At 40.1% G+C, this 55894-nt stretch carries 62 protein-coding genes (2 of these 62 cut by a window edge); 31 read left to right on the forward strand and 31 right to left on the reverse strand.

Annotation, left to right across the window (positions count from 1 at the left end; all coding sequences use genetic code 11):
- The 3 genes from ACE1B6_RS15590 to ACE1B6_RS15600 form a co-directional block, all read left to right on the forward strand.
- Positions 1 to 134: the end of a hypothetical protein gene (locus tag ACE1B6_RS15590; protein ID WP_413258167.1), read on the forward strand. 280 nt of this gene lie to the left of the window's left edge; only the last 134 of its 414 coding nucleotides appear in the window; its start codon lies off the left edge, out of view; it ends in the stop codon at positions 132 to 134.
- A gap of 129 nt (positions 135 to 263) precedes the next feature.
- On the forward strand, positions 264 to 506 hold the full coding sequence (locus ACE1B6_RS15595; protein ID WP_459563040.1) for a type II toxin-antitoxin system HicB family antitoxin: 243 nt from the start codon (positions 264 to 266) through the stop codon (positions 504 to 506).
- Positions 506 to 724 carry a type II toxin-antitoxin system HicA family toxin gene (locus tag ACE1B6_RS15600; RefSeq protein ID WP_413258169.1) on the forward strand — a complete coding sequence of 73 codons (219 nt, stop codon included), beginning with the start codon at positions 506 to 508 and terminating at the stop codon, positions 722 to 724. Before ACE1B6_RS15595 ends, ACE1B6_RS15600 begins: the two co-directional genes overlap by 1 nt.
- 68 nt (positions 725 to 792) lie before the next feature.
- Here the strand turns inward: ACE1B6_RS15600 and ACE1B6_RS15605 are convergent, their stop codons facing one another.
- Positions 793 to 2430 (reverse strand): protein kinase domain-containing protein, encoded by a 1638-nt coding sequence (locus tag ACE1B6_RS15605; protein ID WP_413258170.1) that lies wholly within the window; start codon positions 2428 to 2430, stop codon positions 793 to 795.
- Positions 2431 to 2439: 9 nt separating this feature from the next.
- Entirely contained in the window at positions 2440 to 2637 is a 198-nt protein-coding gene (locus ACE1B6_RS15610; RefSeq protein WP_413258171.1) for a 2-oxoisovalerate dehydrogenase, read from the reverse strand.
- Positions 2638 to 2756: 119 nt separating this feature from the next.
- On the opposite strand from ACE1B6_RS15610, the gene ACE1B6_RS15615 reads away from it, so the two are divergent.
- From ACE1B6_RS15615 to ACE1B6_RS15645, 7 genes are all read left to right on the forward strand, one after another.
- Entirely contained in the window at positions 2757 to 2993 is a 237-nt protein-coding gene (locus ACE1B6_RS15615) for a hypothetical protein (protein WP_413258172.1), read from the forward strand.
- Positions 2987 to 3301 (forward strand): RES domain-containing protein, encoded by a 315-nt coding sequence (locus ACE1B6_RS15620; RefSeq protein WP_413258173.1) that lies wholly within the window; start codon positions 2987 to 2989, stop codon positions 3299 to 3301. Before ACE1B6_RS15615 ends, ACE1B6_RS15620 begins: the two co-directional genes overlap by 7 nt.
- Positions 3302 to 3318: 17 nt before the next feature.
- Positions 3319 to 3567, forward strand: a complete 249-nt coding sequence (locus ACE1B6_RS15625; protein ID WP_413258235.1) for an RES family NAD+ phosphorylase — start codon at positions 3319 to 3321, stop codon at positions 3565 to 3567.
- A 64-nt stretch (positions 3568 to 3631) separates the two neighbouring features.
- On the forward strand, positions 3632 to 4651 hold the full coding sequence (locus tag ACE1B6_RS15630; protein WP_413258174.1) for an ABC transporter ATP-binding protein: 1020 nt from the start codon (positions 3632 to 3634) through the stop codon (positions 4649 to 4651).
- A 78-nt stretch (positions 4652 to 4729) separates the two neighbouring features.
- Positions 4730 to 5614: an ABC transporter permease gene (locus tag ACE1B6_RS15635; RefSeq protein ID WP_413258175.1), complete on the forward strand. Its 885-nt coding sequence runs from the start codon at positions 4730 to 4732 to the stop codon at positions 5612 to 5614.
- A gap of 174 nt (positions 5615 to 5788) precedes the next feature.
- A complete protein-coding gene (locus tag ACE1B6_RS15640; RefSeq protein ID WP_413258176.1) occupies positions 5789 to 6160 on the forward strand; it encodes a hypothetical protein in 372 nt (123 codons plus the stop codon).
- A 151-nt stretch (positions 6161 to 6311) separates the two neighbouring features.
- Positions 6312 to 7196 carry a M48 family metallopeptidase gene (locus tag ACE1B6_RS15645; protein WP_413258177.1) on the forward strand — a complete coding sequence of 295 codons (885 nt, stop codon included), beginning with the start codon at positions 6312 to 6314 and terminating at the stop codon, positions 7194 to 7196.
- A 35-nt stretch (positions 7197 to 7231) separates the two neighbouring features.
- On the opposite strand, the gene ACE1B6_RS15650 is transcribed toward ACE1B6_RS15645, so the two are convergent.
- Complete coding sequence (locus tag ACE1B6_RS15650) at positions 7232 to 7669, reverse strand: peroxiredoxin (RefSeq protein ID WP_413258236.1); 438 nt, start codon at positions 7667 to 7669, stop codon at positions 7232 to 7234.
- A 167-nt stretch (positions 7670 to 7836) separates the two neighbouring features.
- Here ACE1B6_RS15650 and ACE1B6_RS15655 point away from each other — a divergent pair, with 167 nt between their 5' ends.
- From ACE1B6_RS15655 to ACE1B6_RS15675, 5 genes are all read left to right on the forward strand, one after another.
- The gene (locus tag ACE1B6_RS15655) at positions 7837 to 8247 is read left to right on the forward strand and encodes an Npun_F0494 family protein (protein ID WP_413258178.1); all 411 of its coding nucleotides are present in this window, start codon (positions 7837 to 7839) and stop codon (positions 8245 to 8247) included.
- A gap of 81 nt (positions 8248 to 8328) precedes the next feature.
- On the forward strand, positions 8329 to 9801 hold the full coding sequence (gene cobQ, locus ACE1B6_RS15660; protein ID WP_413258179.1) for a cobyric acid synthase CobQ: 1473 nt from the start codon (positions 8329 to 8331) through the stop codon (positions 9799 to 9801).
- A gap of 27 nt (positions 9802 to 9828) precedes the next feature.
- On the forward strand, positions 9829 to 10065 hold the full coding sequence (locus ACE1B6_RS15665; protein ID WP_413258180.1) for a 2Fe-2S iron-sulfur cluster-binding protein: 237 nt from the start codon (positions 9829 to 9831) through the stop codon (positions 10063 to 10065).
- A 335-nt stretch (positions 10066 to 10400) separates the two neighbouring features.
- Positions 10401 to 12947: an ATP-binding protein gene (locus tag ACE1B6_RS15670; RefSeq protein WP_413258181.1), complete on the forward strand. Its 2547-nt coding sequence runs from the start codon at positions 10401 to 10403 to the stop codon at positions 12945 to 12947.
- A gap of 116 nt (positions 12948 to 13063) precedes the next feature.
- Positions 13064 to 13729, forward strand: a complete 666-nt coding sequence (locus ACE1B6_RS15675; RefSeq protein ID WP_459563041.1) for a class I SAM-dependent methyltransferase — start codon at positions 13064 to 13066, stop codon at positions 13727 to 13729.
- Here ACE1B6_RS15675 and ACE1B6_RS15680 read toward each other — a convergent pair.
- Together ACE1B6_RS15680 and ACE1B6_RS15685 are read right to left on the reverse strand one after the other, a co-directional pair.
- Positions 13716 to 13871 (reverse strand): type II toxin-antitoxin system HicB family antitoxin, encoded by a 156-nt coding sequence (locus tag ACE1B6_RS15680; protein ID WP_413258183.1) that lies wholly within the window; start codon positions 13869 to 13871, stop codon positions 13716 to 13718. The genes ACE1B6_RS15675 and ACE1B6_RS15680 overlap by 14 nt on opposite strands.
- Before the next feature lie 213 nt (positions 13872 to 14084).
- Positions 14085 to 14315 (reverse strand): hypothetical protein, encoded by a 231-nt coding sequence (locus ACE1B6_RS15685; RefSeq protein ID WP_413258184.1) that lies wholly within the window; start codon positions 14313 to 14315, stop codon positions 14085 to 14087.
- A 15-nt stretch (positions 14316 to 14330) separates the two neighbouring features.
- On the opposite strand from ACE1B6_RS15685, the gene ACE1B6_RS15690 reads away from it, so the two are divergent.
- The gene (locus tag ACE1B6_RS15690) at positions 14331 to 14558 is read left to right on the forward strand and encodes a hypothetical protein (RefSeq protein WP_413258185.1); all 228 of its coding nucleotides are present in this window, start codon (positions 14331 to 14333) and stop codon (positions 14556 to 14558) included.
- A 43-nt stretch (positions 14559 to 14601) separates the two neighbouring features.
- Here ACE1B6_RS15690 and ACE1B6_RS15695 read toward each other — a convergent pair whose 3' ends face one another.
- From ACE1B6_RS15695 to ACE1B6_RS15720, 6 genes are all read right to left on the reverse strand, one after another.
- The gene (locus tag ACE1B6_RS15695) at positions 14602 to 14754 is read right to left on the reverse strand and encodes a type II toxin-antitoxin system HicB family antitoxin (protein WP_413258186.1); all 153 of its coding nucleotides are present in this window, start codon (positions 14752 to 14754) and stop codon (positions 14602 to 14604) included.
- Complete coding sequence (locus ACE1B6_RS15700; RefSeq protein WP_413258187.1) at positions 14721 to 14984, reverse strand: type II toxin-antitoxin system VapC family toxin; 264 nt, start codon at positions 14982 to 14984, stop codon at positions 14721 to 14723. The genes ACE1B6_RS15695 and ACE1B6_RS15700 overlap by 34 nt, the downstream gene beginning before the upstream one ends.
- A gap of 144 nt (positions 14985 to 15128) precedes the next feature.
- Positions 15129 to 15575 (reverse strand): SRPBCC family protein, encoded by a 447-nt coding sequence (locus tag ACE1B6_RS15705; RefSeq protein WP_413258188.1) that lies wholly within the window; start codon positions 15573 to 15575, stop codon positions 15129 to 15131.
- Between the two features lie 400 nt (positions 15576 to 15975).
- Positions 15976 to 17412 carry a 9,9'-di-cis-zeta-carotene desaturase gene (gene zds, locus ACE1B6_RS15710; protein WP_413258189.1) on the reverse strand — a complete coding sequence of 479 codons (1437 nt, stop codon included), beginning with the start codon at positions 17410 to 17412 and terminating at the stop codon, positions 15976 to 15978.
- A 189-nt stretch (positions 17413 to 17601) separates the two neighbouring features.
- Positions 17602 to 18636, reverse strand: coding sequence for a hypothetical protein (locus ACE1B6_RS15715; protein WP_413258190.1), 1035 nt, complete (start codon positions 18634 to 18636; stop codon positions 17602 to 17604).
- A 356-nt stretch (positions 18637 to 18992) separates the two neighbouring features.
- Entirely contained in the window at positions 18993 to 20666 is a 1674-nt protein-coding gene (locus ACE1B6_RS15720) for a DUF6930 domain-containing protein (RefSeq protein ID WP_413258191.1), read from the reverse strand.
- Between the two features lie 409 nt (positions 20667 to 21075).
- Between ACE1B6_RS15720 and ACE1B6_RS15725 the strand changes: the two genes are divergently transcribed.
- From ACE1B6_RS15725 to ACE1B6_RS15735, 3 genes are all read left to right on the forward strand, one after another.
- Positions 21076 to 21432: an iron-sulfur cluster assembly accessory protein gene (locus ACE1B6_RS15725; protein WP_413258192.1), complete on the forward strand. Its 357-nt coding sequence runs from the start codon at positions 21076 to 21078 to the stop codon at positions 21430 to 21432.
- Between the two features lie 124 nt (positions 21433 to 21556).
- Positions 21557 to 21979 carry a tetratricopeptide repeat protein gene (locus ACE1B6_RS15730; protein ID WP_413258193.1) on the forward strand — a complete coding sequence of 141 codons (423 nt, stop codon included), beginning with the start codon at positions 21557 to 21559 and terminating at the stop codon, positions 21977 to 21979.
- 1 nt (position 21980) lies between these two features.
- The gene (locus tag ACE1B6_RS15735; protein WP_413258194.1) at positions 21981 to 22235 is read left to right on the forward strand and encodes a hypothetical protein; all 255 of its coding nucleotides are present in this window, start codon (positions 21981 to 21983) and stop codon (positions 22233 to 22235) included.
- Between the two features lie 118 nt (positions 22236 to 22353).
- On the opposite strand, the gene thyD is transcribed toward ACE1B6_RS15735, so the two are convergent.
- Positions 22354 to 23274 carry a thylakoid membrane protein ThyD gene (gene thyD, locus ACE1B6_RS15740; RefSeq protein ID WP_413258195.1) on the reverse strand — a complete coding sequence of 307 codons (921 nt, stop codon included), beginning with the start codon at positions 23272 to 23274 and terminating at the stop codon, positions 22354 to 22356.
- 122 nt (positions 23275 to 23396) lie between these two features.
- Positions 23397 to 23783, reverse strand: a complete 387-nt coding sequence (gene psb28 / locus ACE1B6_RS15745) for a photosystem II reaction center protein Psb28 (protein WP_413258196.1) — start codon at positions 23781 to 23783, stop codon at positions 23397 to 23399.
- A 310-nt stretch (positions 23784 to 24093) separates the two neighbouring features.
- On the opposite strand from psb28, the gene dxs reads away from it, so the two are divergent.
- Both dxs and ACE1B6_RS15755 read left to right on the forward strand, forming a co-directional pair.
- Positions 24094 to 26004 (forward strand): 1-deoxy-D-xylulose-5-phosphate synthase, encoded by a 1911-nt coding sequence (dxs, locus tag ACE1B6_RS15750; RefSeq protein WP_413258197.1) that lies wholly within the window; start codon positions 24094 to 24096, stop codon positions 26002 to 26004.
- 211 nt (positions 26005 to 26215) lie between these two features.
- Positions 26216 to 27058 (forward strand): Rpn family recombination-promoting nuclease/putative transposase, encoded by an 843-nt coding sequence (locus ACE1B6_RS15755; RefSeq protein WP_413258198.1) that lies wholly within the window; start codon positions 26216 to 26218, stop codon positions 27056 to 27058.
- Positions 27059 to 27087: 29 nt separating this feature from the next.
- On the opposite strand, the gene ACE1B6_RS15760 is transcribed toward ACE1B6_RS15755, so the two are convergent.
- Positions 27088 to 27939, reverse strand: a complete 852-nt coding sequence (locus ACE1B6_RS15760) for a helix-turn-helix domain-containing protein (protein WP_459563042.1) — start codon at positions 27937 to 27939, stop codon at positions 27088 to 27090.
- A 404-nt stretch (positions 27940 to 28343) separates the two neighbouring features.
- On the opposite strand from ACE1B6_RS15760, the gene ACE1B6_RS15765 reads away from it, so the two are divergent.
- Complete coding sequence (locus ACE1B6_RS15765) at positions 28344 to 28973, forward strand: NAD(P)-dependent oxidoreductase (RefSeq protein ID WP_413258200.1); 630 nt, start codon at positions 28344 to 28346, stop codon at positions 28971 to 28973.
- 199 nt (positions 28974 to 29172) lie between these two features.
- A complete protein-coding gene (locus ACE1B6_RS15770) occupies positions 29173 to 29508 on the forward strand; it encodes a hypothetical protein (RefSeq protein ID WP_413258201.1) in 336 nt (111 codons plus the stop codon).
- Positions 29509 to 29622: 114 nt separating this feature from the next.
- Here the strand turns inward: ACE1B6_RS15770 and ACE1B6_RS15775 are convergent, their stop codons facing one another.
- Entirely contained in the window at positions 29623 to 30585 is a 963-nt protein-coding gene (locus ACE1B6_RS15775) for a DDHD family phospholipase (protein ID WP_413258202.1), read from the reverse strand.
- A 173-nt stretch (positions 30586 to 30758) separates the two neighbouring features.
- On the opposite strand from ACE1B6_RS15775, the gene ACE1B6_RS15780 reads away from it, so the two are divergent.
- Entirely contained in the window at positions 30759 to 31379 is a 621-nt protein-coding gene (locus ACE1B6_RS15780) for a cytochrome b N-terminal domain-containing protein (RefSeq protein ID WP_413258203.1), read from the forward strand.
- Between the two features lie 74 nt (positions 31380 to 31453).
- Here ACE1B6_RS15780 and ACE1B6_RS15785 read toward each other — a convergent pair whose 3' ends face one another.
- The 8 genes from ACE1B6_RS15785 to ACE1B6_RS15820 all read right to left on the reverse strand — a co-directional run bounded on the left by ACE1B6_RS15785 (position 31454) and on the right by ACE1B6_RS15820 (position 42776).
- Positions 31454 to 32494, reverse strand: a complete 1041-nt coding sequence (locus ACE1B6_RS15785; RefSeq protein ID WP_413258204.1) for a protein-glutamate methylesterase/protein-glutamine glutaminase — start codon at positions 32492 to 32494, stop codon at positions 31454 to 31456.
- Between the two features lie 73 nt (positions 32495 to 32567).
- Entirely contained in the window at positions 32568 to 33410 is an 843-nt protein-coding gene (locus ACE1B6_RS15790) for a CheR family methyltransferase (protein WP_413258205.1), read from the reverse strand.
- Between the two features lie 70 nt (positions 33411 to 33480).
- On the reverse strand, positions 33481 to 36294 hold the full coding sequence (locus ACE1B6_RS15795) for a HEAT repeat domain-containing protein (protein ID WP_413258206.1): 2814 nt from the start codon (positions 36292 to 36294) through the stop codon (positions 33481 to 33483).
- Positions 36295 to 36371: 77 nt separating this feature from the next.
- A complete protein-coding gene (locus ACE1B6_RS15800; RefSeq protein ID WP_413258207.1) occupies positions 36372 to 38423 on the reverse strand; it encodes a methyl-accepting chemotaxis protein in 2052 nt (683 codons plus the stop codon).
- 80 nt (positions 38424 to 38503) lie between these two features.
- On the reverse strand, positions 38504 to 39049 hold the full coding sequence (locus ACE1B6_RS15805) for a chemotaxis protein CheW (RefSeq protein ID WP_413258208.1): 546 nt from the start codon (positions 39047 to 39049) through the stop codon (positions 38504 to 38506).
- A gap of 39 nt (positions 39050 to 39088) precedes the next feature.
- Entirely contained in the window at positions 39089 to 41230 is a 2142-nt protein-coding gene (locus ACE1B6_RS15810) for a chemotaxis protein CheA (RefSeq protein ID WP_413258209.1), read from the reverse strand.
- Between the two features lie 49 nt (positions 41231 to 41279).
- The gene (locus ACE1B6_RS15815) at positions 41280 to 41645 is read right to left on the reverse strand and encodes a response regulator (RefSeq protein ID WP_413258210.1); all 366 of its coding nucleotides are present in this window, start codon (positions 41643 to 41645) and stop codon (positions 41280 to 41282) included.
- A gap of 585 nt (positions 41646 to 42230) precedes the next feature.
- A complete protein-coding gene (locus tag ACE1B6_RS15820) occupies positions 42231 to 42776 on the reverse strand; it encodes a hypothetical protein (RefSeq protein WP_413258211.1) in 546 nt (181 codons plus the stop codon).
- A 154-nt stretch (positions 42777 to 42930) separates the two neighbouring features.
- Here ACE1B6_RS15820 and ACE1B6_RS15825 point away from each other — a divergent pair, with 154 nt between their 5' ends.
- Together ACE1B6_RS15825 and ACE1B6_RS15830 are read left to right on the forward strand one after the other, a co-directional pair.
- Positions 42931 to 43437, forward strand: a complete 507-nt coding sequence (locus tag ACE1B6_RS15825) for a hypothetical protein (RefSeq protein ID WP_413258212.1) — start codon at positions 42931 to 42933, stop codon at positions 43435 to 43437.
- A gap of 167 nt (positions 43438 to 43604) precedes the next feature.
- Entirely contained in the window at positions 43605 to 44483 is an 879-nt protein-coding gene (locus ACE1B6_RS15830; RefSeq protein ID WP_413258213.1) for a hypothetical protein, read from the forward strand.
- A gap of 91 nt (positions 44484 to 44574) precedes the next feature.
- On the opposite strand, the gene ACE1B6_RS15835 is transcribed toward ACE1B6_RS15830, so the two are convergent.
- Complete coding sequence (locus ACE1B6_RS15835) at positions 44575 to 45150, reverse strand: Uma2 family endonuclease (RefSeq protein WP_413258214.1); 576 nt, start codon at positions 45148 to 45150, stop codon at positions 44575 to 44577.
- A 247-nt stretch (positions 45151 to 45397) separates the two neighbouring features.
- Between ACE1B6_RS15835 and ACE1B6_RS15840 the strand changes: the two genes are divergently transcribed.
- From ACE1B6_RS15840 to ACE1B6_RS15850, 3 genes are all read left to right on the forward strand, one after another.
- Entirely contained in the window at positions 45398 to 45997 is a 600-nt protein-coding gene (locus tag ACE1B6_RS15840; RefSeq protein WP_413258215.1) for an HPP family protein, read from the forward strand.
- Between the two features lie 70 nt (positions 45998 to 46067).
- Entirely contained in the window at positions 46068 to 46298 is a 231-nt protein-coding gene (locus ACE1B6_RS15845; RefSeq protein WP_413258216.1) for a type II toxin-antitoxin system HicB family antitoxin, read from the forward strand.
- A 7-nt stretch (positions 46299 to 46305) separates the two neighbouring features.
- Positions 46306 to 46536, forward strand: a complete 231-nt coding sequence (locus ACE1B6_RS15850; protein ID WP_413258217.1) for a type II toxin-antitoxin system HicA family toxin — start codon at positions 46306 to 46308, stop codon at positions 46534 to 46536.
- 71 nt (positions 46537 to 46607) lie between these two features.
- On the opposite strand, the gene ACE1B6_RS15855 is transcribed toward ACE1B6_RS15850, so the two are convergent.
- From ACE1B6_RS15855 to groES, 3 genes are all read right to left on the reverse strand, one after another.
- Complete coding sequence (locus ACE1B6_RS15855; RefSeq protein WP_413258218.1) at positions 46608 to 46820, reverse strand: DUF6887 family protein; 213 nt, start codon at positions 46818 to 46820, stop codon at positions 46608 to 46610.
- A gap of 355 nt (positions 46821 to 47175) precedes the next feature.
- Entirely contained in the window at positions 47176 to 48813 is a 1638-nt protein-coding gene (gene groL, locus ACE1B6_RS15860; RefSeq protein ID WP_413258219.1) for a chaperonin GroEL, read from the reverse strand.
- 121 nt (positions 48814 to 48934) lie between these two features.
- Positions 48935 to 49246 carry a co-chaperone GroES gene (gene groES / locus ACE1B6_RS15865; protein WP_413258220.1) on the reverse strand — a complete coding sequence of 104 codons (312 nt, stop codon included), beginning with the start codon at positions 49244 to 49246 and terminating at the stop codon, positions 48935 to 48937.
- A gap of 239 nt (positions 49247 to 49485) precedes the next feature.
- On the opposite strand from groES, the gene ACE1B6_RS15870 reads away from it, so the two are divergent.
- Together ACE1B6_RS15870 and ACE1B6_RS15875 are read left to right on the forward strand one after the other, a co-directional pair.
- Entirely contained in the window at positions 49486 to 49959 is a 474-nt protein-coding gene (locus tag ACE1B6_RS15870) for a (2Fe-2S) ferredoxin domain-containing protein (RefSeq protein ID WP_459563037.1), read from the forward strand.
- A gap of 299 nt (positions 49960 to 50258) precedes the next feature.
- Positions 50259 to 50906, forward strand: a complete 648-nt coding sequence (locus tag ACE1B6_RS15875) for a response regulator transcription factor (RefSeq protein ID WP_413258222.1) — start codon at positions 50259 to 50261, stop codon at positions 50904 to 50906.
- Positions 50907 to 51027: 121 nt separating this feature from the next.
- Here ACE1B6_RS15875 and cysW read toward each other — a convergent pair whose 3' ends face one another.
- The 4 genes from cysW to ACE1B6_RS15895 form a co-directional block, all read right to left on the reverse strand.
- Positions 51028 to 51867 (reverse strand): sulfate ABC transporter permease subunit CysW, encoded by an 840-nt coding sequence (cysW, locus tag ACE1B6_RS15880; RefSeq protein WP_413258223.1) that lies wholly within the window; start codon positions 51865 to 51867, stop codon positions 51028 to 51030.
- Positions 51860 to 52714, reverse strand: a complete 855-nt coding sequence (gene cysT, locus ACE1B6_RS15885; protein WP_413258224.1) for a sulfate ABC transporter permease subunit CysT — start codon at positions 52712 to 52714, stop codon at positions 51860 to 51862. Before cysT ends, cysW begins: the two co-directional genes overlap by 8 nt.
- 109 nt (positions 52715 to 52823) lie before the next feature.
- Positions 52824 to 53984, reverse strand: coding sequence for a sulfate ABC transporter substrate-binding protein (locus ACE1B6_RS15890; protein ID WP_413258225.1), 1161 nt, complete (start codon positions 53982 to 53984; stop codon positions 52824 to 52826).
- A 212-nt stretch (positions 53985 to 54196) separates the two neighbouring features.
- On the reverse strand, positions 54197 to 55894 hold the 3' portion of the coding sequence (locus ACE1B6_RS15895; protein ID WP_413258226.1) for an amylo-alpha-1,6-glucosidase. The gene runs 309 nt beyond the window's last position; 1698 of the gene's 2007 nt are visible here — the last part of the coding sequence; its start codon lies beyond the right edge, outside the window — the gene reads right to left on this strand; the stop codon is at positions 54197 to 54199.

The raw sequence follows: 55894 nt of genomic DNA on the forward strand, positions 1-55894 counted from the left end.
AAGCCAAAAGCGATCGCGATTTCATCGAAAAAAGAGCCAATGAAGATGCAGAAAGAACTCAAGAAGCGATCGACAAATCAACCAACGTTTTTGAGCGCACCGTTGAAGGCATCAAAGACGCTTTTGGTGGCTAGAAACTGAAAGCTTTTAAACTATTCGTAGGGTGCGTTAGTGACAACGTAACGCACCATTCCACTATATTTGGCGACATTTTATTTAAATTCCGATAAAGTAGAGAGTAAATGCTACTCAAAAAACTAAAAATGTTGACTAATTATATTCATGTTGCCATGCAAAAAGCAACTTATGAATTGCTAGAAGATGGTACTTTCTACGGCGAAATTCCTGAGTGCCCAGGTGTATTGGCAAATGCTAATACCTTGGAAGCTTGTCGCGAAGAATTGCAAGATGCTTTGGAAGGATGGATTATTTTAGGATTGCGTTTAGGTCATAATTTGCCAATACTAGATGATATTGACCTGAATAACACCAAAGAGGTTACCTAATGCCAGTATTTGGGCCAATTAGTCGCCGGGATTTAATTTACCACTTAAGACAAGCAGGGTTTGATGGGCCTTACCCTGGTGGCAAGCATCAGTATATGGTAAAAGAAGAGTTAAAATTGACAATTCCTAACCCAGATAAGGGAGATATTAGCAGAGGTTTAGTAGCTAAGATTTTACGTCAAGCAAACATCAGTATAGATGAATGGGAGTTACTCTAAATTGGATAGAGTGGGATTGCATCATTTTCAAACACTAACCTCTGCATAAACTTTAGAACTTTTTACTATTAAATGGTAGAAGACTTAAGTTTTGACATTAGAGCAGATATTCTTTTCCTTCTTCCATCTACTCTAATGCTCCATACTGCTCTGGGTAATTGTCCAATTGGAGCAGTCAAAGTGAATGTGAGTTCTTCATAAAGCTTCCAATTACCTTTAACACGCCATCCAACGCGCTCTCCAAAATTTTTCCAATTTTTATTATCTAGATTAGGATTCCCACCCACGCTCTGCCAAATTTGATTTGTAACACTAAATCCAAAGCGCCCGTTGCTATATTTTACCCATAATTGATCTATAGTGTGTAAGTCTACAGATGGAAAACTTAACAGGTCTTTATCTCTGAGGTAGCGTTCTTTTTCACGACCAGCTATTTTGAGCATGACAATCCAAGTTTCCTGATCAGCTTCTTTCCATTTTCCAGTTGCCAACAAATCTCGTAATTTTGTGTAATCTATACCTACTTCTGAACTTAAGTTATCAGGTTGCGGAGCATTCCCTTTTTCTAGTTCTTTAATGCGCTGGGATACCTCTTGATATTCATTTGTTTTTCCTTGTTTCAGGTATAAATTTGCAGCTTCTTGAAAATCCTCAATAGCTTCCTGATTCTTTCCAAGCCTACAGTAAGCAATACCACGAAATTTGTAAGCCTCAGTATTATCAGGATTAATGCGAATTACCTTATTGAAACAGTCTATTGCTTCTCTGTACTTGCCTCGTTGTCCATTCTCTAGCCCTTGCTTGTAATAAATGTTGCTTTCTAGGTCTTTAAGAACTTCCTGAGCAGATTGATATCGTTCTTTCACAGAATCTTGAATCAATTTATCTAAAACTTGCTCCAATTGATTGCTAACATTATTAGTACTTGGCAAATACTTTTTCCATAACCAACTACGGTTTAGAGCATCATAGAGGTTATCATAAATATCTGGCAAACAATTAGTTAATAACCTAAGACAAGTTACACCCAAACTATATAAATCACTAGCGGGAAAAACTTGACCGCGCATTTGTTCCATTGGCGCATATCCAGAAGTACCAACCATCGTCCCAAGTTTACTTAAAACTGTTCCCGTCACCTGTTTAGAAACACCAAAATCAATTAACATTAACTTGCCATCTTGACGACGCATAATATTTTCTGGTTTAATATCTCGGTGAATTACGCCTCGTTCATGAACAAACTGCAAAACAGGTAACAATTCATGCAATAATTGTGTAATCTTTTTCTCGCTAAAAGCTCCTTGTTGATGCAATTCCTGTAGTAAATTTTGCCCTTGAATAAACTCTTGTACTAAATACAAACGTTTATTATCTTCAAAATAAGCAATTAATCTGGGAATTTGGGGATGTTCGCCTAAATCAAATAATCGTTTTGCTTCTTGTTTAAACAGTTCTGTTGCTTTTTCGAGTGCTGCTGTTCCTTCAACTTGAGGCACAAATTGCTTAATTACACAAGCATCATTCATTTTATGAGTATCTATAGCCTCATAAGTTCTCCCAAATCCTCCTTCGCCCAAAAGTTGCAACACTCGAAAGCGATTTTTAAATAAAGAATTGAGAGATTGAGAACCGCAACTTTGGCAAAAATTATTACTATCAAGATTGAACGGATTCGAGCAACTGGGATTAGAACAGTAAAGCATATTTGATAATTATTTGATTGTTTCACGAAGTAAACGAATGATTTTTGGACGGTTTTCTTGATCGCGAAAATGACAACGAACAGCATCACGAACCATTTCTCGCAAAGTGTCTAAATCATCAGCTTGAGTGAAAATTGATTCACCTAAAGCTTGAGCATTGTATCCACCATCTGGATCGTCTTCTACTAAAAATACAATTTCAGTCATAGTGGGATTATTTGAGCGATCGCAATTTAATAATAACAAAAAATGGTTACAGTGCTGTGCGCGTATCGCACCCCAAAACCCAGCCATGCTAAACTAAAAACAGTGAATTGATAATAACCATGAATCCTTCACCAACCACAGACTTACTAAAATCCGCAGATTACACTACCAGACATAAACAACTAATAGAACAGTTGCGTAGTTTCTTAGGCGGATCGATCGAAAATGTTAATATCTGGCTAAACTCCCCACATCCTTATTTAGAAAATCGTACACCCCAATCTTTCATCAATGAAGGCAAAATTGAAGTAGTCGAATATCTTGCTTGGGCAATGGAAACAGGACAACCTTGGTAAGAATAATTGTGCTCACAGGTAACGAACTTAGAACAACGCTTAATGCACTTCCTACCTTATCTTCTCAAGGAGAAGTTTGTCGCGTAATTCATATTAGATATGCCAACACTGCTTTATCTTCTATTGGCTCTCTCAGAAAAGGTGGCAGATACAATTTAGCTCAAGCATTTTCTGCACTATATTTAAGTGCAAGTCCTGTAACTGCTTTGCTAGAAGTAGAGGCTCTTGTTAGAGCAGGAACTCAATTCATTTCCCTGGCAAAATTGTACTTTCAATCTATTATCAAATTAACTCAATTCTCGATCTGACTAATCTCGATAATCAAATAGTATTAGGAACCAACTTACAAGAACTAACAGGAAATTGGTTATTAATGAATGCCCAAGGACAAATTGCCCCTACACAAATCTTGGGAGAAACTGCTTATAATTTACAAAATATCGAAGCCTTAAAAGTTCCCTCAGCCCGCGATCCTAACACTTATAATTTAGTGATTTTTCCCGATCGCCTCACCAACAACAGCCTTTTGCGAGTCTACGACGACTCCGGCACCATTAACGCACAGCTTCCTTAACCCACAACTCAACCTCGCTACAATAAAATTAAAGATTGTTGCGAATTATTAAATTGGGACAAATATGGCTCCCGCAGTGATTATCCAAAATCTCCAAAAAAGCTACGGCGACACCAAAGCCGTGAAGGATGTATCCTTTCAAGTAGAACCGGGAGAAATCTTTGGTCTTTTAGGGCCAAACGGTGCAGGCAAAACTACTACAATTAGATGTCTGTGTACCTTGGCGATGCCAGATGCAGGCAAAATCGAGGTTTCCGGCATTTCTGTAATTAACAACCCCAAGCTGGCGCGTCAACGCATCGGTTATGTCGCCCAAGAAGTCGCTCTCGACAAAATTCTCACGGGAAGGGAACTGTTGCAACTGCAAGCCGCACTCTACCATTTACCGGGTAAGTTCGCCAAAGAACGGATCGACGCAATGATCGATACTTTGGGTTTGCAGGAGTACGCTGATAAAAAATCTGGCACTTATTCCGGTGGTATCCGCAAGCGGTTAGACTTGGCAGCAGGGTTATTGCACAAACCGGATCTTTTGGTTTTGGATGAACCAACGGTAGGATTAGATATCGAAAGTAGAGTGGTAATGTGGGATATTCTCCGTCAGTTGCGCGATGCGGGAACTACGGTTTTACTCACTAGCCACTATTTGGAAGAGGTTGACGCTTTAGCCGATCGCGTCGCTATCATCGATAAAGGTGTGGTAATCGCTTCCGGTACGCCTTCCCAGTTGAAGGATCGCGTGGGTGGCGATCGCGTTACTCTCCGCATCCGCGAGTTTTCCCCAATGGAAGAAGCCGAAAAAGCTAAAGATATGTTGAAATCTCTGCCTTTTGTGCAAGAGGTGATTATTAATAACGCTCAGGGTAATTCTTTGAATTTGGTGGTAACTCCGCAAAATGATGCTTTAATCGTGATTCAGCAAGCTCTACAAGCGGCAGGTTTGCCTACTTTTGGAATTGCTCAATCTCGTCCTAGTTTGGATGATGTTTATCTGGCGGCTACTGGTAAAACTTTGATGGATGCTGAGTTGGCGGCTGTTAGTAGTCGGGATTTGAAGGCTGAGAAAAAGCAAAGTATGAAATAAGATTTTTTTTGAACCACGTTAGCGAAGCGAAACGCGCTAGCGTTTTAGACACGAAGAGCGCGAAGGAAAGAGAAGAAAATGAGTAGTACTTTAAGTCCGAAGTCTAATGTTAGTTTTGAGTCGGGTCAGGTTTCTGAGGTAAGTTCTTCTGGGTTTTTGGGGGAGTTTGTTCAGGAAACTTTGGCTTTGACTCGTCGGTTGTTTATTCAGCTGCAAAGGCGACCTTCTACTTTGATTGCTGGGGTGATTCAACCTCTGATTTGGTTGATTTTGTTTGGCGCTTTGTTTCAAAATGCTCCTAAAGGTTTGTTTGGTGAGAATACTAATTACGGTCAGTTTTTGGCGGCGGGGGTAATTGTTTTTACTGCTTTTAGTGGGGCGCTAAATGCTGGGTTGCCTGTGATGTTCGATCGCGAATTTGGCTTTTTGAACCGTTTGTTAGTTGCGCCTTTGGCTAGTCGGTATTCGATCGTTTTTGCTTCCGCAATCTTTATCATTACTCTTAGTGCTGTTCAGACGATCGCCATCATCGCCACTAGCGCCTTTTTAGGTGCAGGTTTACCTGATATCCTGGGTTTAAGCGTCATTGCAACAATCATCCTTTTGTTAGTATTAGGTGTCACTGCTTTAAGTTTAGGTTTGGCTTTTGCTTTACCCGGACATATCGAATTAATTGCCGTGATTTTTGTTACTAACTTACCTTTGTTGTTTGCTAGTACCGCTTTGGCTCCCCTGTCTTTTATGCCAAAATGGTTGCAAGTAATTTCTTCTCTCAATCCCCTAAGTTTTGCTATTGAACCCATTCGTTATCTCTATTTGCACAGCAATTGGAGTCTTGGTAGTGTAGTGATGCAAGCTCCTTGGGGTAATGTATCATTAGGCGGAACTCTTCTCGTACTTTTATTACTTGATGTAGCCGCATTTTTGAGCATTCAGCCTTTATTACGGCGGAGATTTGCGTAAAATAAAATCCTTTACGTAAACGATCGATCCAAAACTGTAGGGGCGGGTTTAGCCAAAAACTGGGAACGCAAAACAAATAACATTTAAGTCAAAACCCGCCCCCTCCCAAGTATCTCTAGCCATCATTTAGATAATCGATAATAATCTATGTAAATAGTGAGGAGGAATTTTTAAATGTCATTTAAGTCTCTCAGCAAAATAGCTTTAGGCTTATTAGCAGGAACAACTTTCTCTATTTTAGTATTGCCAGAAACCACTTTGGCTCAAAGTTTGATGACCGATCCGAGTCAAGAATATCAACAAGGTGGCGATCCGATTAATGGTGGTACAGGTCAACCTTTTAGTGTTTTTGATTTAATTCATCGCTCTAATTTGGGGTTAAATCGATCGATGGAAGATGTCACCAACGAACAAAAGGAAAATTTGGATGACGCAGCTACTCAGTTCCGCCTCAGACAACGGGAACGTTTGCAAATTCCTGACCGATGGATCGATCGCCTAAACCCCAACAATCCCACTGAAAACACAACTAACCCAAATCAGTAAGATTAACTATTGACATTTTCTCGTCGTAGGATTAATTTGTGAATTACTCCTACGACAGGGAATCAACTGCGACATCCAAAATAAATAAGATGGAGCAAAGTTTACCCTACAAGCAAAATAATAATTTGAATTCTGCCAAGCATTAAACTCAGTGGCTAAACAAATCTTTAAAAACACCGAGGTTGAAAGCTATCGACATCCCTTCGATCGTCGGGCACTAGCAAATCTAGAAAAAATGCCAGGGTTGTCGCTATTACTAAAAAAGATCAATGAATATGGTATCGATCGCTTATTAAGACTGCAAACGGTTGGAGCAGATTTCCGCATCACGGCTCATAACTTCCCTCGATTGGATCGGGCATTGCTAGAGGCTTGTAAAATTTTAGATGTGGCTTCAGTCCCCGAATTATACCTGTTTCGAGGTGTCGGCTCTATTGCTTCCTACGCGATCGGCGTTGAAAAGCCGATGATTGGCATTAACCTGGAGGCAATGGAATGGCTAACTCACGAGGAACTGCTATTTTTACTGGGACACCAACTTTCCCGAATTAAAGGAGGCTATTTAACCTATCAGCAGTTGGCAGCCGTTATGCCTTTTTTGAAAACTGTGATTAGCAGCACCACACTGGGACTTGGAGGATTAGCCGCTAATAGTGTCGAGATTGCACTGTATAACTGGATTGTGATGGCAAAATTTACTGGCGATCGTGCAGGCTTATTAGCCTGTCAAGATGTAGACGTTGCCCTCACAGCGTTAATCAAGTTAGGTGGATTGCCCGGTGAATACGTAACAGAAGCCGTAATCAGCGAATTTGAAGCTCAAGCCCGTCAGTTTGATACCAGTAAACTAAGTGGCTTAGATCAAATTACCAAAATTTTCAGCTTTATGGATCACGCAAATGCTTGGGCAGTGATGAGAGCAGCAGAACTGCTCAAATGGGTAGATTCAGGAGAGTATGATGGATGGATGCAATTTTATAGCTCATCAAGTTCCCATCACATTGATAGACCTAACCAGCCGTCACCGACTGGTTAGGAGAATCGAAACTCTGCGGAATATCATTCCAAATATTACAAACCAAGTGCTGCTAAAATATCTTGAGCATGATTAGCAGTATTCACATTCGCATCCACAAGAATTATTTTGCCACTGCCATCAATTACATAAGTAACTCGCTTGGCATAACCACCACCATCAACATCGTAAGCTTTAATAATTGCCCCATCAGTATCAGCTAACAAGGGAAAAGGTAAATTGAATTTTTCAGTGAATTTTTGGTGCGAAGTTTCATCATCCTTGCTGACACCTAATACCACGACATCTTTACCTTGGTAAGCTGCATAATTATCCCGGAAACTACAAGCTTGCTTCGTACAGCCGGGAGTATCATCTTTTGGATAAAAATACAATACCACTGTTTTCCCAGCCAAATCAGATAGTGAAACAGTATTACCATTCGTGTCTTTGGCTGTAAATGCTGGTGCATCTGTACCGACTGCTAAAGGCATAATTCTAGCTTCCTTCTGAGTAATCAATGGTTTCTCAATCTGAATTTTACAATATTTTACATTCAGTAACAGTGAGAATTTCTAGAGAACAGGTAACTGCTCCAGACAAAAAAGACTTATGATGATAAATAAACCTTGAGCGTTTCCTCCGCAACTCGAAATTATCAATGAACTCGCTAAAACAAACAGCAACTAATTCTCTTTCCTATCCCGAAAAAACCATTGAACGCGCAGAACGATCGCTCAGAGTATCCCCGTTCCGAATGCTGTTGTTTACCACTATGCGATCGCGAAGCGTAGACTTTCAAGAAATTACTGGTATTAATGGCAGCAAAAACCAATTCACCAAACGCCAACTCTCGGAATTAATTACAGATAACTCTTTACTGTGGCTGATTCAAGTCGGTGTCTTGCGTCGAGAAGTCGATGGACAAGGCATTACTAATAGCTTTCGTCTCACACCTCTGGGGCATGAAATCATTGACAAATTATCTGCTCAAAGTAATGAAATACCCGCTGCTTCTTGGGGCGATCGCATCTATCAGTTTTTAATTCGGTGGCTAAGATTACCTCTTTAAATAACTGAAATTTTTTCCTCTCAACCGGAAATCTGAAATCAGCACCCGAAAAATTTCTCAATTCTTTACCTAACTAACATTATGAAAGCAATTATGGTTGTGGGTACTACCTCCCACGCAGGAAAATCACTCTTAACCGCCGCACTCTGTCGCATCCTCTCCAGGCGAGGCTGGCGTTTAGCACCCTTCAAAGGTCAAAATATGGCTCTCAATGCCTACGTTACCGCTAATGGCGGCGAAATCGGTCACGCACAAGCAGTCCAAGCTTGGGCAGCTGGCATTACTCCCTCTGTGGAAATGAATCCGATTTTACTTAAGCCTCAAGGTGATATGACCTCTCAGATAATTATGAAGGGCAGACCTGTAGGCAAAACTTCGGCTTTAGAATACTATGAACAATATTTTCAAACAGGTTGGCAAGCAATTACTGAGTCTTTACAAGCCCTAAGTATAGAGTACGATTTAGTAATTTGTGAAGGTGCTGGTAGTCCGGCTGAAATTAACTTGAAACACCGCGATTTAACTAATATGCGGGTAGCTCGTCACTTGAATGCTAATACAATTTTGGTCGTCGATATCGATCGCGGTGGAGCTTTCGCCCATATTGTGGGTACATTGCAATTATTAGAACCAGAAGAACGGGCATTAATTAAAGGCATAGTTATCAACAAGTTTCGCGGACAACGCAGCATTTTGCAATCAGGAGTGGAATGGTTAGAAAAGTATATAAACATTCCTGTGATTGGTGTAATTCCTTGGATTGAACATGATTTTCCCGCTGAAGATTCCTTGGATTTGTTCGATCGTCCTCACAAAAAAACTAAAGGTGATATTACAATTGCCGTAATTCGTCTCCCAAGAATTTCTAACTTTACTGATTTCGATCCCTTAGAAGCAGAACCTACAGTTAATCTCAGATATATTAGCCCCAAACAAGATTTAGGTCATCCTGATGCAGTAATTATTCCCGGCACTAAAGCTACAATTGCTGACTATAACATTCTGCAACAAACAGGTATGGCAGAATCAATTAAAGAATATGTCGCTTCTGGTGGTATAGTTTTGGGAATTTGTGGCGGTTATCAAATGCTAGGTAAAATTATTGCCGATCCTGAAGGAATTGAAGGTAACGATTCTCAACGTTGTGAAGCTTTGGGATTATTACCTTTAACTACGTTAATTACTCCCCAAAAAATCGTCCGTCAACGTCAAGTTACTTCTAATTATCCTCAAGTTGGTTTACCAATTTCTGGTTATGAAATCCATCAAGGTCGCTCTCGACAAATAGAAAATCAAGATACTAAACCTTTATTTGATGACCCTTATTTGGGTATGGTTGATTCTACAGAATCGGTTTTGGGAACCTACCTCCACGGGATTTTTGATAATGGCCCTTGGCGACGCGCTTGGTTAAATTTATTACGCCAACAACGGGGTTTACATTCCTTACCAACGGGAATTTCTAATTACCGCGAACAAAGGGAAGCGGTGCTAGACTCGATCGCCGATATAGTCGAAGCTAATATCGATTTAAAACCTATCTTACCCAGTTAATTAATACTAACAAACGATCGATAACCAATGACTAAAATTCATTTTCTCCCCGATAACATTACCGTCGAAGCCGAAGTAGGAGAACCACTATTAAAAGTAGCCGAACGCGCCGGAGTAGTGATTCCCACAGGTTGTTTAATGGGCTCCTGTCACGCTTGCGAAGTCGAATTAGAAGATGGTAATTGCATTCGTGCCTGTATTACCGCAGTTCCTCCAGGAAAGGAAGAATTAACCATTAACTTATTCGTCGATCCCGCTTGGTAAATGTAATTTTTTATCTGAGTTTATTCTAGGGAAAACATTACCTAAAAACCTAGCTTTCCCATAGAAAGCTATTTTTTTAATTGGCTTAAAACCACAGGAAAACTGCTGCTTGTTCTTTCTCCCCTATTCCCTAACTTCAGCAAGAAGCTTTTTCAGCCAACCTCAATTCCTTATTGAGCAGAAATCCTCTGTCTTAAGAGAGATTTTTATTAGAGAAAAAATAGGTTTGAATGTAGGGAACCCTACATATATATATTTAATATATATGCGATGCGGACTCCTAAGTTTGTTCCCAGCCCAAAAGTTATTTTTCTTTTAAACTGCTCTTTTATAGTATGCACTACTTTCTCATCAATTTATTCGATTCAGGCTCATTTATTCCTCATGGTCACTGTTATCTTTGGAAACCAAGCTTAGTTTGGTTACACTTAATTTCTGATACCATGATTGGAGCGGCTTATTATTCCATTCCCTTAACATTGTTTTACTTTGTTCGCAAGCGACAAGACTTACCTTTTCAGTGGATATTTTTGTCATTTGCTGCCTTCATTATTTCCTGCGGTACAACCCATTTTGTCGAAGTCTGGACGCTTTGGTATCCTACCTACTGGTTATCGGGTACTATTAAAGCTGGAACTGCACTAGTCTCAATGTTTACAGCTTTAGAGCTTGTGCCTCTGGTTCCGAAAGCTTTAGCTTTGTCTAGTCCTGCTCAACTAGAGGAAGCTAATCAGGCATTACAAGCGCAAATTATAGAAAGCCAGCGAATTGAATCAGAATTAAGGCAGTTTCAAAATGAATTGGAAGCTAGAGTAGAGTCACGCACGATCGAACTGCTGCAAGTCAATCAGCAACTAGAACAGGAGATTGAGGAACGTCAGTGTGCAGAAGCAGCCTTAGATGAACAAAGGTTTTTATTGGAAACAATTCTACAGTATGCGGCTGATGCGATTATTGTCTGCGATGGGGAAGGAAATTTAACTTTTGCTAATCCCCAAGCAAGACGACTGGCACAGCAAGATCCAGACAGTACAAATCTGGACTTTGATTTGCTTGAGTGGGGAATTTCTTACGATACAGATGGCAACTTGGTTCCTTTAGAAAATTATGCCATTTCTAAAGCTCTGCGAGGAGAAGAAAGTTATGCGATCGAATCACGCATGATCCGCAAAGATAGCAGCTACTATGATATTTTGATTAGCGCCGCCCCTTTGCTTAATGATGGGAGAATTGTCGGGGCGGTGGCAAGTTTTATGGATATTAGCGATCGCAAACGCACCGAAGAAGCTTTACGCGCCAGCGAAGAACGTCTCCGCTTGGCTTTGATGGCAGCAAATCAAGGACTTTATGATTTGAATTTACAAACGGGTGATGCGATTGTCTCTCCAGAATATGCCTTGATGTTAGGTTTTCAGCCGGAAGAGTTTCAGGAAACAAGTGCTAAATGGCGCGATCGTATACATCCCGATGATTTAATTTGGAGTTATCAGGTTTTTCAAGATTACATTACAGGTAAATGCAATCATTACCGAGTCGAGTTTAGACAGCGAACTAAATCAGGAGATTGGAAATGGATTCTTTCTGTTGGCAAGATTATCTCTTGGAATAGTGAAGGTAAACCGCTGCGAATGTTAGGAACTCATACCGATATTACCGATCGCAAATATGCCGAAGCGGAACGAGAAGAATTACTAGCTAGAGAAAAAACTGCAAGGGAACAAGCAGAAGCGGCAAATCGAATTAAAGATGAGTTTCTTGCCGTATTGTCTCATGAGTTGCGATCGCCTTTAAATCCAATTCTTGGTTGGGCAAAGCTGTTACAATCGCGTCAACTCGATCGGGAAAAAACCAAGCAAGCACTAGCAACGATCGAGCGTAATGCTAAGCTACAAAGTCAACTAATTGAAGATTTGCTCGATGTTTCCCGGATCTTGCAAGGAAAGTTGGTGTTGTATCCCCAGCCAGTCAAACTGGTTAGTGTTATTGAAGCAGCGATCGAAACTATCAGACTTGCAGCCCAAGTAAAAAATATTCAAATTCAAACAATTTTTCATCCTAATGTCGGACAAGTTATGGGTGATTCTGCTCGTCTGCAACAGGTAGTTTGGAACTTGCTATCTAATGCTGTGAAATTTACACCTTCTGAAGGAAAGGTAGAGGTTGAATTAGCACAAATCAATAATTGTGCTCAAATTACAGTTAAAGATACAGGTAAAGGTATCACTGCCAATTTTTTGCCTTATGTATTTGAATATTTTCGTCAGGAAGATGGTACGACGACACGCAGATTTGGTGGTTTAGGATTGGGATTAGCGATCGTCCATCATTTAGTTGAGTTACATGGGGGAAGCGTTCAAGCCGAAAGTTTAGGTGAGGGACAAGGGGCGACTTTTACTGTTAGGCTACCATTGCTGAAAAATCAAAGCAAAAAGATGACAGAGGAAAAGAATTCTGGGGAATCTTCATCTTTGAGTCTTTTTCCTTTACAAGATATTCGGGTTTTGTTAATAGATGATGAGCCAGATGCAAGAGAGTTGATCGCTTTTATTCTTCAAGAAGCAGGAGCGATCGCAATTGTGGTATCTTCTGCCAATGAAGCCTTGAAGATTTTTTCCCAAGTCAAGCCAGATTTAATAGTAAGTGATATCGGAATGCCAAACATAGATGGCTATATGTTAATTCAGCAAATTCGAGCAATGCCCGCAGAACAAGGTGGACAAGTTCCGGCAATTGCCTTAACAGCTTATGCTGGAGAAATTAATCAACGAAAAGCGATCGCTTCTGGTTTTCAACATCACCTTGCTAAACCTGTAGAAACCAATGATTTAATCAAAACTATTATTAGTTTAGTTCCAAAAGAAAGGCGTAAATTAGAAGGCTAATTTAAGAATTAAATGTCACAGAAATTGCTTTTGTTTTCAGCATGATTCGAGAATGGGTTGATTATCTTCTCGAAGGGTGTCAAGATGAAGTGCGATCGCTTCGGAAATATTTTTTAATGACAACTAAGACACAATCATTAGAATCAAAAACCCCAGATTCGCCAACCTTGTACAAACGCCTATTTGCTTGGTTGATGGCTCATGGTAATGCCCAGTACGAAGCCGAAATAGCCGATCAAAAGCAAGATTTATTTGCTGACTTACAGGGCAAAATTTTAGAAATTGGCCCAGGTACCGGTCCGAATTTATCTTATTATCCGCCCAACATTAATTGGATTGGGGTGGAACCAAACCCTTTTATGGATTACTATTTGAGGCAAAAAGCAGAACAGCTGGGCTTAGACATTGACATCCGACGGGGAACCGCTGAAAATTTGGATGTCGAGGATCGCAGCATAGATGCGGTTGTAAGTACGCTGGTTTTATGTTCAGTGGATAGTCTCGCTGCAACTTTACAGGAAGTTTTACGAGTTCTCAAACCGGGTGGACGCTTCTTTTTTCTGGAGCACGTAGCTGCACCAAAGGATACTGGTTTGCGAAAGGTACAAAATTGGGTGAAACCTTTATGGAAAACTATTGGTGATGGTTGTCATCCCGATCGCGAAACTTGGGTAGCATTAGAAAATGCAGGATTTGAGCGAGTAGATTACCAACATTTTCGAGCAAATGTTCCGGCAATTGTTAGCCCGCATATTATTGGCGTAGCAACTAAGAAACAGTAACAGAAATTGTTTTTGCTTTCAGGGATGGTTGGGGGATAGATTGATTATCTTCTCGGAGAGTGTCGATATAAAGTGCGATCGCTTCTTTAATATTATCTTCTGTTTCTTCCAAAGTTTTACCTGTAGAAATACAACCAGACAAATCCGTTTAATTCGGCTAATCGCTTCACTTGGTTCTAGGGGTTTTGCTAAGATAGCAGGATTAGTAATATAGGAGTAAAACTCTGCTAAAACTTGTGACGATACACACAAAATTTCTGTGTCACTGGGTCTAAAGATTTCTAATGCAGCCCTGTGTTGAGGTGCTTTAGTATTGGCAACATAAGCAAGAACATTAGTATCAAGATAAATTAGTTTAGGTTCTGTTGCCATAAAGCATACTACGATTAAAAGGTTGTAGGATTTCGCTTTCAAAAAACAACGGAGTTAGATCAATTTCTGCTAGTTGCTCTTCTGTTAGATTCTGATGCTTATTGATAGCTCTAAATGTCTCTATCATTGCGTGAATCTGCTCGATTTGTTGGGCAGTAAGCCCGGTAATATCAAGAATTGTAGCCATTTCTGGTAACGATTTTAAGTTTGCCAATATTCTAGCTTAATTATGTTAATCTGGCTTGATAGATGTTCTCTCTTAAGGTATTCATTATTAATTAGGGAAAAATTCCTAGACGATCGCAAAATGGATGAACTCCTTGCACTTGCTAAAGATGCTTACGAGAAAGCAAAAGTTATGTATGAAACGGCAACGGAAATAGCCGAAAAATGGGAAAATCGCTATCAAGAGAAACAAGCCGCAAAACAGCAAACAGGGGCGAGTGGTGAAAATTAAAAGAGATTGACTTCCCTTACTCAAGTTAATTAAGTATTGGTAATTAAGCTGCAACAGAAATTGCCTTTGCTTTCAGCGATGGTTCGGGAATAGGTTGACCATCTTCTCGAAGAGTGTCAATATAAAGTTCGATCGCTTCTTTAATATTATCTTCTGTTTCTTCTAGAGTTTTACCTGTAGAAATACAACCAGACAAATCCGTTTAATTCGGCTAATCGCTTCGCTTGGTTCTAGGGGTTTTGCTAATATAGCAGGATTAGTAATATAGGAGTAAAACTCTGCTAAAACTTGTGACGATACACACAAAATTTCTGTGTCATTGGGTCTAAAGATTTCTAATGCAGCCCTGTGTTGAGGTGCTTTAGTATTGGCAACATAAGCGAGAACATTAGTATCAAGATAAATTAGTTTAGGTTCTGTTGCCATAAAGCATACTACGATTAAAAGGTTGTAGGATTTCGCTTTCAAAAAACTGTTAGAAAGTGGCTTGATTGGAAATGCCAAGAGCAGAAGTAGTTGAGTAGACAAAAAAAGTATCTCAAAATTCGAGTTAATAGGTGAATAAATCTATTAAGACTTACCGTAAGCTGCTAGTGCATATTCCTTAAATCTTTCTAAATCTGCTTGAATTGTTGACTCGACAACTCTACCTAAAAATAAATTATCCATTAATTTACCTAACCAGCCAGGAATACCGTAAGCTACTGTTAATTTAACGATGCTGCTACCGTGTCGATCGTAAAATCTCACCGCCCCTCTATTCGGTAAACCATCAACAGATTCCCATTGAATAATTTGATTAGGAACTATTTTTAAAATCCGAGAAAGCCAAGTAAAATTAATATTCCCTGTCGCTAATTTCCATTGAGATAACTCAGGATTTTCTTCTAAAACATGAACCGATTCAATCCATTTCATCCAACGAGGCATTTGTTCCAAATCTGACCACAAACTCCAGGTGAATTCGATCGGCACTGCTACTTCTACTTGTACGCTATGTTCTAACCAGTCTGTCATTTTAATAATTGGTAATTGGTAGTTGGTAATTGGTGTTTGGTAATTTTAATTGCCAATTCTCACTAACAATTAAAATTACCATTATTAACGCAAGTTGCTCGTTACAAACATTCTCGGTTCGATCCCCCCTAACCCCCCTTACTAAGGGGGGAACCGGATTCAAAGTCCCCCTTGTTAAGGGGAGAACGGAATTCAAAGTCCCCCTTGTTAAGGGGAGAACGGAATTCAAAGTCCCCCTTGTTAAGGGGAGAACGGAATTTAAAGTCCCCCTTATTAAGGGGAGAACGGAATTTAAAGTCCCCCTTGTTAAGGGGAGAACGGAATTCAAAGTCCCCCTTATTAAGGGGGATTTAGGGGGATCAAAACCCTTAAGCTCATAACTAACAACTTGCATTATTATCTATTTTTTCTGGTCTAAAATTACTTTTGCCGCTTGTCTTCCCGAAATAGTTGCACCTTCCATACTATCAATGTAATCTTGTTGGGTGTAACTACCTGCCAAGAAAAAGTTAGGAATCGGTGTTTTTTGATTTGGACGATAAAGATCCATTCCTGGTGCTTCTCGATAGAGAGATTGGGCGAGTTTCACTACACTATACCAGGTCATGTTCAATTTGCGGGAAGATGGAAAAAGATCGTGTACTTGTTTGAGTACGTGATTTGCGATCGCTTCATTACTCTCTTTAATAAAAGGATCGCCCGGAGTCAATACCAACTGCATTAAAGAACCTTGTCCTTCCCGATAATAATCCTCTGGACTAGTTAATGCTAAATCAGCAAAACAGGAAAAATCTGCATCTGCGGTATAAAGTAAATTATCAATCCCAGAAGCGCGATCGAATTTTTTACTCGCTGGGTTATTCTCTAATTCTGTCACCCATCCATCAAAGCGCAATTGTACTGTCGCCACAGGTACAGTATCTAATTTATAAATATTGTCGAACTCTTGCCATTTGCGCCATTCTTCTGGTAAAAGTCTTTGAATTCCCGGAACATCACAAGCACAAAGATAAGCATCAGCAGTAATAGTTTCTTCCGTTTCTCCGTTCGCAACTACTAACCCTGTAACTTTGGTTTTTCCCCCTTCTTCCGCAAACAAAATTTGTCTAGTACGGCGACGAGTATAAATTTTTCCGCCTCGTTCTTCTATATATTTAACAATGGGTTTGTGTAAGTATTCATGAGGTGAACCTGACAACATTCTTAGTACGGAAGCTTCGGTTTTTGCAGCGAAAAACTGGAAGATTGTCAGCATACAACGGGCGGAAATATTTTCAGTATCGATGAATCCTAACGCATAAGCGATCGGATTCCACATTCTTTTTAAACTACCATCCGATCCACCGTGACTTCTAAACCAATCCGCAAAGCTAATTCTATCAAGATCGCGGATGGTTTTCATCGCTCCCTCGAAGTCGATTAAACCACGAACTAGAGGACTTGTACCTAGCGCGATCGCATTTTGCAACTTATCCTTTGCTGAAAGTTGCGAAGTCGTAAAAAATGCCTTTAAACCATTAAAAGGCGCACCAGTAATAAAGCGAAAATCTAACGCACCAGTCACGCCACCACGATTAATAAAAGTATGCGTATGTTCCTTCAGCAGTAAATTTTCCCCTGCTCCCACTTTCCGCATTAACTCGAATAAATTATAGTAGCAACCGAAGAAGACGTGCAAACCCATCTCAATATGGTTGCCTTCAGCGTCTACCCAGCTACCAACCTTACCCCCAACAAAGGGACGAGATTCAAAAATTTCTACTTCGCATCCAGCATCGACTAGATCGATCGCTGTCGCCATTCCCGCTAATCCCGCACCAACAATTGCAACTCGCATTCAAATCTATTCCTGCTCAGTTTCTTTACATATTTTAATATCAGTTGACACTCTTACTGCCAAAGAAAACTCAGCGATGCGATCGGTGAGTCAGACTTTCTGGTGAGAGAAGGGAAAAAATAACTTTTAATGCCCGTTTCCGGTTCTTTATTCCCTTCTCGGTAACTATTGACTCAAATTGCTATTCCCCTACTTACCGAATCTATGACTCAATTCATTTCCTAAACTTTCCGGGAATACTTCCGGCGAGAACATCTCTCGCAAAGCCTGAAAATAAGGTATAAATAACTTTTGTTCTTCTCTACCCAAAAGACTTTCTATTTCCTTGCCTAATAAGTTAACCATTTGGCGCACTAATTCCCAGCGAACTTTTAATGTGGGATAAACCATCACACACAAAGGAAACAACTCTTGTTGAATTGCGGAAATATTATTTTCCAGAACGCAAACCCACAAGTATACTTGAAACATCTCTACATCGCGGATGCTAGCAGTTTTGACTACTGGATTTTTCAAACTACCGGAATAAGTAGAGTAATTAGGATATAACTCAATAACTCGATCGCAAATATTATGAGCAATTTCTGTACTTACGGGTAATAGTTGTTGTACAACCTTGAGAGTTTCTGAGTCATAATTTTGATTTGCAGCCGCATCATAAGCTCGTTGCAATGGCATATACAAATGGTCATCAATGACTTTTAAATAGCCCAACAATTCAGTTCTTTCTCTGATTGAAAGGTTTTCTACTAAAATTAACCCAGTGTAATGAAACTGCATACTCACAAACCCAATTACTCTGGGATCGTTAGCAGTATATTTTTTCCGAATCGCCCCTAAATATGGGCTGATAATTCTCGATAACTGCTGCGGTGACAGCATTTGAGCATATACTTCTAAAGTTTTTTCATAGACAGTAAACACATCTTCAGAAATTTGCCAAGGATCGATTAATTTCGGATTAATTCGATGCCTTTGAATCTCTTTACCAATCAAATATTCAGTTTTATTCCAAGCTTGCAAGCTACTGTTGCGAAGCGAGTAGCGTAATCTCTCCGCTATTAATAAACGCTGATTTTCAGTAGCTAATTCCCTCGATCCATCTAGGTTATCTATATCATCTTCCAAGTTGTGGACATACTTTTTCGCCCACTGTTTAGCCAGGGATTGAATTTCTCTGTCTTTGTGTGGATTGACATTCTGATGCTCTAATTGGGAAAACATAAGCTCTAAAATTTACTGACTGGTTTAACTTGTGTCACTAAGGGGTAGTTAGCATTGCTATTTTACTACCGAAAATTAATTTTTACTATCTCCAACCACGTAATAAATCTTAACATATTTTTTTTAAATGACCAAGAAATTTTTTAGTAGGCTAAAATACCTTTTTTTAGGCGATCGCTACAGAAGCACTACTGCCAGATTAACATGAGATTATCTTGCTCAGAATTAAGAAAAACTGATAGCAAAGTTGAGAAAAACTAAAATAGGAAAAGGAAAAGAATAAAATTCCTCTTCCCTTTCATCAACATCAACAAATCTAGCTATAGCGAAATGTATCTAAAATACCCGATGTAAAATTAATCCCAATCTAATTGCAGTACCCGTTGCAGAGTACCCAAACTACAATCTTTACTGGACAAAGCCTTAGCTTCAAACAAAGCCATCATATCTGACAACTGAGGATTACCTTTAGAAGCACCTTTTAAGCCTCTAGCAATTAGTAAACCACAATAACCCTTAGTTTTCTTAGTGCGAGAATCCCACTTTCTCCGCGCTTCTTTATGTATGGGATCGTCTTGCATAAACTCGCCAAATAAGTACATTTCTCCATTTTTAGTTTGGAGGATACCCAAATCATAATTCTCCTCTTCAAATGGGTCTTCACCTGGGTTGAAAAATATCCCTTCTAGACCTTCTGAAGCTTCAATTTGTTCTATTAGTGTTATTGCTTTTGGTCGGGAAGTTTGGATTAAAATTATCGGAAAACCATCTCCAGATTTTTGGATATTTGCTGATAGTTGGAAATTCGGTAAATGAGTTTGCAAATCATCTATCATTTCCCAAGAAGCCATGCCAATGCTAACGAAAGAATCTGTTGGGATTAAATCATCTCGTAAGTCTGGTGATAGGTCATCTTCGTCATCTTCATCATCTTCATCATCTTCATCATCAAGATCGAGATCGGTAAAACTATCTACTCTAGCCATTTCCCACAATTCTTCTGTGAGTTCTGGCATAGTCGCTACTTTGATAGATACTATCTGATTATTTTCTGATTCTTGAGGTAGAGTAATGCGGTAGTTACTAGTAATTTTGGGAATGTTGTTTGCGGAGAGTCGGCGACGATGTTGGCGCAAAAAGCGATTTAACGCGGTGAGGGCGACAAAAACTGTTAAGGCTTCTTCTTCAAATAGAGAAGCTCTTAAACCTTCTAAAGGATGAATATTACCGAAATTGGGTTCAATTTCCGACAATGGCAAATCTGCTAAATCAAGATCTTCGTCTTCGTATTCCTCAAAGAAATCTTCAATTTTTTCAAAGGTGATAAATAAACAATCTTGTTTCAGAAAAGATTCTTCTAGTTGTTCGATCGAACTCTCTTGCTGTTGGATCACGGAAGCACGAAACTGCTTCAAAGAATCTAAAGAACGGTATAGTAAAATCCCGTATTCTTTGCCTAACATTCCCAGGATCGAGACATATAAATTTTGAATATCCCATTTATTAATTTCGATCGAAATTATCTCATGTTCTTCTAAAACTTCCCAAGGAGTATTGCGCCAAACTTCCTCGGCTAATATCATTAAGTGTCCCGCATATTGGGGCGGCAAATTTGGAGGTTGGGAGTTTTGATCTTCTTCAAATTCCCGAAATAGTTCGTCAATTAAGGGTAGAGAAGGAACATATTCAATAGCAATACCTAAATCTTGTAATATGCCTCGTAAATAGAATTGAATTTCCCGATCGCGAACCACAATTTTTTGCGGTCTTCCCGGTTTTACTGGCCCTTGGGGATACTCCATCGCCCGTAACAAAGTCCGCACAATTGCTTCTGGACCCGCTTCCGCCCCCACCAGATCCATCGCCCGGACAACTCCCTGGCTACCATCTACCCAAACAATACATTCTTTTTGTCCGTCGTAGTTAGACTCAACATTAGCAGATAAAAGTCGGCGATCGCCCTCCCATACGCTGGGAATTTGATTTAACTGATTTAACCGACGATAGGTAGAGCGATTAAAAGTTGTCATAGAGCAAGGCTAGAGAAGAAACTATTTGTCCGAGAATTTATACTTAGGGAGTGAACGCGAGAACGAGAGGTGCAGTTGATGTTTTAGATGAATCTAGCTGCCCAGTAAATAGAAAAGAACTCCCTTTCTCTACACACTACACCCAAAACCCCCGATCGTGTTTGGACTTTACTTTTATTTCGATCGGGTAGTGGGTAGCATAATTATTTTACCTCTCCTACCATGATTACTAAGCCTCAATGGATATAACTAGTAACTTAGGTTATTATCAGCAGAGAAATCTTTAATGTTTAGAAAATTTATTCTAAATTTCCAGATTCACGCACCAATTATTCCAAGCCGGATAAAATGTACTAATAGGCAAATATAGTCAATCCGATCCGGCATTTTTAAGGAGTAGCACAAACCCATGTCTACAGCAACTCAGTCTCAACAAAAAGGTCTACAAGTAACCAATAGTGCCCTCGCCCAATTGAAACTTCTCCGGGACAAACAAGGTCAAGACCTCTGTCTGCGGGTAGGTGTGCGTCAAGGCGGATGTTCGGGAATGTCCTACACGATGGACTTTATTGAGCCTAGCACTATTCGGGAAGATGATGAAGTTTTTGATTACGACGGCTTTCAGCTAGTCTGCGATCGCAAAAGTTTACTTTACATCTACGGTCTAATGCTTGACTACAGCGATTCTATGATCGGTGGCGGTTTCCAATTTACTAACCCCAACGCCAGTCAAACCTGTGGTTGTGGAAAATCTTTTGCTGTTTAATAATAACAACGGAGTATTTTAGATTTTAGCTCAACATTTGAGTCTACAATCTAAAATTCTCCCGAAAACCCCAGATTTATTCTGGAAATCAATCCCAAATCGAAAATCTCAAATCTAAAATCGCATGACTCAATCTGTTGACTCGCTGTTTGAATCGGCTATTGAACGTTACAAAGCTGGAGAAGCACCAAAAGAATTAATTCCAGTGTTTAAAGACCTCTGCGATCGCACTCCCAAAAGTAGCGCCAGTTGGACTTGTTTAACTTGGTTATACTTGCTTGAAGATCAACCAAATTCCGCTTTAAAAGCCGGAAAAAAAGCCGTAAAATTAAATCCCCAAGACCCGCAAGCTAGAGTTAATTTAGCCGCAGCCATGTTAGAAACGGGGGAAACTGGAGTGCGTCAACATATCGAAATTGTGCAACAAATAGTAGCTTTAGATGGCGAAATCCGTCAAGAAATTGTTACTAACATCGAAGATGGTTTAACTAGAAAACCAGATTGGCAAAGCTTAATTCGCATTCAAAATTGGTTATTTGGTAATTAAAATGAAAGAGAAATTGCTGAATTGGCTGAATGTGGCTTTAATGTGCAATTTGTTCCTAGTCTTGATTAGTTTTTTCTGGTTAGCGATCGCAGTAGTCGGCGAAACCACAGGCGTTAATCTAGGTTGGAACCTCTGGCAAAAACTCTGGGAACCTGTCTTTACCCCAGCCATTGGCATTTTAATGGCTGGAGCGATCGTCAGCGGCATTACTAGCTGGATCTCCAAGAAATTAAACTCCAAAGCTAGTTCTAGTTAAAGTTTTGAGTTTTGAGTTAAAGAACTTCCTCCCTACCTCCCCAGTCCCCAATCCCCAGTCCCCAGTCCCCAGTCCCCAGTCCCCAGTCCCCAATCCCCAGTCCCCAATCCCCAGTCCCTTAACTCAAAAAAGACTTCAAAGCTGGCTTCAAATCGGCGTATTTATAAGCAAAACCCGATTCTAAAGTACGTTTTGGCAAAACTTGTTGACCTTCCAAAACTACCATTGCCGCATCACCCAAGAGCAATTCTAAAGCAAAAGCGGGAACAGGCAACCAAGAAGGTCGATGTAAAACATCTCCTAAAGCGTGACAAAAGTCAGCCATTCTTACAGGATTAGGAGCAGTAGCATTATAAACCCCTTCCATTTCTGGTTGTCTTAAAGCCGCGACAATTAAGTTAACCAAATCATCAACTTCTACCCAAGAGAACCACTGTTTTCCTGTACCAATTGTACCCCCAGCAAACATTTTAAAAACAGGCAACATTTTGGCGATCGCACCACCCATACCCAAAACTACCCCAAAGCGCAAAATAACCAATCTCACTCCCAAATCTTTGACCTTTCGCGCCTCAGCTTCCCAAGCAGTACAAACTTCAGATAAAAAATCATTACCCGGAGGACTACTTTCCACAAAAGTAGCAGTTTCGCTAGTGCCATAATAGCCAATAGCCGAAGCATTTACTAACACAGAAGGTTTTTGTTCTGCATTAGCAATAGCCTCAACTAACTTTTGAGTACCGATTTTTCGGCTATTGAGAATTTCCTGTTTTCTTTCAGCCGTCCAACGACCTTCACCGATCGAAGCCCCAGCCAAATTTACCACAGCATCGCAACCAGAAATTACCTGTTGCCAATCACCAGATTGAGCAGGATTGTAAGCAACAATTTCTACATCTGGGAAAGCACTTTTGGGAAAAACGCGACTAGCATGATTAGCATTGCGAGTGAGGATAATTATCTTTTCCCCCTCAGCTTGCAACCTTTTAACTAAATAACTACCGACAAATCCTGTAGCACCAGTAATTGCAATTTTCATTCCCACCTCCATTGAAATTGTTTCTCTTTAAGTTTGCTACAGATTATTGAAAAGAAGACAAGGGGACAAGGGAAAATTCTGGAACCTAAAACCTTTTCTTTAACTCAAAACCCAAAACTCACTTACTCAGAGTCTTTTTTCTCTGGTTCTCCGTAAGCCATGCCATTAGCTTCAGCATAGCGATTCATAAACCGCATAAATCTTTCCCAATGGTCTTCGCGATCGATTTCAAACTTACATTCTACCCGTGCCAAATCATCACCTTCCGGCCCACCAAAAATGAACTTTACCCCACTAGGTTCAACCGTAATTTCCCCTTCCGAATCAGTCAAACGCAGTGCATTAGAAAACCTACTTTTAAAGCTATTAAAATTTTCCACCGCCTTCAACTGCTTGAAAACCATTAGAACAGATTTAACACCAGTAGAGGGATTGCGGCGTAAACTCACATCAGCCAACTCTTCAGAAATACCTTCAAAAAACTGGATTGTCGGAATTTGTACAGTCATGTAAAAAAGATAAATAAACTTAACAATAAGTATACATGGCGATCGGGGACTGGGGATTGGGGACTGGGGACTGGGAGAGAGAGGTAATTCTTCATTCAAAACTCTGTACGGGTGGGTTTATCCATATATTTATTGTTTTGGTATTGTTAAATCAATAAAAAACCCGCCCCTACAACTCAAAACGCCACGCTAACAAAACTTCCCAGTCCCCAGTCCCCAGTCCCCAGTCCCCAGTCCCCGATTCCTTGTCCCCAAATCCTCTACAGTGAAGAATGTAAATAAAATCTAATAGTCGAGAGAGTAGGCCAGTATGCACTTGAGTGAAATCACTCATCCAAATCAGTTGCACGGTCTGTCAATACACCAGCTGAAGCAAATTGCCCGACAAATTCGGGAAAAGCATCTGCAAACCGTGGCAACCAGCGGAGGACACCTGGGGCCCGGTTTGGGTGTAGTGGAACTGACACTGGGACTTTATCAAACCCTAGACTTAGATCGAGATAAAGTCATTTGGGATGTGGGACACCAAGCTTACCCGCACAAGATGGTCACAGGAAGATACAACAACTTCCACACCTTGCGCCAAAAAGACGGTGTTGCCGGATACCTGAAACGGTGCGAAAGCAAATTTGACCATTTTGGCGCAGGTCACGCTTCCACGAGTATCTCAGCTGCCTTGGGAATGGCCTTGGCAAGAGATATGAAAGGTGACAACTTTAAAGTGGTAGCAGTGATTGGTGATGGTTCGTTAACCGGAGGAATGGCATTAGAAGCAATTAACCATGCTGGACATTTGCCAAAAACCAACCTGTTAATCGTACTCAATGATAACGAGATGTCCATTTCTCCCAATGTGGGGGCAATTTCTCGTTATTTGAACAAAATGCGCCTCAGCGCCCCGGTACAGTTCCTTACAGATAACTTAGAAGAACAATTTAAGCATTTACCTTTTGTTGGTGAATCTCTCTCTCCAGAGATTGACAGAATCAAAGAAGGGATGAAGCGTTTAGCTGTGCCGAAAGTGGGTGCAGTTTGTGAGGAATTAGGCTTAACCTACATGGGGCCTGTGGATGGTCACGACCTGGAAGAGTTGATTTCCACATTTAAGCAAGCACACAAACATACTGGGCCTGTGCTGGTTCATGTGGCAACTGTAAAGGGTAAGGGCTACGAGATGGCCGAAAAAGACCAAGTTGGCTATCATGCTCAAAATCCCTTTAACTTAGCAACTGGTAAACCTATTCCTTCTAGCAAACCGAAACCCCCTGCTTACTCGAAAGTGTTTGCCCATACTTTAGTCAAGTTAGCCGAAAATAACCCGAAAATTGTCGGGATTACGGCAGCAATGGCTACGGGAACTGGGTTAGACAAATTACAAGCTAAGTTGCCCAATCAATATATTGATGTGGGGATTGCGGAACAACACGCTGTTACTATGGCAGCTGGTTTAGCTTGTGAGGGAATGCGTCCGGTTGCAGCGATTTATTCTACTTTCTTGCAACGGGGCTACGATCAAGTAGTTCATGATGTCTGCATTCAAAAGTTGCCTGTGTTCTTCTGTTTGGATAGGGCGGGAATTGTGGGTGCAGATGGCCCGACTCACCAAGGAATGTATGATATCGCTTATCTGCGTTGTTTGCCGAATATGGTGCTGATGGCTCCGAAAGATGAGGCAGAATTACAGCAGATGATTGTGACGGGGATTGAGTATACGGATGGTCCGATCGCCATGCGTTATCCTCGTGGTAATGGCTACGGCGTGCCTTTGATGGAAGAAGGTTGGGAACCTTTGCCCATTGGTAAGGCTGAAGTGTTGCGTCAAGGCGATGATGTGTTGCTGTTGGGCTACGGTTCAATGGTTTACCCAGCAATGCAAGCAGCCGAAATCCTCAGCGAACATGGCATTGAAGCAACTGTGGTAAATGCCCGCTTTGTTAAACCTTTGGATACGGAGTTAATTTTGCCCTTGGCTAAACAAATTGGTCGAGTGGTGACTTTGGAAGAAGGTTGTGTTATGGGCGGTTTTGGTTCAGCTGTGGCAGAAGCTTTGCTAGATCATAATGTTTTGGTGCCTGTGATTCGGGTTGGCGTGCCTGATATTTTGGTGGATCATGCTACACCAAATGAATCTATGGCTGATTTGGGTTTAACTCCACCCCAAATTGCTGAAAGAGTGCGTTTGGCTTTTTTCAGTCAGCAAGCATCGGCTGCTGTTAGTTAGCTAGTTAAACTTTTTTGTTTGATAATCCCCGGCGATCGATCGCCGGGGATTCTTGTATATATAAGCATCGATCGCAACTATTCTAGAACTTACGCACTCAGATCCCCCAACCCCCTTACCAAGGGGGCTTGAGAAATTCCCCCCTTTGGTAAGGGGGGCTAGGGGGGATCTGGGTTTCAGGCTGAGAGTGCGTAAGTCCTATATTCTAACTATGCGGCGAGATTCCATCTTTTACCAATTATTTCAACAATCCCCAGAAATATTGTTTGAGCTACTCGATCGTCCTCCAGCCAATGCTCAAAGCTATCGGTTTGATTCTGTTGCTGTTAAAGAACCCAAGTTTGAAATTGATGGAGTATTTCTCCCACCAGAATCGGAAATACCGGGAGTTGTTTATTTCTGCGAAGTGCAGTTTCAAAAAGATGAACTACTTTATGAACGATTGTTTGGGGAATCGTTTCTTTATTTTTATCGCAATCGTTCTCGCTTTAGTGATTGGCAAGCTGTGGTGATTTATCCATCCCGAACGATCGAGCAAAGTCAAATCCTTCCATATCAAGATTTATTGAATGGGAGTCGCGTTCATCGAGTATATCTCAATGAATTGGGCGATATGGCTCAATTACCGTTGGGAGTTGCGTTGATGGTATTAACAACGCTTCAGGAAAATCAAGCAGCGGTGGAAGCTCGAAATTTGTTGGCGCGTTCACGACAAGAATTACCGTCAGAAACGAGTCGTGCCATCATAGAAATGCTAACGACAATTATGGTTTATAAGTTCACAAATTTAAGTCGGCAAGAGGTGGAAGCAATGTTGGGAATCACGCTTGAACAAACAAGGGTATACCAGGAGGCAAAAGCGGAGGGACGTGAAGAGGGAGAACGATCGCTCATCCTACGCCTACTAACTCGAAGAGTGGGACAACTTCCTGAGTCAGTCATATTACAAATTAATACCTTATCTATCGCCCAAATAGAATTACTGGGGGAAGCGTTACTAGATTTCTCTAATCTGTCTGATTTAGAGGTATGGTTGACCCAACAGGAACAGTAGGTGAGCTATATTGTGGAAACGCACTTTGCCTAACTTGCTCTGTAAGCTTTTGGTGTCATCCCTGTGATTTGCCGAAATTGTTTGGTTAAGTGACTGTGGCTGTTAAACCCACAATCTAAGGCTATTTCTATAATGGAGCGATCGCTAATTTTTAATAGCTGCTTTGCTCGTTCTACTCTTTGCTGAATTAAATATTGATGTGGAGACGATCCGATCGATTGCTTAAATAAACGGCTGAAATGAAATTGGCTCATATCGAGCAATTGGGCTAAGTTTTCTAGTCTGAGATCTCCATCTAAATTAGCATCAACATAATCTAAAATTTGCTGCAATTGACTTGGGGGTAAACCACCTTCGTAAACGGGTAACTGTGGTTTTGTTGTGGCATGATGTCGGAGAAGATTCACTGCTAGAATGTTTGCTAGTGAGTCTAAATATAGTTGATTGTCAGAGGTTTGTTGTTGCGATTCTTGAAAAAGCATCATGGCGATCGCTTCAATTTGGGAGTTATGAAGCTGAAATTCAGGTATTAATTGGAGTCGATCGCAGTCCCGATCGAGCGTTTCTCTAGCAATGTTTTGCAAAAACTTCGACTTGAGGCGAATTTGCAAGCAATTTTCCTCTCCTTCCCATCGAACAAATAGGGGTATATTTGCCGGAGTGATTAAGATATCTCCTTGACGATACAGCCCCGTGAAGGTCTTGCCATCCTGTATTTGCACATAATGAATCGGGCGTGGTGTAAGGGATAAAAACAGGGTATGCTCATCTTCAAAGTGACAATTTCCTTCTCCAGGCGGGTTTTGCAGCTGTTCAACTCGAACATTCTCCCAGTGAGATGGGCGATTTGTTTGGGCTGGTGCGATCGCAGGATTTTGCATCATCGAAACTCCGTATGCCTTGCACTTGCACTAATATTAAGCTGTTACGCATTTAAAAGTCATATTGTAGGGTGCGTCAGATTTAGATATTTTCCTTTCTATATCAGGCTTTACTGTCTGACGCACCCTACTCGTTAATAAGTGATTTAAATGCGTAACAGCTTATACCAATTCTCTATGAAGATGCCCTTAATTCACCCCACCCCAAACCCCTCCCCGTCTACAGGGAGGGGCTATGATTAAGCGCAATTTTACACAGAATTGGTATTAGTCAAGTTTTCCAGTTTGCAGGTCTGGTGAAATTAACAATTAGCCGCAAGATTGTACAAGTAACGCAAGAATCAGATAGTTGAGAATCGAGCTTTTTTCTAATCTGAGGATATCGTTACTTGGGAAAAGCAATCATGAAAATCGTAATTTTTGGGGCAAGTGGTAGTGTTGGTCGGCAAGTTGTTGAACAGGCTCTCGAACAAGGTCATACGGTAACAGCTTTTGCCCGTAACCCTGCCAAGCTCGATATCCAACACCGCAATCTGATATTGTTTCCGGGAGATGTAATGGATCTTTCAGCGGTGGAACAGGCGGTGCAAGGACAAGATACTGTTGTCTGCACCCTTGGTTCTGGGCAAAAGCTGACGGGAACCATTCGCTCAGAGGGAACAAGACAGATTATCGAGGCGATGAAGCGATCGGGTATTCGACGGTTGATCTGCCAAACTACTCTGGGCGCAGGCGAAAGTTGGGGCAGCCTCAATTTTTACTGGAAGTACATCATGTTTGGCTTGATTTTGCGGAATGTGTTCGCCGATCATGAACTGCAAGAGCAGTATGTAAAACAAAGCGGTTTGGACTGGACTATTGTGCGTCCGGGAGCTTTTGTTGATGGCAAGCGTATTGGTCAGTATCGCCACGGCTTCCCCGGTACTGATAAGACCTCAAAGCTGAAAATTTCCCGCGCAGATGTGGCAGATTTTATCTTAAAGCAATTGGGCGATCGATCTTATCTGCACCAAGCGCCTAGTTTGTCCTATTAGAACTTTTAAATGGATGGGCGTTGCTGAATTAGAAGCGAAAATAACTAATATCAATTCCGGCGGCGCTGGAATTGATATTACGTTAAAAAACCGCGTTTCTCTGTTGGAAATATTAAAACAGATGTGCAAATTTCCTTAGTTGCTAAGTTTGGGGAGTATTTTTTAATTAAACTCTTCATTAGTGAGGAATAAGATGCAGATGCTTACCAAACTCATCGGCTTAATATTGCTAATTGTCGGCGTATATTTTGTTGGTCAAAATATTATTTTTACGACTCAAGTATCCCGCTATTGGTGGAGCGATCTTTCGGCTGCTGGCTCTGTTCTAGCAATTACTAGCGGTATTATATCGTTATTATTTTTCCGCCGCTTCATGGGGGATTTAGGTTGGGGGTTAGTTGTTCTGGGTATTTTATTAATATTTGTTAGTGGAAAAGTTGTTCTATTACCTACGAGTCTGTGGTACTTCTTTTTGTCTTTTGTTTCTCTAATTTCTGGGTTTAAGTTGATTTCAACTGGCAGGCTTGATTTTTAGTTTTTACCGAAAATAGGAGAACGATATACCTACGGTACTACGCGATCGCACCTCCCAGCAATTAACTTATTGATGAGAAAGTGCGATCGCCACCAGAAAAACCCCCGATCGTATTTAACCAGAAATCAACTCCCGATTACTAACTTGAATTTTAGCTTGCCGCGCCTCATTTTTAATTGTTTGGGCAATTGTGTCAGCTACTTGTTTACTTGACCAATAACTACCGTGAGCATCGCCACCATGTACTAAAGCCAAAATTTTCTGACTTACCATTTTAAAAAGGAAATCAGAGAAGTCTTCTCTTTGAATAACGATATCTGCCAAATCGAGATATTTTGTTTCACCATTTAAGGAATCAAAAAGTAATTTTTCTAAGGGCCAAGCTACAGGATCTCCGGGGTGGAGAAAATTTAACCAAGGTAATTGTCTGTTGCGGATATTGTATAAATTTTGCAGCAATTCCTCAAATAATTGTTGGAAATTATGAGTGCTGCCATCAACATGAAGTAAGCTAAAAAGTGCGATCGGTGAACCCATTGTATGAATGCTAGCAAGTTCGATACCTGTATAAGGACTTGGCGATAAACCAAATAAAGTATTCCGAATATCCATAACATCTTGATGGGCTGGAACATTCGGATAATTCCAACGTTTAGCGAACAAAATATCAAACAAAATAACTGTTCCCCAACTGTGAGTAATTAGGTGCAAACGGTCTTTGTTAGGATCGTAACCTTTTAATCCCTCTTTGGCTTGTTCTTTAATCCGTTGTACAACTTCTGAGCCAATGGTTCGGCTAAGATAAAGTGCTGCATCACCTGCAAATTGTAATAATTGATTGGCGCGAAAGTCTTGAAACCAAAGTTCGTTCCAAGCCGTTGATTGTTTAAAAGTGTTGCGGAGTCTTTCTTGGGCATCTTCGTTAATATCACCCCAGTAAAGCGGAATTTTTTCTAGTTGGAGAGATGAATCTGCGCTTTCTTGTATTAACTGGAAAAGTTTGTCGGCGTAAGAGGGCTTTTCCAGCTTGTCGCGGGTGTTTACGCCATGTATAAACAATAGGTAATCTTTTGCCATTGGTCAATTCTCGAAACAAGGACTATATAGTTATTACCAATTGCGCTGACTTGAATCCGGATCTGTAAACTGTATTTTTACGGAGATTTATTCTAGATAATGTGGAAAATCTTCAATAAACTTAATATAATAAGTGAAAATACATATACAACTCATCGAGGCTAAGATTCGCCATGAGAAATATTCCGTACTCTTTTATACTGCGGCGATTGGCTACGATCTTGTCTGTGGCAATTATTTCTCTGAGTTTAATAGCAGCAATTACGGGAATTTTGCTGTCTTTTTATTACGAACCTACTGCGGGTGGGGCGTATAATTCATTGCAAATTATTAAATCCGAAATTCCTAATGGTTGGTTAATTCAGCGGCTTCATGAAGTTGCGGGTAATGGATTAATTGCTGTTGCTTTAATTCAAATTGTGGTGATGTTTTTGGGTGAGAAATTTCGCCGGAGTTGGTTAACTGCTTGGATTAGTGGGATTTTGTTAACTTTAACTGCGATCGCACTCAGTTGGACAGCCATGTTACTTGACTGGACACAGTTAGGATATTGGCGTTTTAACATTGAATTGGGAACCATTGAAGTAATTCCTTTAATTGGTTCTCTATTGCGCGAATTTCTTACAGGTGGAGGCGCAGTTAACACGATGACGGTAATGCGTCTTTACACTTTACATAGCTACATTTTGGCAATGGGGGCGATCGTACTAGCGATCGTTCATTTAATGGGATTATTGCGACAAGAACAAGAAGAAAAGCAAGAATCAATAGAAATCAGTAACACAGCTTATTAGTAAATTAGGAGTTTGGATTTAACCAAGTTATTTGGTATTTCTAAACTCACCAATTTTTACCCGAATAAGTGACATTATAAAACTCCCATAATTGCTGTTGTTATTTGATTAAGTGGGATAGCTTTATCGCTTAAACCTGCTTCTTCAACTGCTCTAGGCATTCCATAAACTACACAGCTTTCTTCGGCTTCTGTAAAGATTAAACCGCCATGAGATTTAATCCAAGCTGAACCTTGTTTGCCATCGGAACCCATGCCAGTCATGACTACGCCTAAAACGCGATCGCCAAAAACCTCTGCTGCTGATTGAAATAATACATCGACACTAGGGCGATGCAAAGTATCAAATGGACGAGCATCTAAATGAGTAAGAACACTACCGTCAGGTTGACGAATAAAACTTAAATGTCTTCCCGCTGGTGCAATTAAAACTGTTCCGGCAGTTACCGGATCTTTCTCCTTTGCTTCTACCACTTTTAACGGTGAAATATCATTCAATCTTCTAGCGTACATTTCTGTATATCCCACTGGCATATGTAACACAACTGCTACTGGAATGGGAAAGTCTTCTGGTAATTGAGGAATTAAAAAAGAAAGTGCTTGGGGACCACCTGTAGAAATTCCCATAACTACAATATCGACGGCTCCTGATGAAACTTTACTTACCAGAGGTGATGTTATTCGGTTATTAGTATTTGTGGGTAAATTACTGAGTTTAATTTGAGCAGCAGCTTTAACTTTTTGAATTAATTCATCGCTAATTTCAAATACTTTTTCTGTTGCTAATGCGGTAGGTTTTTGCACAAATTCTACTGCGCCAGCATCTAAAGCTTCTAATGCAGTTTCGCCACTCTCGCTAGCAATGCTGACAATAATGACTGGTAAAGGGCGGCGCTGCATTTGTTCCCGCAAAAATTCCACGCCATTCATGTTTGGCATAATTAGATCTAACGTAACTACATCTGGTTGAAGTTCTGCAACACAATCTAATGCTTCTCTGCCATCGCGAGCCGTGCCGATGACTTCGATGAATGGACTGCGGGATAACATTTGTTTAATTACCTTCCGCACGTATGCAGAGTCATCTACAACTAAAACCCGAATTACTTCTTCCATTATTTTTTCTCCTGTACGCTAAAATATAATTTTAAGTGTTTTGCTAACAACATTGTTTGATTGTTTCTATTATTTAAGATTTTACATAAATAAAAGCACCATTGATTTCTTGTAATTCAAATTTATTAGTTAATCTTAAGAGAGATTCGGAAGCGGCAACACATAAATAAGCAGGCTTAGGCATATATTTGGCAAAAAAATCGACGGTTTTACGAATTGTTTTATGGTCGAAGTAAATAAAGACATTCCGACAAAATATAATATTAGCACTAGCTAGATATTTAATCTCATCTTCTGCCACTAAGTTAGCGATCGACCACTCAATCGAGTCGTGAATTTCCGGGATAATTTGCCACTTATTGTCTTGGGTTGGGAAAAAATATTTAGTTTGTAAATGTAATGGTAAGGTGCGGAAGGAACGCTCTCGATACAAACCTGTTTTAGCTTTAGCGATCGCGCTAGCACTAGCATCGCTAGCATAAATTTTAATTGGTACTTTGTTCAGCAAACCTGTCTCATTCAGTGCCATAGCAATAGAAATTGGTTCTTCCCCAGTGGCACAAGCGGCGCTCCAAATTCGCAAAGTTCGGTTGGGAAACTGAGCAAAGTGTTCAGGAACCAAGACATTAACTAAAGCTTTAATTTGATCTACTTCCCGCCAAAAAAAAGTTTCTTGTACAGTAATAACATCCATTAGATGTGTCCATTCTCCGGCAGCATTATCATCATATTTCAGCAGATAGTAGTAATCTAAAAATGAGCTAAAACCACAAGCAACTACGCGAGGAAAGAGTTTTTCTGCCAACAAATCGCGATTAGAATTAGTAAAATTCATCCCGGTACGTTCCTGAATCAAATCGCTTAATAAAATAAAATAGCTATCAGGTAAACCGAAGGATTCCAAACTAAATTTCATGATTGATGATTGTTGGACATTTTTGCCGTTATCGATTTTCAATTCCCAATTTTAATGTTTTAATCTAAAATTAACCAAGGGCTTTTTGTGCTGCTTGGCGAACTATAGGATCGGGGTCTGTATGTGCCATAACAGCGATTTTGCGTTCTGCATAGCGATTTCCTAAATGTTCTAATCCATTAACTGCGGCTAATCGCACGATTTGTTCTGGATCGTCCAAAGCGACGATCAAAAGTTCGGAAGCACGGGGACATCTTAATCTGGTCAATACTTCTACGGTGGCGCAGCGGACTTCCAGGTTAAAATGAGTTAAACCTTTGCCAATTGCTTCAACTTGCTTTTCTCCCAAATTCGCCAGAGCGATAATGCAGGCTTCGTTGTGTTTTAGATTAGCGGTTAATTCTAGCAAAGCGGCGATCGCTTCTTTTGTAGCCAACTGTGCTAATGCTTCAATAGCAGCAAACACAACGGTTACATCTGAGTCTGTAGCTGCTAGATCCTGTAAAATCGATTCGATATCTTGACCACCTCTTTTTCCTAAAGCTTTAACTGCACAGACTCGGAGGAACAAATCTTCTGAGCGCAAAGCGGAAAGTAAAGGTGGTAAAGAATTCGGGTGTCCCACTTGTCCCAAAGCACTTAAAGCGGCTCGGACTAAATCGTTCGGCAATTTAGTATCCTCAGCAATGGGAGCCAAGAAGGAAACTACTCTTGCGCCGCCAATTTGTCCTAAAGCTTCTACAGCAGCGATTCGCACGATCGTACTGGGATCTCGATGAGCGAGATTGGCTAAGGTATCGATCGCCTCAGTATAACCATTCCAACCGATCGCTTTAGCTGCATAGTAGCGTACCCAAGGTTCTTTATCTTGTAAAGCCTTTAACAAATGGGGATAAACTAAAGTGCAATCCATTTGTCCCAAAGCTCTAGCAGCAGCGGCTCTAACTTTTGGAGTTTCTCGTTCCAAAGCGTGAATTAAAGTAGGTAATACAGGAGCATTTTCCAAGTAAGGAATTAATTCGATCGCGGCTTTCCGTACATCTTCCGCTTGGTCTTGACAGCGTTCTAAAAGTAGGTTTACACATTCATTAAAAGCAAAATATCCGGCAATCTTTACTGCTGATTCGCGGACATAAGCATCAGTATCTTGCAGCAAAGTAATCATTCGGTTGAGCATATCTGGATGCCCTAAAGAATTAAGTGCAGCTACTACTGCTAAACGCACGGTGCTATCAGGATGACCGATTAAACTTAGGAGTGTATCGAAAGAACGGCGATCGCCAATTTGCGCCAAAGAATTAGCAGTAACGACCATTAATTCTGGTAAAGGGGGATTAGATGAAAACTGCTCTTGATTAGTTTCCGAACTAGCTCCAGTTTCGGTTAATAATTGAGTTAATGCTGGTACAGCTTTGGAATCACCAATTCTACCTAAAGCAATTACTGCTGCTCTGCGGATTTCTAAATCTTCTGCTGACAATTGTTCGATTAATAAATTTGTGACTTTTTTGCCATAGCGAACTAAAGCTTCAATCACTGTACCTCGAACTATTTCTTCACCTAAAAGTCGGGTTAAAGCACGGGCGGTTTTGGGATTTCCATCACATCTGCCTAATAATAATGCGATCGCTCTTAACTCGTCCGGTTTATTATCATGAAGATTAGCTAATAAATTATCGATGCCTCTTTGATCAATTGCGGTAAAAGCTAAATCAGCAATATAATCACCTTCATGGTAAGCATTTTCATAACGGTCATGTAACACGCCAATTGCACTTACTATATTAGGCACAGGCGGGTTTGGTTGATTTAACAAACTGGCAATTGCTGACACTACACTAGAGTCGCCCAAAAAGGCTAAGGTATCGACTACCGCAGTTACTAATAATTCATCTCCTAACAAAGGTAAAAGTTGGTTAGCAACAAAGGCTAATTTAGGTAAGTTTACTTCCTTCAAACTAATACTTTTTAAAGCATCTAAGGCGGGAAATGCCAGGAAAAAATCTCCGCCACAAGCGATCGCCACTAAATCTTCTACGGCATCAATTGCTTGTAAATGTCCTAAAGCATCAATTGCATGATATTGGACATTGGAATCGCTATCTTGTAAGGCTATTTGTAAAGCTGGAATTGCCCGAATGTCTTTTTGTTCTCCTAAAGCTAAGGCGGCATAAACTCGCAAATCAGCATCTTCACTATTCAGACAGTCAATTAAAGCGGGAACAATATCAACTTTGCCATGAGCTAAAACTTGCAATACACCGTTTAAAACACTAGGATTACGGTGTTCTTCGCGTAAACTTCTTAATAGGGAAGTGGCAAGAGTTGAGCCACTAATTGCTGCTAATCCATCAACGGCAGCACGACGAACTCGCCAACTGCGATCGCCTAATGCTTTAACTAGCATTTGTTCTGGTTCTGATATCTTAGCTTTTGCCAAAGTTTGGACAGCAACTAAACGCAGATTTTCTTCTGGGCTTTCTAGTTGTTCGGCTATATTTAGTCTGATTTCCAGTTCGTTGGTAATATCTTCGATCGTCACTATCGTACCGATAATTTCATTCTTTTCTTTTAAAGGAGCAATTGTTACTCGTTGCTGCATTTTTTGAAAGTAGCGCGAGGGAATTGTCAGGGAACATTCAAATAAGTAAGGGTAAATTTTTTGAGGCAGGGTTTCAATTATTCCGTGTTGTAGTACCCGCTGAAAATGTCCAGAGATACCACTTTCAGTAAAGCAGGGAATTAGTTCAGCTAAAGCTGAACCTTTGGCGACTTCTTCAGATAATCCGGTGGCTTTAGTTAGCCAATTATCCCAAGAAGATACGACGAGAGAATTATCTGTCGTGAAAATACTAATTGTTGGCTCATTGTTTATGTTTAACATTAGATTTGGTTGGTGTTTGATAGTTAGGAGAGTAGGGGAAATTTGGCAATTTTAGATTTATTGTTGGTGGAAGCAATCTAAAATCTGAGGACTTGTTCAACTTCTTTGATTTCTTGCAGATGGCGATCGCTCCCAGCCCGAATTTGATCTAAACTTTTCAAAATTACACTAGCAAGATTGGAATATTCTCGATTACTGCGGTTAATGACGGCAATCTGTCTAGAAATATTTTGTGTCCCGGAAGTCATATCTTTAACTGCCCTTGTTTGTTCTTTCATGGCTTTAGCTGTTTGGTCAGTTTGACGGCGAATACTTTCGACGGCGCTGGTAATTTGCGAGGCAGCACTGGCTTGTTCCATCATCGCTTTAGTAATATGACTAATTAACCGAGCCAGACGTTCAGATTCTTGAGAAATTTGTTCGGAACCTGCGGCTTGTTCTGCGATCGCACGAGAGGTATTTGTTGAAGCACGACGCATTAATTCTACAGCTTGTAAAATTTGGCTAGCACCTTTTGCTTGTTCTGCGGTTGCTTGGCGGACTTGAATTGCTAAAGAAGTTGTACTTTGTGCGGCTTTAATAATTTCCCTAGCGGCTCTTCCTTGTTCGTTCATTGCATTAGAAACTTGCAAGGTAATTTTCCGCATTTGTGCCGAAGATTGCACAATACTTTGGGCAAATTTCGCTTGTTCTTTAGTAGCTTGAGCTACTTCTTTTGCTTGGGTTGCTGTGGTATTAATCGCGTTAACTACAGTTTGTCCAGCACTCAATTGTTCTTCGGAAGCAACAGCAATTTGCCGGACTAATTGAGTAGTTTCCTGCACTCCATTCAGAATTACTTTTAATCCTGAAGCGCCTTCTTCAGCTAAACGACCACTTTCTTCTGCTACCTGCATTCCATCGTTGGATTTAGCTACTGCTTCTTGAACTACATCTTGTAATGATTTAATAATTATGGCAATATCACTAGTAGCTTGGGCAGCACGTTCGGCAAGATTACGAATTTCTTCGGCAACTACAGCAAAACCTCTGCCAGCATCTCCGGCTCTCGCTGCTTCAATTGAGGCATTTAATGATAGTAAATTAGTGCGTTCTGCAATTAAATTAATCGTATCTACAATGCTGCTAATTTCATTAGTTTGTTTGCCCATATCCCGAATTACATCAGCAGTTTGTGCCATTGAATCACGAACTCTAATTAATCCTTGAATTGATTTTTGTACGGTAACGCCTCCTGTTTCTGCGTCTCTAGCTACACGGGTAGTAATTTCATCTGCTTGTCTGGTGAGATTGCTGACAGAACGGATTGAGCGATCGAGTTCAGTAGCACTAGCAGCGGCATTAGTAGCTGCTTCGGTAATTTGGTTAGTATTTTGGGCGACTCCTTGAATACTAGTCGCCATTTCTTCAATTGAACTAGAAACTCCTTCCACTGTAGCAGCTAAATTTTCTGAGGTAGCAGAAACTTGTTCAATTGATGCTGCCATTTCGTTAATTGAAGAGGTAGCTTTTTCGGCAGCGTTACTTAAATCATCAGAATTATGGGCGACGCTTTGAATAGAACGAGTCATTTCTTCTACAGAAGCAGCGGTTTCATTGATTGATGAAACTAAATTTTCTGTATCTCTACTGACGCTTTTTCCCGACGCAGAAATTTGGTTCATCGAAGTAGTAACCTGAGTGGCTGAGGTCGCCATTTCTTCCGCGGTATTAGCCACACTTTTAATTGAATTAGTACTTTCTTGAATGGAAGTTGCAGTTTGATTTACCGATGCAGCTAATTCCACAGTACCAGCAGTTACTTGTTCAATTGATGCTGCCATTTCGTTCACAGAGGAAACTAGCTGTTCTGCTGAAGTAGCTACTGATTCCGCTTGTATAGATGTTTCTTGCAGAGATTTCACTATAGTATTAGTACTATTGCTGACTTCTTCGATTTGATTTATTTGTGATTCTATTCCTTGAGAAATTGTAGTTGTTGCTCGATTAACTCGGTTAAACTTTTGCAATACTTCTTCGTTTTGGTAAATATTATTACTAATTTCAGCAGGTTTTTCTCGATTTTTAGAACGCAGTTTCATTTCTGATTTCGGAGATTTACCATTGGGGCGGGAGGAATTCTTAGCCATTGTTTTATCCTAATGTTTATTTACAACTATGGTTCTGTTAAAGAAGTAGGAGCGAGGCAGAATTATTAATTAATTGTCGCTTACGGAGCGTGGAGGGGTGAGTTTTGTTCAGATATTTTTGCGGCGAAAATGTTGTCTGCTAAATTTACTCCTACTGTTGTATCTGTAGTTAAGGTAATTATTTCTTCGGCGTTAAGAATCAAAATTAGCCGTTCTCCCAACATGGCAATGCCAGCTAAATATTTACCACTTAATCCAGAAATTGCTTCTGGTGGTGGCAAAATTATGTCCGAAGGAATAGAAATAAATTCGCGGGCGGAGTCAGCAATCAACCCAACTATACGATTATCCACATTAATCACAATTAGTCTGGTACGAATATTATAGGGAACTTTTTCCCAACCAAATCTAACTCTTAAATTAATTGCCGGAATTACTTGACCGCGGGAAAAAACTACTCCTTCGACAAAGTTTGGCGCATTGGGTACAGGTGTAATTTGTTCGACCATTTCCATTTGTTGGACTACCTGAGAGTTGATTCCGTAGGTAGTTCCTGCTAATTCAAACAGGATAAATGGTAATGATGAATTTTGATTTTCTGGCGATCGATCGGGTTGTTTTGACATCACTTTTTCCTCTTTATCTGTTAGTGTAATTATGTAAAATTATCCAGCTTTTCCGGGATAGTTTTTAATTTTCACTGCTGAATTAGCGATCCGAGTTAACGCTAAAGTATCAATAATTAGGACAATGCGCCCATCACCGAGTTCGGTAGCACCTGCAATACCGATAGTTTGTACGAGGGAATCTGTTAGTGGTCTTACCACTATTTCCTGTTGTCCTAAAATCTGGTCTACAGCGATCGCAATAGCGTTTACACCATTACCAACTACAATTAATTTTAAGTTACTTTTAGCAGGAGACAATTCAATTTTGCCAAATTTCTGATTAATTTTTACCTCTTTGTTTGTCGGTGTTTCATTATTGTTTTTTAGGTTAAATACTGTTGCCAATCTAATTAAAGGTAAAACCTGTCCTCGATAGGGAATTAGTTCGTTATTTTCCAAAATAGCGATCGCACTTTCCGGTACTTGAATCACTTCTCGCACCGCAGATTGAGGGATGGCGAAAGTTTGGTTTTGCACAGAGATGATTAGGGCATCTGCGATCGCCAAAGTCAAAGGTAATTGAATCGTGAAAGTTGTACCTTTCCCTTTTTCAGATTCAAGAGTTATAAAACCCCCTAATTCATTTACCGTATTTTTTACTACTACCATTCCCACACCCCTTCCACTAGTCAAATCTACTTGTTCGCGAGTGGAAAAACAGGGGGAACAAATAATATCAAGAATTGTATTATCATCTATTGTTTGATTCGGCAAAAATGAATCAATTAAATCTTGTTTTTTCGCTTGATTTATCACTGCTTCTACATCCACGCCTCGCCCATCATCCGCGATTTGAATTACTACCATTTCTCCCGCAGTAGCCGCCCGCAAGCTAATCTTTCCTTGGGGAGATTTACCACTATTAATTCGTTCAGACTCCGATTCTAAACCGTGACTAACTGCATTGCGTACCATGTGCATCATCGGGTCTAACATTCGTTCAACCACGAATTTATCTATTTCCGTATTTTGTCCATACAACTCCAAAGAAATTTGTTTTTGACTTTCTTTTGCCAAATCACGAATTACGAATTGCATTCGGGTAAAAATTTCGCCAATGGGGACTAAACGCACGCGCATTACGCCTTCTCGCAAGTCGCGCAACTGTCGTTCTAAAGTCAAATTTGTTTCCCGCAAAGTACGTAATTCAGCCGCAGGTACTTTATTTTTTAAATTCTTTAAATTATCGGCAAACTTGGCGCGAGTAGTAACTAATTCTCCCACCATTCGCATTAATTCATCTAACTTTGTTAAGTCTACCCGAACTACATTAGAAGGAGTAGATCCGGTAGCATTAATAATTGGAGAAGTTTGGGTAAGAGGAGATGTAGGATGTAAAGAAGTAAGCTTTTCTGGTTTTTCTGCGATTTCTTTGATTAAATATGTTCTATAAGTCAGTCCATCAGCATCCCACCCAGCAAAAGAAGTTTCAGGAACATTTGTTGTCACGACAAAATTGAAAACAACGTCGCCATTTTCCCGAATTTTTGGCGAAGCGTGAATCAATTTACCGATCGCTCGCAATCTTTCCCGAATAGTATTAACATTAATGCCTCGTTCTGCCTTTTCTTGTCCTGGTAAAAACTCAAATTGCCAAGCTATTTCGCCCTTTTCTAAAGCTAGTTGCAGTTCAGTTTGTTCGGCAGGTTTTAGTGCGATCGTAGTTAGTTGAATAGCAACAGAATTTACTGGTTGATTTTCTACTGTTTCTTTAATACTTAATGATTCTTCTTCATCTGGCATCTTTTCAGAAAAGGCATTGGTTAACTGACTCATTATTGAGCCAATATCCGGCAAAGTACTTTGAGTATGGTAAGCAGTAATCACCTGCTCTAACATAGTAGTTCCATCAATCAAAGCATCAATTCCTGCGGCAGTAAGTCTAATTTTTTGTTCCCGCAAAAGCCGCAGATAACTTTCCATTTCATGAGATAGTTCCTCAGCTTCTTTCAAGCCAACCATTCCTGATAAGCCTTTGATTGAATGAAAGCTAATAAAAAGTTTATCAAGTAAGGAATTCTCAATTTTTAGCTGATTAATTTGTGATTCAATTGTCAATAAAATATCCCGAATATTGATGATATGCTCATCACATTCGGCAAAATAATCATCAAGAAAGTTAGCAAAAAAATTATCCATTATTGATTGTTTTGCTTCAGCCAGCTTAAATGAGTGTTCCCTACTTTTCTTAATTTAACAATTCTAGTGCTTGGGCTGCAAAAGTTTTTGGTTCAAAAGGTTTAGTCAAATATCGTGACGCTCCCGCTTGTAATGCTTCAGCACGGCTAGTTTCATCGCCTTTAGTAGTTAAAACAATGATTGGGATGTGGCTGTATGCTTGATGCGATCGGACAAACTGTAAAACTTCTAATCCGTGCATATCCGGCATATTTAAATCCAAAATCATTAAATTAACTGGCGCTAGCACGAGTCTTTCAATTGCCTCTAAACCATTACTAGCCTCATTAAAAGTTACATCTTTTAATTTTTGCAATGATGCCATTACCATTCGTCGCATCGTTGCCGAATCATCCACAACTAAAATTTGTTTCATCAGTTTCTCCTTTATAGAGAATTCCATCCTCATAGAACTAAAAAGCGAAAATTTGGGTATAGTTTTACTTAGTCAGCTTCCCATATTAGTAAGTTAAATCAAAGTTTAAAGATACTATTTAGAGTTTCGATTTTATAAAATAATTACTATATAAAGTGTAAATCCATTGAGAATCTCATTGCTAGCAGAATGTTATAAAAATTCTTAAAAATTAATATTCCGCACAAAAAAATCTTCTAGGATACCTAATATATATTTTATCCTGAAACCGTAAAAACCAAATCAGTATAACAACCGAATCTTACAAGTTGATGGAAGTGTCGCACTTGCCTAAATTCTCAGTTTTCTACCTTCATTAAGCTGTGAACCTTTTAGGTAGCTGTAAATAGCATAAGTGAATTGTGGGATAGCTTTTTTCCTATCGGCAGGTTCAATTAGTTGGGGATGCAAACCCCGACTAATTGAAGACCTAAAATATTCTACTTAGTAGGCGTGTTAAACTCTGTGTAGCGGTAGGTAAAAAGGTTTATCTGACAAAGAAGATTTTATAGTTAAAAGTATTAGTTACCTACCTTTATGTGACTTTTAAAGTAACCGAAAAGAATCGAGAAACTTTTGCACATTTCCAGGTTGAGTGGTCATACCCACAACTATATAAAGCCGATTGTTAACTAAATAAACTCGACCTTTGCCATTAATACCTTCACCCAGAATAAATTCAAATTCTTTACCTGGATAACCATCTAAGGAAACATTTTTTGCCGTGACTAATGTAGCATTAGCACCTTTAGCAAAATCATTGGGTGCATTGTCTAACAATTTGGTAATTTCTTCCTTAGTCAACTTTTCAATTTTAGGAATATCGGAATAGTGAATTAGGAAAGCAGAGTTATTAGAAGTTAGGGAGAAAGAGTGTTCAGTGGAACCGTCTTGATTAGTTCCTGTCTCTTGTTTAGGAGTTCCTGGCATGGAGACAGCGAATCCTCCTTGCTTAGAGGAAAACTCATTCCAGGATGTTTCTTGAGTTAAGAGAACTGGCAGTGGAAATTTTACTAGAGTTTCCGCTCGCAGGGGAGTTGACAAGCAGAGAGGAGTAGCGAGAATGATGATAGCGAGGGTTTTGAGTTTCATGTTCAAGATAGCTCCAAGTTTAGTGAACCGCCTCTTTTAGAGGATACACTGGAAGGAGTTTTTGAGCCGTATTTTCCTAAGTTTCTAAAAATTTAGTAAAACAGTGGTAACATTTCAGTTTTTAATAGGTAATGGAACGTAATTAAGTGCTGCCATGTTTAATTCTTTGCTAATAGCGATCGCCTCCAGTGACGTAATCAAGTGGTTAGATAGTAACCCCGTATTTCTGCGCCTCCTCGACTGGCTTTTCTGGGGAATTAATCACCCAATTTGGGGCGTAATTATATTGTTGACAATATTGGCGTTACTGTGGAATTTATTTAAAGGTTTTAGCTATTTGGTAGCAATAATTGCCAGAGAAATCATGCAATTACCAATGAGATTATTGCGCCTAATTTGGCGAGTTAGTACCAAATCTATGCAGCAAGTTGGCAATTTAGCTCTTAAACCATTTAGCTGGACAAAAACTACGGAAATTCCCGCTTTACCTCCAGCAACTTCTCAAATAGTCCAAATTGATAAACAACAAAGATTAAACGAAATCTCCCATAGACTAGAAGAGATTCAAAACGAGCAAAATGAACTTTTACAAGAGGTAGCATCCTTATTGGGTGGAGAGAAAATTACTGTGGAAATTACCCAAGATTTAAAACAGGTTTAGCAAAATAATTTTGATGAAAAAGTTTTCTCCAGCGCAGTCAACTATGCTTTTGTTAAGCCTAGTAAACTTTATGTTGCCAAAGCTATAGAACTACTAATTTTTATTATTGAATTAACTGGAGTTTGCCGAAATGATATGATAAATTAAACTATTTCAGTTGATGAAATATGGAAATCTTACTTCTAGAAAGACTTTCCCAAGACTGGCAAAAGAGCAAAGATTTTTTTGGGCAACAAACGGGAAGTACAATTGATACTATCACAACATTGAGCGAACAAACGAAAGATTCTCTCTCCCAATCTACTGAGCAAGCAAAAGAAATTTTTATCCAAGGAACAAGCAAACTTTTAACTAATTTCAGTCAAGAAACAAGTCAAGCTGTTAGTACAGTAACAGCAGCAACGGAAAAAGCCAAAAGTTCATTAACTCAAGCTACGAGTCATGCTGTTACTAGCATAAATGAAACTAGTAAAAGTGCGGTGGGATCGATCGCCCAAACCGCCCAAAAAGCCAAAGACACAATTTCCCAAACTTCTGTACAAGCAGTTGATAGTATTCAGCAAGTAACAGAACAAGCAAAAGCATCTTTAGAAGAAACAATTCAAAAAACCGAAGGTTTAAGTCATACCTTAACTGAAGGTATAGAAAATGGGATAAACGGTTATGTTACTGATTGGATGAATCATCATGTAGTTTTAGGTTGGTTGTTCAATCATCCGCTGTTTGCGATCGCCATTTTCCTAATATTCATTTTGTTAATTTGGGGATTATTTCAAGCTGTAGGTAACTTAATTGTTAAAAGTTGGATGTCGGTTTTGTTATCTCCAGTTTTGTTGGTGCGATCGCTTCTCCCCAAAGCTTATCAATCAACAGCAAACACCATCAACAATAAACTTCCATCACCAAAACTAGACAGCGAAGATCCCAAAGAAAGATTCAATGCAATTTTGCACAGACTGAATGAAATCAAACAAGAACAGGAAACTCTTTTACAAGAGTTAGCCAAAATTTTAGAGACAACCGATCTAAATTTAAAAGTGAAGTAAGGTAAGTTAACAGTAGGGGCGAAGCATTCGGGCAATAAATCTAGATTTTCACTCATAAATTTTGACCCGAATGCTTCGCCCCTACAAATTTTCAATAAACATCTAAACTCAAACTAAATCCCGGTAATACATCTTCTCCTAACAATTCAGTTGGTAAATTTCGCACCTCTACCTCTTGTCCTAAACGATAAATTTCCACCTGTTGCTGTTGGGGATTAATCAACCAACCTAACCTTACTCCTGCGTCTAAATATTCCCACATCTTCTCTTGTAAAGTTGACAAATTATCTGTTTCTGACCTTAATTCGATCGCAAAATCTGGTGCAATTGGGGGAAATTTCCGCCTTTGTTGTGGTGTTAAAGCTTCCCATCGTTCGCGACTAATCCAAGCAGCATCGGGAGATCGATCGCCACCATTTGGTAACTTAAAAACAGTAGAAGAACTAAAAGTATAACCAAGTCGAGTTTGCCGATTCCAGATCAGCAAATCACCGTTCAATTCTGATTCACGATTCCCACTTTCTCCGCCAACTGGAGGCATAATAATTAATTCTCCTTTTGCATTGCGTTCAAAGTTCAACTCGCGGTTATTTTGGCAAAGTTGATAGAATTGTTCATCAGTTAAATGAACTGAATTGAGGTTTAATTTTAGGGGAGTGAGTACCATCGAACATTCTCCAGCAAAAACGTAATTTCTACTATTTCTAAAGTTAGATGTTCACTAAGAAAAAATTTGTTAAATATCAAAGATTTTCCTTCTTGAGAAGAGAATTTTAGGGATTTTTAGGGTCTTGACACAACTTTAGGTTATACCTTTTATAAAAAATCTGTATCTAAAATTACTAAAATTTTATTTGTTAAAATTTCATAACATTGTTTAATAGAATTTGGTACTGCAACGAGTTCTGGCTAGGATGAGAAAATTGCCACAATACGAGAAGTCCGCCCTCCCTATACCTACGAGAAAGCTGCCGAGAAACCGCTTTTCCAGGTTGCTACGATATATTAAATTCAAGCTTGGGAGATTAGGCGATCGTTCTGCTCATCAGCCAGGGTTCCTCTATCAAGAAATTTTGTGGTCTTATCTGGGAAGTTTTCTGGGAATTGCGACTCTTGCTTATCTCACCACTCGTAGTGGCTATCCACTAATTGCAGCACCCTTTGGCGCAACAGCTGTTTTAGTATTTGCTGTACCCGATAGCCCTTTGGCTCAACCCAAGAATGTGATTGGGGGAAATTTGATTGCGGCGATCGTCTGCGTTACACTCGTACAGCTGTTTGGTTCCGAACCTTGGGTAATGGCGTTAGCAGTGGCGACAGCAATTAAGCTAATGCAGTTAACTAGAACGCTTCATCCGCCAGGAGGTGCGATCGCCCTATTGGGAGTAATGAGCCATGCTAACTGGGATTTTGTCTGGACTCCGATTTTGCTAGGGTCGATCGTAATGGTTTTGTGTACAGTCATTTTCCATAACTTAGTTGCTCGTAGAACCTACCCTAAACACTGGCTTTAACGGCGATCGAGGTTAATGCTAAAGTTACCTTATTAAGCAATTAGTCAAACTAAACAAAGGATTGCTAAAAGTGGAAAAACTGCTTAATCTGCATATAGAAAAACTACCAGAAGGAGTTTATTTAGCAACATCCGAAGATCTTCCAGGGTTAGTAGCACAAGGAAAAACTATTGCTGAAACATTAGAAATTGCGCGTGATGTAGCCCAAAAGTTATTAGAAGCAAGATCTGAGCGAAATCAACCAGATTTTTTGCAACCTGTAGCTGATGAATTTGATTATCCCTTAGTGGTGGCTGGGTAGTCAGATTATGGGTAGATTAGCTGGATTTCGTTACAGAGAAATTGTAAAAATTTTACAATCTTTTGGCTTGGTTTTTGACCGCCAAGCAGCAGGTAGCCATGAAATTTGGTATAACCCTGAAACTAACAGGTACACTACAATTCCCAATCATACAGGTGATATGCCAGAAGGAACATTGCGTGCAATTTTGAAGCAAGCTAGTATTACTCCAGAAGAATTTCTCGATCGCTCTCGTTAAAAAATGCGATCGCAATTTCTTAGCAGAGTACAATCAGCCTTAATTTTAATCTTAGCGATCGCATTTAATTCTCAGTTTGCTTCTCCAGTGTTTCCCAATTTTCTCTTAAGTATCTGTTCCATTTCTCGGAAATCTTCATCAGTTTGGGGAAAGGGATATTTTGGACTATTGGGATTTCTGCGGTTAATTAGGGCTGCGATCGCATCGTCATCTTCTCGATGACTTAAAACATAAGCTCTCAATTCTTGACGAGTCATATTATTAAATTCAGGCTTCTTCATCATTAAAACTCCTGCGTATCGTTGACAAAGTTTATAATTCTAAGTTCTAAAGATTTTTTTGAACCACGAAGACACGAAGGACACGAAGAAAGAGGAAGAGAATGAGAAGTTTTCACTATTGATTCATTAGTTTGCCCTTAGTAACTCACTGGAGTTTAGACATCGCACCTTCGGTGCGATAGTCTAAACTACAGTAACTCAATATCTATCACTTTACCTCTACAACTCAAAAAATCTCTTCTTCCTCTTCTCTTCGCGCTCTTCGTGTCTTCGTGGTTCAAATAAAAAAAACAGCTACCTCCACCAAGGAAGCAGCTGTTTTTACCAAAAGGCGGGCAAAAAGCCTACCCAATTAAACTTAGTAATCGAAGTCGCCACCCATGCCAGCGCCAGCACCAGCAGGAGCATTATCCTTGGGTTCTGGTTTGTCAACCACGATACATTCGGTAGTTAACACCATTCCAGCAATAGAAGCAGCATTTTGCATCGCGGAACGAGTTACCTTAGCGGGGTCAACGATACCAGCTTCAAACATATCAACGAAATCGTTCTTAGCTGCATCGAAACCAACGTTAAAGTCTTTTTCTTTCACTCTTTCAGCGATTACCGCGCCGTTTTGACCAGCGTTTTCAGCGATTCTCTTCAGCGGAGCGGTCAAAGCACGAGCTACAATTAAAGCACCTGTCAACTCTTCACCAGTCAGGTTTCCGTTAGCCCATTCTTCAACTTGGGGAGCCAAGTGAGCTAAAGTTGTACCACCACCGGGAACAATCCCTTCTTCGACAGCAGCTTTTGTCGCGTTAATCGCATCTTCTAAGCGCAGCTTGCGGTCTTTCATTTCAGTTTCGGTAGCTGCACCGACTTTCACAACTGCAACGCCACCAGCTAGTTTAGCCAAACGTTCTTGCAGTTTTTCCTTGTCATAAGAAGATTCGGTTTCTTCCATTTGACGACGGATTTGATCGCAGCGAGTTTTAACTGCTTTTTCGTTTCCTTCAGCGACGATCGTACTATTATCTTTGGTAATAGTCATGCGACGCGCTCTACCCAGCATATCGATCTTGGTGCTTTCCAGCTTCAGACCTGCATCTTCGGTGATTACTTGACCACCAGTTAAGACTGCAATATCTTCCAGCATAGCTTTGCGCCGATCGCCAAAGCCAGGAGCCTTCACCGCAGCTACGTTCAATACACCACGCAAGCGGTTAACTACCAAGGTCGCCAAAGCTTCTTTTTCAATATCTTCAGCGATGATAACTAATGGCTTACCAGAACGAGCAACTTGTTCTAAAACTGGTACTAAGTCTTGTACCAAAGCAATCTTCTTGTCAGTTAACAGAATGAAAGGTTCATCTAAAACCGCTTCCATCCGTTCTGCGTCAGTTACAAAGTAAGGAGAGATGTAACCTTTATCAAAGCGCATCCCTTCGGTAATTTCCAACTCGGTAGTCATGGACTTACCTTCTTCCAGGGAAATCACGCCTTCTTTACCAACTTTATCCATTGCTTCGGCGATCATGTTGCCGACTTCTTCATCGTTACCAGCAGAGATGGTACCAACTTGAGCAATAGCTTTGGTTTCTTCAACTTGACGAGCGTGTTCTTTAATTTTACCTACCAAGAAGTTGGTAGCTTTGTCGATACCGCGTTTGAGGGCGATCGCATTTGCACCAGCAGCAACGTTCCGCAGCCCTTCTTTTACCATTGCATGAGCTAAAACTGTTGCAGTGGTGGTACCGTCGCCAGCAGCATCATTAGTTTTGGAAGCAGCTTGACGAATCAAAGCTACACCAGTGTTTTCTACATGATCTTCCAGTTCAATTTCTTTAGCAATGGTGACACCATCGTTAACAATTTGGGGAGCACCAAATTTCTTTTCTAACACTACGTTGCGTCCTTTGGGCCCTAAAGTCACCGCAACTGCTTCTGCTAAAATATCCATTCCCTTTTCTAGGGCACGACGAGCGTTTTCGTTGTAGATGATGCGCTTAGCCATAGTTTTTCTGTTTCAGTGATTGTGTAATGTAGAGTTGGAATTTTTGTCATTGGTCATTTGTCATTTGTTATTTGTCATTGAGGTTAGTCTTTTTCCTAATGACCAATGACTAATGACTTTATTAGCTAACAATGGCAAGAATGTCTTTTTCCGACAATAAAACGTACTCATCGGTACCGAGTTTGATATCGGTGCCAGCATACTTGGAGTACAGAACTTTGTCGCCAATTTTTACTTCTAATTCTTGGCGAGTGCCGTCTTCATTGCGCTTGCCGGGACCTACTTGTACAACTTCTCCAACTTGGGGTTTTTCTTTGGCGTTGTCGGGAAGTAGGATACCACCAGCAGTCTTTTCTTCAGCAGCACTTACTTTAACAAATACTCGTTCACCCAAGGGTTTAACGGTAGAAACGCTCAATGATACAGCAGCCATAGTTAATTTTAATCTCCAGAGCTTTTCTGTTTACTTACAGCAGAGATGAGTTGGCAAGTGCGTTCCGATTAGGTATAAGTTCTTTATCACTCTTTACCTTTTCGTTGGCGATTAGCACTCTCACCTCCTGAGTGCTAATTTAAAACGAGGCGTACCCCAATGACAATAAATTTTTGTGTACGGGTTCCCGAACTAAGTCAGGTGAGGCATTATTTATTAATGCGAATACTTTCAAGGCAATGAAGATGGAGAACTCAGCAATTCAGGCAGAAGATGAAACTTGTAATGTTTGTGAGTCGCCAGAAAAAGATGCTTTAGCTGTTTGTGTGCAAAAGTTAGGCATCAACCAAATTCAACGGCATATTTTTCTTTGTGCCGATCAAACTTTGCCGCAATGCTGTTCTAAGGAAGCTGGGTTACAAGCGTGGAATTACTTAAAAAAACGTTTAAAAGAATTACAATTAGATAAGCCAACAACTAATCAGCCAAATTGCATCTTTCGGACTAAGGCAAACTGCTTGCGAGTATGCTGTTCCGGGCCAATTTTAGTGGTTTACCCTGATGGGGTTTGGTATCGCAATGCTACCCCGGAAGTAATTGAAAGAATTATTCAGGAACATTTAATTGGTAATCAAGTTGTCCAAGAGTACGCTTTTTTAACTCGTCCCTTACCGGATACCGCTTTATCTGGGGAGGTTACGGGGAACTACTGAGAATTACGAACATTTAAATGGGAGAGCCTAGTAATTTTACTGCGATCGATACGATATTTGTTTGCCAAGGGGATGCTTTTACCCAGAGGAGATATTATCATTGCAATTAAACAGTATAACTCAGTATTACTACTAGGTTTCCCTTGGTTATTTGCAAACGGCTGATTTCCAGTAACGTATACTGGTTGTTACTTAGTTAACAAGTCCTACTCAACAGCCTGTTCAGTACAATGTAGATAATACTGGGGAAATCAATTACTTACAAACGTAATTGCTGCCAGTAGGGCAAGTGGTAAAGCATGGTTAAGGAAACTCGTGTGAGAGATACAAAAAAACTACTGCTGATTGATGATGACCCGAATTTAATCTTACTAGTCCAAGATTATTTAGAATTTCGGGGTTATGAAGTAATCACGGCAGAAAACGGTCGGGAAGCATTAGAAATACTGGAACAGGAGAGTCCAGATTTAATTATCTGCGACGTGATGATGCCGGAAATGGATGGATATACCTTCGTCAAGCACGTTCGGGAAGATCCTATGACCAATTGGATTCCGGTGTTGTTCCTTTCTGCTAAAGGTCAAAGCCAAGATAAAGTCAAAGGCTTAAACACAGGCGCAGATGTTTATATGGTAAAACCATTTGAGCCAGAAGAACTAGTGGCTCAGGTGGAGTCTTCACTTAAACATACCGAACGGCTACGGAATCGCGCAGTTAATGGAGATAGCAATCAAAGAATTCATGTTCCTTTTGATGTGCAGTTAACTCCTACGGAACTGAAAGTGGTACAGCACGTAGCACGAGGTTTAGCTAATCGAGAAATAGCAGAGGAACTAAATGTTAGTCAACGTACAGTAGAAAGTCATGTGTCGAATATGCTGGGCAAAACTGGACTGCATAATCGCACCGAACTGGCACGTTGGTCAATTGAAAACAATATGGCTTGAGCAAATACTAAATGCTAATTGCTATTCGGAGGTGGTGATTTCAGATTGAATTTTTCAAATTGCAGAATTAAACTAAACTTCTTACTGAAAATTTGAATTTTTCCGATCTGAAATTACCCAATCATTCCTGCACATCTTTAATCCGAGTTTTACGCTCTAGGATTTCTTTAAGTACCAGGGTGACTACTGCTAAAAAGGCTAGTAACACGGCTGCGGAAAAAGCGGCTTGTGTCTGGTATTGCTTATAAGCTTCCTCAACAAATAAGGGTAATGTTTGAGTTTTGCCAATGATATTGCCGGAAACAACTGCGACTGCGCCAAATTCTCCCATAGCTCTGGCATTAGTTAAAATCAAGCCATAAAGTAAACCCCAACGAATACTGGGTAAGGTAACGCGCCAAAAGATTTGCCAGTCTTTTGCGCCTAATGTTCTCGCTGCTTCTTCTTGGTCTAAACCTACTTCTTCGAGCACGGGTATTACTTCTCGTGCAACGAAAGGTAGGGTAACAAAAGCGGTGGCGATGACCATTCCGGGAAGGGCGAAAATGATTTTAATGTCTGCTGTTTGTAGCAAAGGATTAAACCAACCACTGCGTCCATAAAGTAGTACGATCATTAAACCTGCTACTACTGGTGAGATGGCAAAGGGTAGGTCGATGATACTTAAGAGTAGGGTACGACCGGGGAAGTTTTTGTTGCGTGCGATCGCCCAAGCCGTACACAATCCAAATACTGCATTAATGGGAACAACAATAGCAGCAATTAATATCGTCAACCAAACTGCATTTAAAAAGCTAGGTTCCGTCAGGTTGCTAAAAAATGGCCCAACTCCATATTTAAAAGCTTGGTAAAATACATTAATTGCCGGAACTAATAGTAGTAAGCCTAAGTAAAGTAAGGCAATGGAAATTAAAACTGGTTTTACCCATTTAGCTTCTTGTTTTTTCGGAACTTTATTCATAACGCCGCCCCCAAGCTTGCAAAAGGTTAATTGCTAATAACATAAACAAAGAAATGAATAACAAAACTGTGCCAATCACAGTTGCACCTGCATAATCAAATTGTTCTAATCTTTGGAAAATTAACACGGAAGCAATCAAGTCTTTAAAGGGAATACTGGAAGAAATAATCACAATTGAACCATATTCTCCCACTGCACGGGAAAAACCCAAGGCGACTCCGGTTAAAATTGCTGGAAATAAAGGTGGTAACAGAACTTTCCAAAATGTTTGTGCATGAGAAGCGCCTAAACTCCAAGCTGCTTCTTCGATTTCTTTTTCCATTTCTTGTAAAACTGGTTGCAATGTTCGTACTACAAAAGGTAGAGAAATAAATAACATTGCTACCCCGACACCAAGGCGGGTAAATGCTATTTTGATGCCGAAAGGTGCGAATAAAGAACCAATCCAACCATTTTCGCTGTAAACTGCGGCTAATGTTAAACCTGCAACGGCGGTAGGTAAGGCAAAAGGTAGGTCAATAGCGGCATCAATTAAGCGTTTGAGGGGAAAGTCGTATCTAACTAAAACCCAGGCAATTAATAAGCCAAATACGCCGTTAATTAATGCGGCAATTAAGGCTGTGGTAAAGGTAACATCATAAGCGGAAAGGGCGATCGAACTGGTGGCAATTCTCCAGAATTCGGCTGGGCCAACTGTGCTTGCTTTTAATAGGAGGGCGGCGATCGGCAAAAATAGCATGATCGTCAGATACCCTAGCATAATTCGCCAAGGCCAAGAGAGATTAAATAACTGAATCTGGGGTTTTTTTCCCACAGGATTCAGCTGAGGAGGAGAAGATACAGCCATAGAATGAAAATTTCCTGATAGGTGAGTATTTTTTGTTAATTTTAGGAGATGAAATTGGCATTTTTTACAAACAAATTATCCCATGTTTTGCGACCTAATTTACTAGGAATTATTTGCTGATTTTTGTTTGGATTTTGTCAAAGATTCCTCCATCATCAAAGAATTTTTTCTGCACAGCATTCCACCCGCCTAAATCTTGAACAGTAAACAATTTTTTAATGGGAATGTATTTCTTAGAGAATTCTTTGGCTACTGTAGGATTAACCGATCTAAAACCAACTTTAGCAAATTCTCTTTGGGCTTCTGGTGTGTATAAATACTGAACAAATGCTTCAGCAACTTCTCGGACATCATGTTTATCAGCGTATTTATCTACAACCGCTACAGGACTATCAACCGAGATGTTGACATTAGGTACTACGTAAGGCAATTTTAGACCATTTAATCTGGCTAAAATAATCTCATTTTCGTAGTTAATTAAGGCATCTGCTTGACCTTGTTTAAAGAATACGTCGCTAGCTTCTCTAGAATCTCTAGGCAATACAGGCACATTTTGGAAAACTTTGGTAGTGAAATTTAATGCTTGAGTATCGCTACCTCCGGTTTCGGTAACAGCACCCCATAATGCTAGGAAATTCCATCTTGCACCACCAGAAGTTTTGGGGTTTGCGGTAATTACTTGTATGCCGTTTTTGGCTAAATCTGACCAAGTTTTAATTCTTTTCGGATTATCTTCACGAGTTACTAAAGCAATTACAGATTTGGCAACAATAGCATTATTAGGTGCTTCTTTTTTCCAGCCTGGTTGAATTAATCCTGCTTGTTCGATTTTGGCAATATCTAAGTCTAAAGCTAATGCTACAACGTCAGCTTCTAATCCATCGATTACTGCTCTAGCTTGGGAACCGGAGGCACCATAACTTTGATTAATTTTAACTTTTTGGTTATGTTCTTTTTTCCACTTAGCTGTAAATTGAGGAATAATTTTTGCGTAAGCGCCACGAGTTACGGCATAAGAAACTAAAGTTATTTCCGCATCTTTTTTATTAGCTGGGGTTGAACTATCTGAAGTGTCGGAGGTTTGGGTATTGCAGGAGGCGATCGCCAAACTCAAACTCACCCCCACTAAAGACAAACAAACAAATCTTTTCCATCCACCTCTATTCAAGTTTAACCACCTTCGCCACCACTGTCTTACTGAATCAGTTGCATTCGCAACTCTTTGACTCAGCAATCTCCCTTCTTTTGTGGCGTTATACCACTGAATCATTACCTTTCCTCTATAATCTACGGTTAATCGGTCGGAATACTGTATTTAATTAGCACAATATTTAATTATATAGAAATGAAGGCAAAAATGCAATCGTTATTTTCAAGATTTAACAATGCAAAGGAAGGAATGAAAGAAAAACGTAGGGCAGTAGGGCAGGCATCTTGCCTGCCTTATCAATGTGACGGGCAAGATGCCCATCCTACGAGAATTCAAAATTTGTTAGCTTCGGGAAAGTAACGGAGAACTTCTGCAACTGACCAAGCTTGGGCGAAAGCGCCTTGCGGTGTGTGCGGAGGATCGCCATCAAAGATTTCGGAAACTGAACCTAAACAGGCTTGATTTTGAAAATGATCTAACATTAATTGCCAATCAAAAGGCAATGGTTCTGTTTGATAAAAGCGTTGCCAAGCATTAATAAAACAGCCGATTAACCAACTCCAAACTGTTCCTTGATGGTAAGCACTATCGCGATAAAGTGAATCTCCAGTATAGGAACCAATATAATCTGGATCGTCTGGTGCGAGACTGCGTAAACCGTAGGGAGTTAAGAGTTTTTCCTTGGCGATTTGTAATACTTGGCGGGCTTGTTCTGAGGGAAATCCGCAATGATATAAGGATAAAGCTAAAACTGCGTTAGGGCGAATTTTGGGGTCGGGTTGGTCATTTGGGGAAATGGTATCGTAGAAATATTGTTGTTTGGGATTCCAGTATTTTTGCAGGGATTTTTTGACTTTTTCTGCTTGCTGGAAATAGCGATCGCGCTGACTAAGCAACTTCGCAGAATTCCCTGTTTGAATAGTTGCCAATTTTTCCGCCCATTTAATTGCCCAACATAAAGCTGAATACCACAAAGCATTAATTTCTACTGGTTTACCACAACGAGGAGTAATCGGTTTACCATTAATTACTACATCCATCCAAGTAATAGCTACATTAGGCGCATCCCAAATTAGTAAACCATCCTCAGCGTCAATGTGAATATTGAATAGAGTCCCAGCAGAAAAGGCTTTGTAAATTTGACGAAATACGGGATATTGAGTTATTAAAAAATCCCAATCTTCCGTTGCTTCTAAGTAAAGCCCTAAATTTTCAATCCACCACAAAGAAGCATCAATGCTGTTATAAAATGGTTCGTTTCCTTGGTCGGGAAAGGTGTTAGGAATTAAACCATATTTACAGTAGGAACCGAAGGTTTGTAATAAACCTTTGGCAATTTCAAATCTACCTGTTGTCAGTGCTAAACCGGGTAAAGCAATTAATGTATCTCTACCCCAATCATTAAACCAAGGATAACCAGCAATTACAGTGGGCCCGGAAATTGAATGGCGATAAACAATAAATCGATCGGCGGCGCGAAGTAGTTGATTGAAGATTGGGGACTGGGTACTAGGGACTGGGGACTGGGGAAGTTTTGAGTTTCGAGTTAAAGAATTTTCTTGCGCCCCTGTGCCCCTGCGCCTCTGCGCCTCTGCCCAACCTAGTTTTGCTTCTAGGGCGATTCGATCGCCTGGTTGCAAAATAATAGTTAATTCACCGGGACACCAGAGGTCTTCCCGATCGCCTAATCCGCGCAATGTTTCTTCGGGATAGTGATAATTCCAATACCAATAACCAGATATTTGATAATCTCCTTTACTCCAAGTTAACTGCCAAGGTGTGCCTTGCCAATCTTGATTAATTGCTTGGAAAATAACGGAGTTTTCGCTAACTTTTTGCGAGAATGTTAATTCTGGAACTGCTGTTTGTTGATGGTGAAAGTTGCGATCGGCAATTAACGGTTTTAATCTTAAAATAGCCGTTTCTTTTCCTTGATAATCATATTGAATCACAGTTTTCTGATCGAACTGATTATTGGCTAATTCTTCGCCTGGTTGCGGAAAACAATTAGGCATGACTATTTGTCGAGT

The organism is Floridaenema fluviatile BLCC-F154, assembly GCF_041929135.1.
GTDB lineage: Bacteria > Cyanobacteriota > Cyanobacteriia > Cyanobacteriales > Aerosakkonemataceae > Floridanema > Floridanema fluviatile.

What these genes read in the sequence shown, in the direction of transcription:
- ACE1B6_RS15595 (WP_459563040.1), top strand. Translation starts at nt 264, where the DNA reads ATGTTGACTAATTATATTCATGTTGCCATGCAAAAAGCAACTTATGAA.
- ACE1B6_RS15600 (WP_413258169.1), top strand. Translation starts at nt 506, where the DNA reads ATGCCAGTATTTGGGCCAATTAGTCGCCGGGATTTAATTTACCACTTA.
- ACE1B6_RS15605 (WP_413258170.1), bottom strand. Translation starts at nt 2,430, where the DNA reads ATGCTTTACTGTTCTAATCCCAGTTGCTCGAATCCGTTCAATCTTGAT.
- ACE1B6_RS15610 (WP_413258171.1), bottom strand. Translation starts at nt 2,637, where the DNA reads ATGACTGAAATTGTATTTTTAGTAGAAGACGATCCAGATGGTGGATAC.
- ACE1B6_RS15615 (WP_413258172.1), top strand. Translation starts at nt 2,757, where the DNA reads ATGAATCCTTCACCAACCACAGACTTACTAAAATCCGCAGATTACACT.
- ACE1B6_RS15630 (WP_413258174.1), top strand. Translation starts at nt 3,632, where the DNA reads ATGGCTCCCGCAGTGATTATCCAAAATCTCCAAAAAAGCTACGGCGAC.
- ACE1B6_RS15635 (WP_413258175.1), top strand. Translation starts at nt 4,730, where the DNA reads ATGAGTAGTACTTTAAGTCCGAAGTCTAATGTTAGTTTTGAGTCGGGT.
- ACE1B6_RS15640 (WP_413258176.1), top strand. Translation starts at nt 5,789, where the DNA reads ATGTCATTTAAGTCTCTCAGCAAAATAGCTTTAGGCTTATTAGCAGGA.
- ACE1B6_RS15650 (WP_413258236.1), bottom strand. Translation starts at nt 7,669, where the DNA reads ATGCCTTTAGCAGTCGGTACAGATGCACCAGCATTTACAGCCAAAGAC.
- ACE1B6_RS15655 (WP_413258178.1), top strand. Translation starts at nt 7,837, where the DNA reads ATGAACTCGCTAAAACAAACAGCAACTAATTCTCTTTCCTATCCCGAA.
- cobQ (WP_413258179.1), top strand. Translation starts at nt 8,329, where the DNA reads ATGAAAGCAATTATGGTTGTGGGTACTACCTCCCACGCAGGAAAATCA.
- ACE1B6_RS15665 (WP_413258180.1), top strand. Translation starts at nt 9,829, where the DNA reads ATGACTAAAATTCATTTTCTCCCCGATAACATTACCGTCGAAGCCGAA.
- ACE1B6_RS15670 (WP_413258181.1), top strand. Translation starts at nt 10,401, where the DNA reads ATGCACTACTTTCTCATCAATTTATTCGATTCAGGCTCATTTATTCCT.
- ACE1B6_RS15675 (WP_459563041.1), top strand. Translation starts at nt 13,064, where the DNA reads ATGACAACTAAGACACAATCATTAGAATCAAAAACCCCAGATTCGCCA.
- ACE1B6_RS15690 (WP_413258185.1), top strand. Translation starts at nt 14,331, where the DNA reads ATGTTAATCTGGCTTGATAGATGTTCTCTCTTAAGGTATTCATTATTA.
- ACE1B6_RS15700 (WP_413258187.1), bottom strand. Translation starts at nt 14,984, where the DNA reads ATGGCAACAGAACCTAAACTAATTTATCTTGATACTAATGTTCTCGCT.
- ACE1B6_RS15705 (WP_413258188.1), bottom strand. Translation starts at nt 15,575, where the DNA reads ATGACAGACTGGTTAGAACATAGCGTACAAGTAGAAGTAGCAGTGCCG.
- zds (WP_413258189.1), bottom strand. Translation starts at nt 17,412, where the DNA reads ATGCGAGTTGCAATTGTTGGTGCGGGATTAGCGGGAATGGCGACAGCG.
- ACE1B6_RS15715 (WP_413258190.1), bottom strand. Translation starts at nt 18,636, where the DNA reads ATGTTTTCCCAATTAGAGCATCAGAATGTCAATCCACACAAAGACAGA.
- ACE1B6_RS15720 (WP_413258191.1), bottom strand. Translation starts at nt 20,666, where the DNA reads ATGACAACTTTTAATCGCTCTACCTATCGTCGGTTAAATCAGTTAAAT.
- ACE1B6_RS15725 (WP_413258192.1), top strand. Translation starts at nt 21,076, where the DNA reads ATGTCTACAGCAACTCAGTCTCAACAAAAAGGTCTACAAGTAACCAAT.
- ACE1B6_RS15730 (WP_413258193.1), top strand. Translation starts at nt 21,557, where the DNA reads ATGACTCAATCTGTTGACTCGCTGTTTGAATCGGCTATTGAACGTTAC.
- ACE1B6_RS15735 (WP_413258194.1), top strand. Translation starts at nt 21,981, where the DNA reads ATGAAAGAGAAATTGCTGAATTGGCTGAATGTGGCTTTAATGTGCAAT.
- thyD (WP_413258195.1), bottom strand. Translation starts at nt 23,274, where the DNA reads ATGAAAATTGCAATTACTGGTGCTACAGGATTTGTCGGTAGTTATTTA.
- psb28 (WP_413258196.1), bottom strand. Translation starts at nt 23,783, where the DNA reads ATGACTGTACAAATTCCGACAATCCAGTTTTTTGAAGGTATTTCTGAA.
- dxs (WP_413258197.1), top strand. Translation starts at nt 24,094, where the DNA reads ATGCACTTGAGTGAAATCACTCATCCAAATCAGTTGCACGGTCTGTCA.
- ACE1B6_RS15755 (WP_413258198.1), top strand. Translation starts at nt 26,216, where the DNA reads ATGCGGCGAGATTCCATCTTTTACCAATTATTTCAACAATCCCCAGAA.
- ACE1B6_RS15760 (WP_459563042.1), bottom strand. Translation starts at nt 27,939, where the DNA reads ATGCAAAATCCTGCGATCGCACCAGCCCAAACAAATCGCCCATCTCAC.
- ACE1B6_RS15765 (WP_413258200.1), top strand. Translation starts at nt 28,344, where the DNA reads ATGAAAATCGTAATTTTTGGGGCAAGTGGTAGTGTTGGTCGGCAAGTT.
- ACE1B6_RS15770 (WP_413258201.1), top strand. Translation starts at nt 29,173, where the DNA reads ATGCTTACCAAACTCATCGGCTTAATATTGCTAATTGTCGGCGTATAT.
- ACE1B6_RS15775 (WP_413258202.1), bottom strand. Translation starts at nt 30,585, where the DNA reads ATGGCAAAAGATTACCTATTGTTTATACATGGCGTAAACACCCGCGAC.
- ACE1B6_RS15780 (WP_413258203.1), top strand. Translation starts at nt 30,759, where the DNA reads ATGAGAAATATTCCGTACTCTTTTATACTGCGGCGATTGGCTACGATC.
- ACE1B6_RS15785 (WP_413258204.1), bottom strand. Translation starts at nt 32,494, where the DNA reads ATGGAAGAAGTAATTCGGGTTTTAGTTGTAGATGACTCTGCATACGTG.
- ACE1B6_RS15790 (WP_413258205.1), bottom strand. Translation starts at nt 33,410, where the DNA reads ATGAAATTTAGTTTGGAATCCTTCGGTTTACCTGATAGCTATTTTATT.
- ACE1B6_RS15795 (WP_413258206.1), bottom strand. Translation starts at nt 36,294, where the DNA reads ATGTTAAACATAAACAATGAGCCAACAATTAGTATTTTCACGACAGAT.
- ACE1B6_RS15800 (WP_413258207.1), bottom strand. Translation starts at nt 38,423, where the DNA reads ATGGCTAAGAATTCCTCCCGCCCCAATGGTAAATCTCCGAAATCAGAA.
- ACE1B6_RS15805 (WP_413258208.1), bottom strand. Translation starts at nt 39,049, where the DNA reads ATGTCAAAACAACCCGATCGATCGCCAGAAAATCAAAATTCATCATTA.
- ACE1B6_RS15810 (WP_413258209.1), bottom strand. Translation starts at nt 41,230, where the DNA reads ATGGATAATTTTTTTGCTAACTTTCTTGATGATTATTTTGCCGAATGT.
- ACE1B6_RS15815 (WP_413258210.1), bottom strand. Translation starts at nt 41,645, where the DNA reads ATGAAACAAATTTTAGTTGTGGATGATTCGGCAACGATGCGACGAATG.
- ACE1B6_RS15820 (WP_413258211.1), bottom strand. Translation starts at nt 42,776, where the DNA reads ATGAAACTCAAAACCCTCGCTATCATCATTCTCGCTACTCCTCTCTGC.
- ACE1B6_RS15825 (WP_413258212.1), top strand. Translation starts at nt 42,931, where the DNA reads ATGTTTAATTCTTTGCTAATAGCGATCGCCTCCAGTGACGTAATCAAG.
- ACE1B6_RS15830 (WP_413258213.1), top strand. Translation starts at nt 43,605, where the DNA reads ATGGAAATCTTACTTCTAGAAAGACTTTCCCAAGACTGGCAAAAGAGC.
- ACE1B6_RS15835 (WP_413258214.1), bottom strand. Translation starts at nt 45,150, where the DNA reads ATGGTACTCACTCCCCTAAAATTAAACCTCAATTCAGTTCATTTAACT.
- ACE1B6_RS15840 (WP_413258215.1), top strand. Translation starts at nt 45,398, where the DNA reads ATGAGAAAATTGCCACAATACGAGAAGTCCGCCCTCCCTATACCTACG.
- ACE1B6_RS15850 (WP_413258217.1), top strand. Translation starts at nt 46,306, where the DNA reads ATGGGTAGATTAGCTGGATTTCGTTACAGAGAAATTGTAAAAATTTTA.
- ACE1B6_RS15855 (WP_413258218.1), bottom strand. Translation starts at nt 46,820, where the DNA reads ATGATGAAGAAGCCTGAATTTAATAATATGACTCGTCAAGAATTGAGA.
- groL (WP_413258219.1), bottom strand. Translation starts at nt 48,813, where the DNA reads ATGGCTAAGCGCATCATCTACAACGAAAACGCTCGTCGTGCCCTAGAA.
- groES (WP_413258220.1), bottom strand. Translation starts at nt 49,246, where the DNA reads ATGGCTGCTGTATCATTGAGCGTTTCTACCGTTAAACCCTTGGGTGAA.
- ACE1B6_RS15870 (WP_459563037.1), top strand. Translation starts at nt 49,486, where the DNA reads ATGAAGATGGAGAACTCAGCAATTCAGGCAGAAGATGAAACTTGTAAT.
- ACE1B6_RS15875 (WP_413258222.1), top strand. Translation starts at nt 50,259, where the DNA reads ATGGTTAAGGAAACTCGTGTGAGAGATACAAAAAAACTACTGCTGATT.
- cysW (WP_413258223.1), bottom strand. Translation starts at nt 51,867, where the DNA reads ATGAATAAAGTTCCGAAAAAACAAGAAGCTAAATGGGTAAAACCAGTT.
- cysT (WP_413258224.1), bottom strand. Translation starts at nt 52,714, where the DNA reads ATGGCTGTATCTTCTCCTCCTCAGCTGAATCCTGTGGGAAAAAAACCC.
- ACE1B6_RS15890 (WP_413258225.1), bottom strand. Translation starts at nt 53,984, where the DNA reads ATGATTCAGTGGTATAACGCCACAAAAGAAGGGAGATTGCTGAGTCAA.